35 protein-coding genes and 1 pseudogene are annotated in these 40,784 nt (G+C 47.5%); 17 read left to right on the forward strand and 19 right to left on the reverse strand.

Going from position 1 to position 40,784, the window contains the following annotated elements:
* Positions 1 to 139 precede the first annotated feature (139 nt).
* Both ACN5NT_RS20820 and ACN5NT_RS20825 read right to left on the reverse strand, forming a co-directional pair.
* On the reverse strand, positions 140 to 430 hold the full coding sequence (locus ACN5NT_RS20820) for an integration host factor subunit alpha (protein ID WP_136798008.1): 291 nt from the start codon (positions 428 to 430) through the stop codon (positions 140 to 142).
* 523 nt (positions 431 to 953) lie between these two features.
* Positions 954 to 2,159 (reverse strand): type II secretion system F family protein, encoded by a 1,206-nt coding sequence (locus ACN5NT_RS20825; protein WP_419176755.1) that lies wholly within the window; start codon positions 2,157 to 2,159, stop codon positions 954 to 956.
* 432 nt (positions 2,160 to 2,591) lie between these two features.
* On the opposite strand from ACN5NT_RS20825, the gene ACN5NT_RS20830 reads away from it, so the two are divergent.
* Positions 2,592 to 2,837: a PxxKW family cysteine-rich protein gene (locus tag ACN5NT_RS20830; protein WP_419176756.1), complete on the forward strand. Its 246-nt coding sequence runs from the start codon at positions 2,592 to 2,594 to the stop codon at positions 2,835 to 2,837.
* Between the two features lie 130 nt (positions 2,838 to 2,967).
* On the opposite strand, the gene ACN5NT_RS20835 is transcribed toward ACN5NT_RS20830, so the two are convergent.
* The 3 genes from ACN5NT_RS20835 to ACN5NT_RS20845 form a co-directional block, all read right to left on the reverse strand.
* A complete protein-coding gene (locus ACN5NT_RS20835) occupies positions 2,968 to 4,278 on the reverse strand; it encodes a UDP-glucose dehydrogenase family protein (RefSeq protein ID WP_136798011.1) in 1,311 nt (436 codons plus the stop codon).
* A 116-nt stretch (positions 4,279 to 4,394) separates the two neighbouring features.
* Positions 4,395 to 5,084 carry a YggS family pyridoxal phosphate-dependent enzyme gene (locus tag ACN5NT_RS20840; protein WP_419176757.1) on the reverse strand — a complete coding sequence of 230 codons (690 nt, stop codon included), beginning with the start codon at positions 5,082 to 5,084 and terminating at the stop codon, positions 4,395 to 4,397.
* Positions 5,081 to 5,923: a TatD family hydrolase gene (locus ACN5NT_RS20845; RefSeq protein ID WP_419176758.1), complete on the reverse strand. Its 843-nt coding sequence runs from the start codon at positions 5,921 to 5,923 to the stop codon at positions 5,081 to 5,083. Before ACN5NT_RS20845 ends, ACN5NT_RS20840 begins: the two co-directional genes overlap by 4 nt.
* A gap of 554 nt (positions 5,924 to 6,477) precedes the next feature.
* Here ACN5NT_RS20845 and ACN5NT_RS20850 point away from each other — a divergent pair.
* From ACN5NT_RS20850 to ACN5NT_RS20860, 3 genes are all read left to right on the forward strand, one after another.
* Positions 6,478 to 6,876 (forward strand): roadblock/LC7 domain-containing protein, encoded by a 399-nt coding sequence (locus tag ACN5NT_RS20850; RefSeq protein WP_136798013.1) that lies wholly within the window; start codon positions 6,478 to 6,480, stop codon positions 6,874 to 6,876.
* Between the two features lie 83 nt (positions 6,877 to 6,959).
* A complete protein-coding gene (locus ACN5NT_RS20855) occupies positions 6,960 to 7,565 on the forward strand; it encodes a GTP-binding protein (protein ID WP_136798014.1) in 606 nt (201 codons plus the stop codon).
* A 12-nt stretch (positions 7,566 to 7,577) separates the two neighbouring features.
* Complete coding sequence (locus ACN5NT_RS20860) at positions 7,578 to 10,427, forward strand: hypothetical protein (RefSeq protein ID WP_419176759.1); 2,850 nt, start codon at positions 7,578 to 7,580, stop codon at positions 10,425 to 10,427.
* Positions 10,428 to 10,738: 311 nt separating this feature from the next.
* Here ACN5NT_RS20860 and ACN5NT_RS20865 read toward each other — a convergent pair whose 3' ends face one another.
* From ACN5NT_RS20865 to ilvB, 8 genes are all read right to left on the reverse strand, one after another.
* A complete protein-coding gene (locus tag ACN5NT_RS20865; protein WP_419176760.1) occupies positions 10,739 to 11,569 on the reverse strand; it encodes a cytochrome b N-terminal domain-containing protein in 831 nt (276 codons plus the stop codon).
* 41 nt (positions 11,570 to 11,610) lie between these two features.
* On the reverse strand, positions 11,611 to 12,033 hold the full coding sequence (locus tag ACN5NT_RS20870) for a ubiquinol-cytochrome c reductase iron-sulfur subunit (protein WP_136798017.1): 423 nt from the start codon (positions 12,031 to 12,033) through the stop codon (positions 11,611 to 11,613).
* A gap of 41 nt (positions 12,034 to 12,074) precedes the next feature.
* Complete coding sequence (gene coaD, locus ACN5NT_RS20875) at positions 12,075 to 12,578, reverse strand: pantetheine-phosphate adenylyltransferase (RefSeq protein ID WP_136798018.1); 504 nt, start codon at positions 12,576 to 12,578, stop codon at positions 12,075 to 12,077.
* Positions 12,575 to 13,186 carry a 16S rRNA (guanine(966)-N(2))-methyltransferase RsmD gene (rsmD, locus tag ACN5NT_RS20880; RefSeq protein ID WP_136798019.1) on the reverse strand — a complete coding sequence of 204 codons (612 nt, stop codon included), beginning with the start codon at positions 13,184 to 13,186 and terminating at the stop codon, positions 12,575 to 12,577. The genes coaD and rsmD overlap by 4 nt, the downstream gene beginning before the upstream one ends.
* A gap of 189 nt (positions 13,187 to 13,375) precedes the next feature.
* Positions 13,376 to 14,140: a CDP-diacylglycerol--serine O-phosphatidyltransferase gene (gene pssA, locus ACN5NT_RS20885; RefSeq protein ID WP_419176761.1), complete on the reverse strand. Its 765-nt coding sequence runs from the start codon at positions 14,138 to 14,140 to the stop codon at positions 13,376 to 13,378.
* 349 nt (positions 14,141 to 14,489) lie between these two features.
* Positions 14,490 to 15,152, reverse strand: coding sequence for a phosphatidylserine decarboxylase family protein (locus tag ACN5NT_RS20890; RefSeq protein ID WP_419176762.1), 663 nt, complete (start codon positions 15,150 to 15,152; stop codon positions 14,490 to 14,492).
* A 286-nt stretch (positions 15,153 to 15,438) separates the two neighbouring features.
* Entirely contained in the window at positions 15,439 to 15,927 is a 489-nt protein-coding gene (ilvN, locus tag ACN5NT_RS20895; protein ID WP_136799779.1) for an acetolactate synthase small subunit, read from the reverse strand.
* A gap of 219 nt (positions 15,928 to 16,146) precedes the next feature.
* The gene (ilvB, locus tag ACN5NT_RS20900; protein WP_419176763.1) at positions 16,147 to 17,847 is read right to left on the reverse strand and encodes a biosynthetic-type acetolactate synthase large subunit; all 1,701 of its coding nucleotides are present in this window, start codon (positions 17,845 to 17,847) and stop codon (positions 16,147 to 16,149) included.
* 748 nt (positions 17,848 to 18,595) lie between these two features.
* Here ilvB and leuA point away from each other — a divergent pair.
* Positions 18,596 to 20,275, forward strand: a complete 1,680-nt coding sequence (gene leuA / locus ACN5NT_RS20905; RefSeq protein WP_419176764.1) for a 2-isopropylmalate synthase — start codon at positions 18,596 to 18,598, stop codon at positions 20,273 to 20,275.
* Between the two features lie 784 nt (positions 20,276 to 21,059).
* On the opposite strand, the gene ACN5NT_RS20910 is transcribed toward leuA, so the two are convergent.
* Together ACN5NT_RS20910 and ACN5NT_RS20915 are read right to left on the reverse strand one after the other, a co-directional pair.
* A complete protein-coding gene (locus ACN5NT_RS20910; protein ID WP_419176765.1) occupies positions 21,060 to 21,458 on the reverse strand; it encodes a hypothetical protein in 399 nt (132 codons plus the stop codon).
* A 1-nt stretch (position 21,459) separates the two neighbouring features.
* Positions 21,460 to 25,293 carry an RHS repeat-associated core domain-containing protein gene (locus ACN5NT_RS20915; protein ID WP_419176766.1) on the reverse strand — a complete coding sequence of 1,278 codons (3,834 nt, stop codon included), beginning with the start codon at positions 25,291 to 25,293 and terminating at the stop codon, positions 21,460 to 21,462.
* A gap of 807 nt (positions 25,294 to 26,100) precedes the next feature.
* On the opposite strand from ACN5NT_RS20915, the gene ACN5NT_RS20920 reads away from it, so the two are divergent.
* From ACN5NT_RS20920 to ACN5NT_RS20945, 6 genes are all read left to right on the forward strand, one after another.
* Positions 26,101 to 26,379 (forward strand): PqqD family protein, encoded by a 279-nt coding sequence (locus ACN5NT_RS20920; RefSeq protein ID WP_136799776.1) that lies wholly within the window; start codon positions 26,101 to 26,103, stop codon positions 26,377 to 26,379.
* Positions 26,380 to 26,393: 14 nt separating this feature from the next.
* Positions 26,394 to 27,464, forward strand: a complete 1,071-nt coding sequence (locus ACN5NT_RS20925; RefSeq protein WP_419176767.1) for a radical SAM protein — start codon at positions 26,394 to 26,396, stop codon at positions 27,462 to 27,464.
* A gap of 29 nt (positions 27,465 to 27,493) precedes the next feature.
* The gene (locus ACN5NT_RS20930) at positions 27,494 to 27,661 is read left to right on the forward strand and encodes a hypothetical protein (protein WP_419176768.1); all 168 of its coding nucleotides are present in this window, start codon (positions 27,494 to 27,496) and stop codon (positions 27,659 to 27,661) included.
* A gap of 232 nt (positions 27,662 to 27,893) precedes the next feature.
* Entirely contained in the window at positions 27,894 to 28,781 is an 888-nt protein-coding gene (locus tag ACN5NT_RS20935; RefSeq protein WP_419176769.1) for a hypothetical protein, read from the forward strand.
* A complete protein-coding gene (locus ACN5NT_RS20940) occupies positions 28,774 to 29,208 on the forward strand; it encodes a signal peptidase I (protein ID WP_419176770.1) in 435 nt (144 codons plus the stop codon). The genes ACN5NT_RS20935 and ACN5NT_RS20940 overlap by 8 nt, the downstream gene beginning before the upstream one ends.
* Before the next feature lie 552 nt (positions 29,209 to 29,760).
* The gene (locus ACN5NT_RS20945) at positions 29,761 to 29,958 is read left to right on the forward strand and encodes a hypothetical protein (protein WP_136799773.1); all 198 of its coding nucleotides are present in this window, start codon (positions 29,761 to 29,763) and stop codon (positions 29,956 to 29,958) included.
* Between the two features lie 15 nt (positions 29,959 to 29,973).
* Here the strand turns inward: ACN5NT_RS20945 and ACN5NT_RS20950 are convergent, their stop codons facing one another.
* The 4 genes from ACN5NT_RS20950 to ACN5NT_RS20965 are packed head-to-tail and all read right to left on the reverse strand — an operon-like array spanning position 29,974 to position 33,515.
* Positions 29,974 to 31,863, reverse strand: a complete 1,890-nt coding sequence (locus ACN5NT_RS20950; protein ID WP_419176771.1) for an asparagine synthase-related protein — start codon at positions 31,861 to 31,863, stop codon at positions 29,974 to 29,976.
* Positions 31,860 to 32,744 (reverse strand): hypothetical protein, encoded by an 885-nt coding sequence (locus ACN5NT_RS20955; protein ID WP_419176772.1) that lies wholly within the window; start codon positions 32,742 to 32,744, stop codon positions 31,860 to 31,862. The genes ACN5NT_RS20950 and ACN5NT_RS20955 overlap by 4 nt, the downstream gene beginning before the upstream one ends.
* Positions 32,741 to 33,199: a lasso peptide biosynthesis B2 protein gene (locus ACN5NT_RS20960; RefSeq protein WP_419176773.1), complete on the reverse strand. Its 459-nt coding sequence runs from the start codon at positions 33,197 to 33,199 to the stop codon at positions 32,741 to 32,743. Before ACN5NT_RS20960 ends, ACN5NT_RS20955 begins: the two co-directional genes overlap by 4 nt.
* A gap of 25 nt (positions 33,200 to 33,224) precedes the next feature.
* Positions 33,225 to 33,515, reverse strand: a complete 291-nt coding sequence (locus ACN5NT_RS20965; RefSeq protein WP_136799769.1) for a PqqD family protein — start codon at positions 33,513 to 33,515, stop codon at positions 33,225 to 33,227.
* A gap of 737 nt (positions 33,516 to 34,252) precedes the next feature.
* Here ACN5NT_RS20965 and ACN5NT_RS20970 point away from each other — a divergent pair.
* The 6 genes and pseudogenes from ACN5NT_RS20970 to ACN5NT_RS20995 all read left to right on the forward strand — a co-directional run.
* Positions 34,253 to 35,560, forward strand: coding sequence for a nucleotide sugar dehydrogenase (locus tag ACN5NT_RS20970; RefSeq protein WP_419176774.1), 1,308 nt, complete (start codon positions 34,253 to 34,255; stop codon positions 35,558 to 35,560).
* A gap of 330 nt (positions 35,561 to 35,890) precedes the next feature.
* Entirely contained in the window at positions 35,891 to 36,283 is a 393-nt protein-coding gene (gene mntA / locus ACN5NT_RS20975) for a type VII toxin-antitoxin system MntA family adenylyltransferase antitoxin (RefSeq protein ID WP_136799766.1), read from the forward strand.
* On the forward strand, positions 36,280 to 36,678 hold the full coding sequence (gene hepT, locus ACN5NT_RS20980; protein ID WP_136799765.1) for a type VII toxin-antitoxin system HepT family RNase toxin: 399 nt from the start codon (positions 36,280 to 36,282) through the stop codon (positions 36,676 to 36,678). Before mntA ends, hepT begins: the two co-directional genes overlap by 4 nt.
* Before the next feature lie 745 nt (positions 36,679 to 37,423).
* Positions 37,424 to 38,734, forward strand: a complete 1,311-nt coding sequence (locus tag ACN5NT_RS20985) for an MBL fold metallo-hydrolase (protein WP_419176775.1) — start codon at positions 37,424 to 37,426, stop codon at positions 38,732 to 38,734.
* A 202-nt stretch (positions 38,735 to 38,936) separates the two neighbouring features.
* Entirely contained in the window at positions 38,937 to 40,364 is a 1,428-nt protein-coding gene (locus ACN5NT_RS20990) for a mannose-1-phosphate guanylyltransferase/mannose-6-phosphate isomerase (RefSeq protein WP_419176776.1), read from the forward strand.
* Between the two features lie 59 nt (positions 40,365 to 40,423).
* Positions 40,424 to 40,570 (forward strand): annotated as a pseudogene (locus tag ACN5NT_RS20995) (MBL fold metallo-hydrolase RNA specificity domain-containing protein); the annotation flags it as partial.
* Between the last annotated feature and the right edge of the window lie 214 nt (positions 40,571 to 40,784).

Here is a 40,784-nt window from a genome sequence, read left to right on the forward strand (position 1 = left end):
AATAATCGCTGGGATAATTCAGATTTTCAAAGGCTGAAAATGATAATTCCTGGCTGGGCCTGTTATATCACAACAGGCCTAGACAGGAACATCAAAATAGCAAGGGGAGATATTATCTGATTAGGTTGCAGGCGACTGTTTAATTGGTTGAATTAATCTTGTCACGTAAGATTCCGGACGGCTTAAAGGTGACTACTCGCCGTGCATCAAGAGTGAGTTCATCTCCGGTTTGTGGATTACGACCTCTTCTGGAGCTTTTATCTTTTACGTTAAACTTGCCAAACCCGCTGAGTAAAAGGTCTGAGCCATCGATTAACGCGTGTTTTGAGATCCTCAAGAATGCTTCAACAGATTCAGTCGCTTGAGCCTTAGTCAGCCCCTCGTGATTTTTGTAAACCTGTTGTACGATATCAGCTTTAGTGAGAGTCATATCTTCCTCCTTAATATGCTGTAATAGTTCTGCAACCTGTAATTATGATATCCGTTCGATTCATAAAGTCAATGTTGCCTAGCAAATAAATTAAAAAATTTTCACGGAATTACCGCAGACTTAAATGCGGATGGGAAGGATTACCGTAGAGTTTGTACTATCTATTCCTTCCCAGTAACATATAGACATTGTACCACAAAGTGCCATAGCTGGAAAGATGAACTTTTAACGCCTGAATCGGAAAACGCTATGGAAAATAGTAGTTAGGACGATAATGCAGATGGTAAGCAAGCGGCCAAAAATGAGAGGGTTTTGAGGGGCTGGGGAAGAAATGGTACCTCTCAGGTAGGGTGTGTGAGAGTCTGAAAATTAGCCGGGAGGTAGATACAAAAAAAATAATTATTTTTATTCATTGAAATGAAAAAAGAGTTGGTCAGGTTCAAAACCACTGGAGCGAATATCGGATGAGCAGAGATGCTCCAGTGGTGGCACACGAAGAAAAGATGATGTGTTATTGTTGGCTCTAGACAACGCTGGCTATCTTAAAGATCGGCAGATACATGGCGACGACAAGTCCACCGATCATACCACCGAGAAAGACCATCATGAAGGGCTCGATCATTGCGGTGAGATTGTCAACGGCTTGATCAACCTCATCGTCATAGAAGTCGGCAATCTTTTCAAGCATTGTATCAAGAGCACCGACTGACTCGCCGACATTGATCATTTGCACGACCATATTGGGAAAGACACCACTTTCCTCAAGTGGTTCTGCGATAGGACGACCTTCAGCAATGGAGTCACCTACACGAAAGACAGCTCGTTCAATAATTCTATTTCCTGCGGTCCTGGCCACCACCTGCAGCGCTTCAAGAATTGGAACACCCGATTGGAGCATGGTGCTCAGGGTGCGGGTAAACTTGGCTACAGCAACTTTGCGAAGAAGAACACCGACTACCGGCATCTGCAGAAACACCTTATCGAAAAACAAGGAACCTTTGTCGGTGGAGTAGATTTTTTTGAAAATTACACCACTGAGCACCAGGCCTATTATCATGTAGAAGATATTGTTTTTAAAAAAATCACTCATGTCTACAACAATCTGGGTAGGAGCCGGTAGGGTGGAACCAAAATCAGCGAACATCGATTTAAATACCGGGACAACAAAGACCAGGATAACTGCCAGAATGAGAAAGGAGATGGCCAGGCAGATGGTCGGATAGGTCATGGCGCCTTTGATACGCTTCTTGAGAGCCATGGCTTTTTCCATGAAAACGGCCAGGCGGGAAAGAATCGTATCGAGGATACCACCGGTTTCGCCGGCCTCGATCATATTAGTGAATAGTTTATCGAAAACCTTGGGATGTTTACGCATGGAATCAGCAAGCGTAGAGCCGGACTCGACATCGACCCTGATATCTTTGAGAACGTTTTTGAAAGTGGCATTACTCTGCTGCTTTTCAAGAATTTCCAGGCATTGCACGAGAGGCAGACCAGCATCGATCATGGTGGACATCTGGCGGGTAAAGACAACAATGTCCTTACCGGTAACCTTAGGTTGGAAAAGTTCAACATTTTCAAACAGGTCTTTAGGCTTTTCCTTGACGACTGGGTTGGTAATACGCAGTCTTTTTACCTGGGCGAGAGCAGCCGCTTGATCAGGGGCCTCTATTTCTCCTTTCCGTTTTTCTCCAAAGGAATTTTTTCCTTTCCAAATGTAGACAGGCATGCTTCTCTCCCGGTGGATATGTTAAACTAAAGTCGCTAACGAATTCTCATGGAAATCGAACACATCTAAACGATAGAATTTGCAAGGCACTATATTACAAGATTTTAAAGAATACAAGAAAACTAGCATCTTTGGCCTGCTTATCCTGTTGAAATTATTGTATCGTTGCAGTAAGCATTGTGATTATACTTTCTGTAGTGTGTTGATTGGGCATGAAGACGGACAGCGTGCAGTGAATTTATAGGTGGAGTTGAGGAAAATTTGCAAATAAACTGTTTTGTGTTGTTTGAAAAATGATTATCTGTTAATTTGTTGTGTTCTGAAATTGAGCGGCTGAACTGTACCATGGTCGGCGAGTTCGCTGACCGCGTCCTTTTGCTTTTCGTTAGCAGATGGGTGTAGGTTTGTATATCGAATCGGAGGATTTTTATCATGCAGAAAGAAACTGCAGCGAGCTATAAAGAAAGAAATTTCAAACCTGTTGTAGAAAAATGCGACGGTTGCGAAAGGATGGTTGAAGAAGAAGGTACCAAATTCTGTCAGAGTTACCTGAACCCTGATGCAAAATGGCGTTTGGGGATTTGCAACTTTGCAACCCATGCCAAGCCTGAAATCACTGTCACCAAAGTCAGGGTTAACCCACTGAAGGCAGCGAAGAGAGCCTCCAAGGGCAAGTAATCGCTTTTTCACAGGGTTTTCCGGAAAAGAAAATGGCCGTATCGCACATGCGATACGGCCATTTTTTTTTGTTTCCCCAAAACAGGTTGCGGCGGAACCCTGCTGAACTTCGCCGCAACTCTGCTGAAGCTTATCTTCTGCCTACACCTGTATAGGTAAACCCTTTGCGTATAACCTGCTCCGGCAGGTAGACATTGCGCAGGTCGATGAAGACGTCCCCACGCATGATTGATTTAAGCTGATCGAGGTCAAGGGCCCGGTACTGGTTCCATTCAGTCAGGAGGATCACCGCATCAGCGTCTCTGCAGGCATCATATGCATCTTCGGTATAGTTGATTGCCGCAGGCAGCAGATGCCTGGCCTCGTCCATACCCTGTGGGTCGTGGGCTTTGATTTTGGCACCTTTTTCAATGAGGGCAGGCAATATCGTTATAGAGGGTGCGTCCCGCATATCATCTGTTTCAGGTTTAAAGGTAAGCCCAAGCACGGCGATGGTCTTACCCGCCTCGCTCCCACCCAGGGCGTCGCGTATTTTTTTGACCATCTTGGCTTTTTGGGCGGCGTTCACTTCCACGGTCGCCTCGACAACCCTGAGGCTCTGACCATGTTCCTGGGCGATTCTCATCAATGCCAGGGTATCCTTTGGGAAGCAACTGCCGCCGTAACCAGGACCGGGATGGAGGAACTTTGAGCCGATTCTGCCGTCCATGCCGATACCTTTGGCAAGGGAGGTGACGTCTGCTCCGATGGAGTCGCAGAGCAGAGCAATCTCGTTGATGAAGCTGATCTTGGTGGCAAGAAAGGCGTTTGCTGCGTATTTCGTCAGCTCGGCGGTTCTGATATCGGTTTTAACGATTGGGGTCTCACGGATGTAGAGAGGTTTGTAGACTTCTCTCAGGATCTGTTCGGCATCCTCTGTTTCAACGCCTATCACTACCCGATCGGGGCGCATAAAGTCGTTGATTGCGGCTCCCTCACGCAAGAACTCCGGGTTGGAGGCAACGTCGAACTGAGCCTCGGGGTTTACCTCGCGAATAATACGGGCCACCTGATCCGCGGTACCAACTGGTACCGTGGATTTATCGACAATTACTGTATAGTTCCGAATCAACGGGGCTATTTCCCGGGTAGCCTCAAAGATGTACGTGAGATCAGCATACCCATCGCCACGGCGGCTGGTTGGGGTGCCCACAGCGAGAAAAATCGCTTCAGCCTGGGGGATTGCCTCCTCGAGGGAGGTAGTGAATTTGAGTCGGCCTTCCTGGAAGTTCTTTTCGACCAGTTGATCAAGGCCCGGTTCATATATCGGTATCTCACCGTTTAACAGCTTTTTGATCTTGATCTCGTCCTTGTCGACGCAGGTGACGTGATGGCCGAACTCGGCGAAGCAGGTTCCAGTTACAAGGCCGACATATCCTGTGCCGATCATCGTGATTCTCATCGTTTCTCCCGTGTATTCTGATGTTCTTTGTTAAATATGAAATAATTAAACTGAGTCAACTCTGTTTACTTTTGATTTCGGACAATGAGCTTAAAAAAAAGCAGTTTAAGAATATTCTACTTTCTCTGGCCAAAAATTGCGGTTCCGACCCTGATTATAGTGGCACCTTCTTCAATTGCCACGTGATAGTCGTTCGACATCCCCATGGAGAGTTCAACCCGGCGTTCATTGGCGAACAGCCCTTTGCCGGCCAGGGAGTCAGCGAGTTGTTTGAGTTGCCTGAAGTATGGTCGTGCATCTTCAGGGTCGTCGGTAAAGGGTGGCATGGTCATCAGTCCGATTACTTCAAGGTGTGGCAGTTGACCTATCTCGCGAAGGAGCTGCTCCGTCTGTTGTGCTGCCATGCCGGATTTTTTTTCATCTTCCCCTATATTGACCTGCAGCAGGATCTTCATTGAGCGACCCAGGTCTTCAAGATGACGATTGAGGGTATTGGCAAGTTTAAAACTATCGATAGTTTCGATGACATCGAAGATCCGTGCGGCGATTTTTGCTTTATTCCGCTGCAGGTGGCCAATGAAGTGCAAAGTGCATTTGCCGCCGAGTTGGGCGGCTTTTTCTTCAGCTTCCTGAATGTAATTCTCACCAAAGACAGTGTGACCAGCTGCATACGCCTCTTCGATAGCAGTTACGGGGAAGCGTTTGGAAACAGCCACCAGTTGAATCTCGTCAGGTTCACGCCCGCAAGATAACGCGACTGTATTAATTTTATCGTATATTGCCTTCAGATTTGTATCTATGCTCATTGTAATTTTCCTGTTGTTGGCAGATTGAGTTGAAACACCCTAATGGCGTTACGGGTCGTCTGCCTGGCGATGTCGTCTAAATCCATGCCACGCAGTTCTGCAATACAGGCTGCGGTGAAAATGACATTGCCCGGCTCATTTCGTTTACCTCGCAGGGGGTGAGGAGATAGGAAGGGGCCGTCCGTTTCAACCAGCAGTGACTCAAGCGGTATTGCCCTGGCGACGTGCTGAAGTTCAGTAGCATTTTTAAAAGTGACTACGCCGGGGAGTGAAATATGAAGACCAAGGTCAATAACCTCCCGGGCAAGACCGATGTCACCTGAAAAACAGTGCATAATACCGCCGTTTTCTGTCGCGCCGGATTCTTTGAGGAGCTTGAGGGTATCCTGGTGTGCTTCCCTGTCGTGAATCACGATCGGCAGTCCGAGTTCTCTGGCAAAAGAGAGCTGTCTGGCAAAGTGACGACGTTGATTGTCTGCCGCTGAATACTCTTTTACATAATCAAGGCCGATTTCTCCATAGCCGACTATGTGTTCTCTCTGTTTTTCCACCAGGTCTCCAAGTGCCAGGTAGGTTTTATCGGTAACGTTGTCGACATCATGGGGGTGTATGCCGATGGTGGCGGAGATGTTTTGATGGGCGGCAGCAAGTTCTGTGGCTCTTATCGAGCTTTGCAGGTCGATACCTATAGTTATGATATGACCTATTCCGTGTTGTTCAGCACGGGCCAGCACCTCATCAAAATCTTCCTGGTATGCATCCATGTCGAGGTGACAATGGGTATCTATAAGTTTAACCCCACTGGAAAGTTCAGGGAAAATAATTTTTCGTTTAGACACTACGTTTACTCCATTTATAAGGTAACAGCGCCTGATAATGTTGTACGGCGTGTTGGTTTATTAATAAAAGATCGCCGCTACTATAAGCGCATATTCCGCGAATTGAAAGTGGCCAGTAGGAAACTCAACACGAATTTAATATAAGTCGATCGGGAAGAGAGAACCATTTTGCCTTTATGGGTCGATATGAAAAAAAATCAGATAGGAAACACGATGGGCGAGGGGCAGGGACCACTGATAACCGGCGTATGAATTTGAAAGAAAAGAAAAAAATATCTTCATATACCAAAAAAACTATCGTATAGTCCTTTCAGCAAGTTTTAACTACCTTCCGGCCCTGGCGGGCTTCATACTGTTAGTGAAATTTGCAGAAGTGAGGGGAGGTGAGTTCATGTAGACCGGGTGATGTTCGGCTTAAGTTAGAGGTTATAACCCGAATGAGAATTTTCATTGCATATCCTGTCACCATTTCCGTGTATTACACGGTATTACAGACACCAAGGAAATAACAGCAAACCGTACCATATGCCCCCAACCACGAAGAGGTAAGCAGCATGAATTATGGGATTGTCAGTCAGGAACAATTAGAACAGATAGATACTCTATTAGCAGATAAGCTGATCAGTCTTGGTGTCGATTGTGTGATCATAATTGACATGGCAGGAAACATCATCACTGCGAAAGATAACGGTGAAAACAAGTATGACGTTTACTCCTTTGCGGCACTGGCTGCCGGAAATTTTGCCACTGTAGATGCAATGGCCAAACTTGTTGGTGAACAGGAGTTTTCATTACTTTTCCATAAAGGTCAGGATTCCAATATCCATTTTAGCAAGATCGACGATGAGTTATTACTGATTTCAATGTTCGGTAAAGAAATATCGCTAGGATTTTTACGCCTGAATGTGGTCGATGTAATAGAAAAGATTCGCAAGATTTGGGAAAAGCAATAGTCACTCCACAGAGGTTGTTCATGTCGCAGGCAGGCGCTTTGCCGGCAGCAGAAGTTTCAAAGTAGAATGTGGGAGGTGGAGCGTTGAGCTTTATTAATCTAAAAGACAAAGTCGTTCAGGTAAAGATCGTTTACTACGGTCCTGGCAGGTGTGGTAAAACAACCAACCTTGAATACATAAACACTGCTTACAGAAAACAGATTGTCTCAGAGATGGTGAGTTTAAAGACCCATGGAGACAGAACATTGTTTTTCGATTTTCTGCCGTTTGATATGGGGCAAATCAAGGGATATGACATAAAAATACAGCTTTATACCGTACCAGGTCAGGTGAAATACAACGCCACACGTAAACTGGTTTTGCGCGGCGTGGACGGTATTGTTTTTGTCGCTGATGCAATGGCAAAACAGAGAGAGAAGAATATCCGCTCCCTGAACCAACTGCATGAAAATCTCCAGTCATATAAAGAGTCGATTTTCAATATTCCGCTTGTTATGCAATATAATAAAGTCGATTTGAAGGAGCATGGCATAGAGATACTGCCAACTGAGGTCCTGCAGAATGATTTGAACAGCAGGCTGAAAGTTCCATATTATGAAGCGAGTGCCATCACCGGGTATAATGTTGCCGAGACATTGAAGAAAATAATTTCTTCCACTGTTGTTTCGATTCAGAAAAAATTACTCTAGAGGGAATAGGCGGTGGAACAGTATACAGAGAGTCAGTACGATGATGACCTGACAATAGATAATGAAGAGTACGATGATTCTTTTGAAACAAGCGATTTTGATCTATTTGCGTTTGCAGGCGAAGATGACTCTCCAATATCTCGTTTAAAAACTCTGGTACTATCCCTGGATTGGGAAATTACTGATACCGTTCTACAGCAATTCAACGACGAAATAGTTGACCTCAAAGATGTATGGGCAGATGACAAAATCAACATGGTCTATCTGCAAGCACTTGAAAAGATAGGGAAATATATCTATCGAGAAAAGGCGGATGCTCATCCTAAATCCATCAGGCTGCTTCTCAATATGTACTACAATCTCGAACGTATTGTTCTCTCTGATGAGTTGGATGCCGCCGAGAAGAAGCAGATCTTGATTCAGGATGTTCGCCGCTTTGAAAAACTCAAGAAACTCATCTCTGGCCCGGCGCTGGATGAAGAGGTGCCGGTAGATGAGCGTGGTGGTGTTATGGAACCAGATGTAGCTGAAGTGGTGGTTGAGCAGCAGACAGCTCCAGAGCTTTTTGAACTGAAAGCTCTGGTTTTTGGGATTGACTGGGAAATTACGGAGCAGCAACTCCTTGAATTACGTAATGAAGTGAAGAACCTGCAGCAGGTATACGCAGATAGCAGGCCGAGGCTGGTATTTCTTCAGGGAATCGGCACGATCGGCACCTATATACGAAAGCGTAAAGTAGATTCCCATCCCGATGCTTTTAAGATTCTCAGATCTTTTTTTGATGGACTGGAGAAAATTGTTCAGACTCCGGGGATAACCCTTGATGAGGAGAAGAAAGTCCTGATCCCCGAGGTGAGGAAGTTCGAAGCCTTCAAGAAGATAATTGAAGTAGAAAAATCCGCCCCCAAAAAGGAATTCGCACCTTCAGCGTCAGGCCCAATAGAGGCTGCGGCATCAGTAACACCTGCAATTGCGCCTGCTTTTTCTGATCTGCCTGATGATGGTGTTCGAGGTTTTCAGGAAGAGGAAGAGGCTGCTGCACTTGGTGCCGATAACTCCGCAAATGTAGATGCACGATTAAGCAGCTTTTTTGGCGATGGACAAAAGGCTGCAGGTGAAAAGCCGGTTCAGGCAAAGCGGAGTACCGAAGAACAAGAAGCGGAAAAATTCAGTGCTGCTTTCTTCGGCGCGGATACGGGAACTGATGAGCCTTGCCTCACAATAGATCGTGAGGCCGCACTCAAGGGTGTTGAGGTGGAGACGGATGCTGATGACGATTCGGACGAGGAGCGATTGCCCGCATTCGGTGGTGATATTGCTCCGGCATTAGCCGATTCTGATGAAATCAGCTCTTTCAGTGAGCAAGAATTGTCAGAAGCTTCTGTTGCTGCGCCTGCAGAACCTGCGGCGGAACTCAGAGCTGAGGTTCCTGCTATGCCTGTGGTGGCAAAAAAAGAAATTGTTGAACCATTCTCTGAGCCTGCTACTGAGCCGGTGGTGGAACCATCTGCCTCGACTGTTGATTCGGCAGAAGATGAGATCGATGATCGGCTGGCATCATTTTTTGACACAGACGACGGTGGTATCGCTGCTCAGTCAGCCCCATCTTTTTCCAGTACACCTGCTGAACTTGCTTTGCAGGGTGTCGATGTCGAGACAGATGGAGACGAGGATAATGACATTGAGTTGGAGCCTATTACCGGACCGGCACTTGGCGGATTTGAGCCTGAGCCTGAGCGGGGGCCTTCACCTGCTTTTGAATCTGCGCCTGCCCTTCAGGTAATTGAACCCGCACCCGAAGAAATTCAACAGCGAGCTCCAGTCGAAGAAATTTTTGAGGAACCTGTTGCTCAGTCGGAGCCGGCACCTTTTAAGCCTGCTCCCGCTTTTGCCGACCTCGAAAATATCGAAGAGGAAAGTCCTGAAAGAGACCAGCCGGAAAGTGATATTGAGTCCGAAGTTGTCAGTGAGGTAGAGAGTCAGCTCGACCAGTTCTTTAATTTCGAAGCGCCTGCCCAGGCTGAACTGCCGCCCGAGGAGGAGCAGGTAGTTGTCGAGTCTGCGAACGAGGAAGTAGAACCGGTTGTTGCTCCTGAGGTAGTTGAAGCAGATATCATGGAGGCATTACCACCGGATGAACCTTTTGCAGCCGAACCTCAAGAGGACGAAATTGTCTTTGATCTGGCTGAAGAAACTGAATTTGTGGTTGAAGACCTTTCTGTCGAGTTCGAACCAGAGGCAGAAGAGATCAACGTACCCGCCGAAGCTGCTGAAGAGGCTGTCGCCGAACAGGTCGAGGAACCTGTTATTCAACAGCAGACCGAGAGATTCGCAGAACTTCAGGGCTGCATCCAGTCGCTTGAATTGCAGCTCGACGATAGCATTATTACCGGCCTTTATTCAGAACTGAAGCAACTGCGGGAGAGTGCGGTAAACACTTCTCTTGAGAAAAGTTATCTGCAGCTTATTTCTACCGTGTGTCAGCACATAGATAAGTTCAGGTACGATTCAGATGACAGATCAAACGGTTTACTGCAGGCTATACTGAGTGATCTGCAAAAATCATCTGTTGTTGAGCCTGCCGCGGCGCAGGAAACATTGCTGACCCACACCGGTAATGTCTTGCAATGGCAGCATGAGATGCTTTCTGAGGCGGCAGAGGCCAGAGCCGCGCGTAAAGTATCTCATGAGCAAGAACAACCTGTTGCAGAAAGCTATCAGACTGAAAAAACTGCAGCAACCCCGCAACAGCTGCTTTCTGATCAGCAGTTGGCCGATGTGGTCCGTCGTGAGATCGATATGCTCCGGGATACCTTGAAACGAGAGATAAACGAACTCCGTAAGGCAATGAATAACAAGTAATCGCTTTCAATGCGCCAGTGCAGCAGGCTGGGTAATGAGGTCGAAAAGAGAAGAGGGCTTGATCTGAAAAAGATCAAGCCCTCTTTTTTATTGAGGATATAACCAGTGACCCTGGCTCATTCGGCTACCGGTAAATAGCCCGGAATTTGAAAGGTTCGCTAGCCAGCCAGACTTGAGCCTTAAGCTACTTCCCGCCTTCCTGGCCCATTTCTCCTCACTTTCTGAAGATGAAAATCAGCGGTAATTAATAAGTAATACGAAAGAATTATAAGTGCAGGTTGGCTGGCCTTTAGAAATGCCTGGGGCTGGATTTATCTGATCCAGGCCACGAAAGTGAGAATAGCGTACACGATGAGCCAGACATAAAGAAACCAGAGCAATGCCCTGTAGTATCTGTTTTGATTTCGGGCATAGAGCAGGGCAACGACAAAAAGCAGCGGGTAGACTACACCTGCAAAGAGCGGGTGAAAATAGCGCAGCAATTCCTGCAGGCCAAGAAAAAACCAAGGACCGGAGATGTAGGTTACGCCAAGCTTTTCAGGTTCTATGGGTGCGGCCGTGAAAAAGCAGAATACTGCGATAAGGCAGATAGCCACTGTATGATCTGCCACTTGTACCCTGTAGCGCCGCAGATGGTCCCAGGCAAGTATCAGCCAGAGTATATCAAGGCTTATCATATGGTGAACGTAGACTCTCTGCATTCCCCGATTCGAAATATCGAAGAGCAGGGAGTTCAGGGTATCACCCATGAAAGGGATGGTTTTCAGGATTGCCTCGGCGATCATGCCCGCTGAGAAACCGGTACTGTCAGCGCGTAGCACGTAGCCGGTAAACAGCAGGAAGAGGCCGACAGTCATCGAGAAAATGAGCAGGGCCCAGTCGCGGAATGAATATTTTTGTGCCTCTCCGTAAACGGCAATAAGGTGAACGCAGCCAAGTAGGAAGAATGCCTGGCTTGAATAAAAATGGAGTGAACGAAAAAACTCACCAAAGGGTATGAGCAGGTCTATAGAGCTTACAGAATAATAGGGATCGGCCACATCATATTGCAGACCGACTACAACTCCTGAGAGAAGAGACAAATAGAGGCTGACAAGGCACCAGGCCCCCCATTTGAGGGACTTGAATTTTAACCACATCATTTGCGCCGCAGCCGTTTGAGGAGGCATGGAGGAGGAGTCCATCAGGTGGTCACCACGTAATAGGGTGCGGTATCACGTTTTTCCACGGAATAGACGGTTAAGTGCTCCTTGGCCGGGCCGTGAAGAACAGTACCACCTGGTGAAAAACGTGACTGGTGGCAGGGGCACTCAAGCACGCCGTCTTTTTCGTGATAATTAATTTTACACCCGAGATGAGTGCATTTTCGTGATACCGCCCAGCAACCATCTTTCTGGTCAAAAAGGATGAAATCGTTATGACTCAGCACGCCGTTGGTTGGTTTACTGCTGTGGATTTCCACCAGCTTCGGTCGCCTGGGGACTTCATATCCGATAAATTTCAGCAATGGGTAGAGCAGGGCAAGCAGTCCTGTAGCAAGAACTGTCCTGCGTGTCTGCAATTTCTTTTTTCGCAATTCTGTTTTTGAACCTGACTGATCGACCATACTGCTATTCAGCTAATTACTCTATCCGGGTTAATCTGTGATTAAGCAAATTTTTCCTTCAACATCCGGGAAACATGAGGTGGCACCATGCTATCCACATTGCCGCCGTGGCGGGCTGCATCTCGAATAATTGAGGAACTGATAAAAATCCAGCGCAATCCAGGCATCAGGAAGATGGAGTCGACTTCGCGCTCGAGTTTCCTGTTCATCAGTGCGAGCTGGAACTCGTAGTCAAAATCGGAAACAGCACGGAGACCGCGAATGATAGCAGTGGCTTTGCGGTTTGCAGCGTATTCAACCAGGAGACCTGAGGCAGAGTCAACCTCGATACGATCGCCTTCATCGGAAAATGATTCACGTATCATCTCCATCCGTTCCTCGAGGGTAAATAAGGGGCTCTTGGAAGGGTTGAGTGCGATGGTGACTATGACCTTGTCAAAGAGGTTGAGCCCTCTTTTAATGATATCGATATGGCCAAAAGTAATGGGGTCGAATGTGCCGGGATAAATGGCAATTGTGGGGCGTGTAGGTACAGGAGTGCTCATGAACGAACCTCAGTTTCGGTTAGGTGACGCGGAGAGTAGAGCCAGAATCCAGTTTCACCATAGATTCTTTGATCAGTCAGGTTCAGTACACCACAACATTCGGGCAATGATTCAGAAGAACGCTCTTCGGCAACTACCAGGCATGACCCGGATAGAATCTCACCATTACCCAGATATTCCAGAACTTTAAGTGATAACCCTTTGGAATAGGGTGGGTCAAGGAAAATAAGGTTGAATGGCTGGCTTTTGCCGAACTCTGTGACCTGCGGCGGAATCCCTTTGCGAAGGTCATAGCGGATAGCAGCTACTTTGCAGTCGTGCTGTTCAGGTCTGCAGGCAGCTATATTGCGATGGATTATATCTAGGGCCTGCTTGTTCTGTTCGACAAGAATAACTTCAGTCGCTCCCCTGCTGAGAGCTTCGAGGCCGAGTGCGCCTGTACCTGCAAAAAGGTCGAGTACCCGAAGTCCATCGAAGGTGTCAACTTTACCTCTCAGGATATTAAAAAGAGATTCTCTGGCCCGATCTGAAGTCGGCCTGATATTTTGTGTCTGGCCGGGCGGGGCGACAAGTTTGCGCCCTTTGGCCCATCCGCTGATAATTCTCAATGTCTTCTGTCAGGTATATATAAGGGTAAAAGCCTGGTGTTTCAGCTTAATGAAAAGAAGATTCTTTTCTAAGTTAAAATGGCGATGTGAGTAAGGAACACGGGCTAAAGAACATCAGACTCAAGGTATGTTGATGGGCTCGACGTCATACTTCTTTCACCTGACTCCCTTCTTGGTATTTTTTCGATTTTACGGGGCTTGCTTATGGTCCGCTTTCCCGTCGGTGCCCTGCACCGCCAACCGTTTGAACTGACGATATATACCATAAATCGGACCGGAGGGTATATAAAGCGCCGCGATCACAAATAGCATAACCTGAGGTTCGGCAGCAATAAGAATAAAGACAAGAAGACAAAATACCAGCAACTGAAAATTCCGCCTTTTGCTCATCTGGGGTGGTTGCTTGAAGCTCAGATACATGTGGTTTGAGACCATCAGGTACGAGAGAGAGTACACTAAAATGAGCAGAGAAATATGGGTTACTGCTCCGGGAATACCGAGGAAATTGCAGAAAAGTACAGAAGAAGAGATTGCACCGGCAGCGGCAGGACAGGGCAGGCCGATAAAGTTCTTCGATGTGCCGGGTTGGGAGTTAAACCTGGCGAGGCGAAGGGTGGTCGTGGCAACGTATAAAAAAGCGGCCAGCCAACCGTACCTGCCATATGGCTGAAGCGCCCAGAAGTAGGCAAGCAGGCCGGGGGCAACACCAAAAGAGACAGCATCACAGAGTGAGTCCAGTTCCTTGCCGAAGGTACTGGTTGTTCCTGTCATCCTGGCTACACGGCCATCGATCCCGTCGAAGACCGCAGCAACGATGATCGCTACGGCAGCCACGGTGTATTCGCCTTTTACGGCGCTGAGGATGGAATAAAAACCACAGAACAGGCTGGCTATGGTGAACATACACGGCAGCGGATAAAACTTGGAACTCATCTCCTGCTCAGGTTGGCTCATATTTCATCTCTTAGGTATTTAGCGGTGAGTAATATTACGGTCGGTGCCCGACCAGTTGAAATTACCGAGAGTATAAAGGATGGATTGGTAAAAGGCAAAGTAATCGGCTTATTAAAAAACTGCAGGAAAAAGCGGTGGATGTTGGACATAACGGCAGGTTGGACGTGGGACGTTGGAGGTGGGACGTAACTGCTACTGCAGGGAAAGGCGTGTGAGGTGGTAGGTGTGAAGGGAGAGGAGAGACTGCAACAGCGAACAGCGAACTGCGACTGCAGAAAAGGCGTGGGAGGTGAGAGGAGTGAGGAGGAAGTGTTTTTTCACCTAACCCCTCACACCTCACTCCTTACAATTATTTTGTCGTTTCAGGCGTTTTTAAACGAGCCAGGATAGTCTCGCCGGCACGTACCTTCTGCCCCATCTGGACATGAATTTCAGAATCGGCAGGAAAGTAAAGGTCAACACGGGAGCCAAATCGAATCAAGCCCATGCGTTCACCTTTTTTAATCGTGTCACCATTTTCGAGCCAGCAGATAATGCGGCGGGCAATAAGCCCGGCGATCTGCACGAAGGCTACCTTATGGCCGGCGCTGGTTTTCATAACCGTGCCACAATATTCGTTTTGCAACTCACCTTTTTCTGTATCTGCGGCGTAGAATTTGCCGGGTTGATAGACAATGCGCTCCACTGTGCCGCTCATTGGATTGCGGTTCACATGAACATTGAAAACATTCATGAAGATAGAGAGCTTAAACGCCTCGCCACCGGTGAAGGTGTCGTCCTGAACCTTTCTGACAACGATAATCTTCCCGTCTGCAGGTGAGATAAGTGCATCCTCATCTTCGGGCACGAACCGTTCCGGATCTCTAAAAAAGCTGAGCACAAAAGCTGTGAGCAGCAGGCCGACCAACGCCAGCAGGGTGTACCCGAGCAAAGCAAGCACAATGGTGACAAAAGCCATAAAGCCGATAAAGGGATAACCCTCAAGGGCAACGGGGACTTTAGGTTTTAACATGGATATTCCTCGAATATGTGTAAAGTCAGATTACTTGTAAACTCAGCTGGTTGCGTGAGGAGTGAAGCGAGAGGGGAAATGCCTGAATAATGTGTTCTATGAAGACTATCGCTAACACATCGCATTTGCGAGACGTTTACTTCCAGATGAATGTAAACGTCTCACTCCTCGTCACTCACTCATGACAATCCCAAAGTGAGACTCATTGCGAATCACGATATATAACACACTGCGTCAGGCTTACTAAGCGGTAGTTTTGACAAATAGCAAGAAAGAACAAAATTACTTATTTCTTTTTGTCTGCCCTGGCCATGGCAATGGTACCGGTACGAATAATTTCTTTGATACCGATTGGGCGCAATATATCGATAACAGCCTGTATTTTTGAAGCAGGGCCTGTTACCTCTACCGCGTAACTCTTGGCGCTGACATCCACCACCTTGCCGCGAAAAATATCAATAACACGCAGAACTTCAGCTCGTGTTGTTGATTCCGCCTTGACGCGAATGAGCACCATCTCACGTTCTACATATTCTTTTTCACTGATGTCAGTCACCTTGATGACATCAATAAGCTTATGCAGCTGTTTGGTGATCTGCTCGATAATGGAATCATCACCCCTGGAAACCAGGGTAAGGCAAGAAATTCCGGGCTCAAGGGTCTCTGCCACACAGAGACTTTCAATATTGTAGCCACGACCGCTGAACAGACCAGTCACCCGCGACAATACACCCGGCTTATTCTGCAGCAGAACCGATATTGTATGACTTTTCATATAGTTATCCTGTATCATTCGCGCCAACTAAACACGAAATTTATCTCTCAAATCTCTCAAAATCTGTATGACGAAGTTGTGCTGGTTTTTGCATTTACCAATCAATCCGCCAGTACTGTCAAGATGCGCCGATATTTTGGCAAGCACTTCTGTCCGCTATAGCCGTACCTATGCGGACAAGAAGTGATCGGCAAAAGATGGGTGCATATTGGCAGTGCCCTACACCAGAAGCATTTCGGTATTCGCCTTCCCCGCCGGCACCATCGGATAAACACCCTCCTCCCGATTAATATTGAAGTCCATGACAACGATATTATCGGTGGCGAGCGCCTCCTTGATTACCCCTTCGACCTCGCTCTTCTTGGTAGCCCTCAGGCCGACTGCGCCAAAAGCCTTGGCGAGTTCAACAAAGTCGGGTGCGACCTCCATAACAGTGGAGGCATAGCGCTTATTGTAGAAGAGCTCCTGCCATTGACGAACCATGCCGAGATAATTGTTATTGAGAATGGCCACCTTTACCGGCAACCCCTGCTGCTTGGCTGTGGCAAGTTCCTGAATGTTCATCTGGATAGAGCCGTCACCGGCCACATCGATAACCGTCTTGTTCGGAAATGCCATCTGCGCACCAATTGCCGCAGGTAAACCAAAGCCCATGGTGCCGAGGCCACCGGAGGTGACGAAATGGCGGGGTTTATCAAAACGGTAATATTGGGCCGCCCACATCTGGTTCTGGCCTACCTCGGTGGTGATGATTGCATCGCCGCCGGTCAACTCCTCAAGCTTCTGGATCACGTATTGCGGCTTGATGATAATATCATCGTCGTGGAACCGCATCGGATGCTCTTGCCGCCATTCCTTAATGGTATCAAACCACGGCTGGTGTCGGGCAGCTTCTTCCTTGATGTCGAAGTTGGTTTCAGCGTCAAAATACTTGTTCATCGCCTGCAGGGCGTATTTGCAATCGGCAACGATAGGAACATCGACGCTGACATTTTTACTGATCGAAGTCGGGTCGATATCTATGTGAACGATTTTGGCGTTCGATGCAAATTCCTCGAGCTTACCTGTAACACGGTCGTCAAAACGGGCACCTACCGCGATCAGCAGGTCAGACTGGGCAACCGCCATATTAGCAGTGTAAGAACCGTGCATGCCAAGCATACCGAGCGACAGCTCATGGGTGCCGGGGAAACCTCCCAGGCCCATCAGGGTCATGGTGACCGGGATGTTCAGTCTGGTCGCAAGCTTGGTCAACTCATGGCTGGCATCTGAGAGAATCACTCCGCCACCCACATAGAGCACCGGCTTGCGCGCTTTCATAATCAGCTTGCAGGCTTTGGTAATCTGGCCGATATGGGGCTCATAGGTGGGTTGATAATTCTGCATGCGGATCGGCTTCTTCTCAGGATAGCTAACCAGGCTGGCCACAAGATCCTTGGGAAGATCGACCAGTACCGGGCCGGGCCGACCGGTGCGGGCAATGTAAAACGCTTCACGCAATACCGGAACGATATCATCTTTGTTGGATACCAGGTAGTTATGCTTGGTGCAAGGCCTGGTAATGCCGACGATATCAACTTCCTGAAAAGCATCGTTGCCAATCAGGTGGCGGGGTACCTGCCCGGTAAGGACAACCATGGGGATGGAGTCCATATAGGCGGTGGCGATACCAGTCACGCCGTTAGTCGCACCGGGGCCGGAAGTGAGCAGTGCCACTCCGACTTCACCGGTTACCCGGCTGAAGGCGTCGGCTGCATGAACAGCTCCCTGCTCATGTCGCACCAGTACGTTATCTATGTCGGAATCCATCAGCGCATCGTACAGGTCGATGACAGCGCCGCCGGGATAACCGAATAGTGTTTTAACTCCCTCCTCCTGGAGGCACTTGATAATAGCTTGGGCGCCGGTGATTTTTCCCATTAAATTCTTCCTCTTGTATAGATTTCTAGGGCGATAGTTAGCCTGGATATTTCTCGAAGATTGTAATCTGGTTTTTTGAGTAGCTTGTTATAAATAATACCCTTTGGGATGGACTGTAGAATGTCCTCCAATGTATTGTTTATTATTTAATAATAGGCTGATTATCTGCTTTTTTCATGCAATATCATGGGCAGAGGATGTTGAAAAACCAGTGGAATTAGGTTGAGAATGCGAAATATATATGCCCATACGACAGATGTCAACCATCAAGACTGTTGCAGGAATTACGATGAGTTGAACCATCAAACAGTGATGAGCCTCTTTCCGGCATATGGCTTTTAACCTACTGTCGAGACAGGAAAAGCCTGCTGTATTGTCCTCATCCCCTGGGACGGGAATCGAGTCTTAACTGAAAAAGCCGCTTGACATCCATAAGATTTAGCGTTTAGTTTGAATCCTATAATATAATTTCATACTAATCACTATTTTTTGAATAAAAGAATTCTTCGAAGGCATAATAGATTATGAGAATCCTGCTTCTTTCCCTACTACTTAGTCTACTGGCAAGCACCGCGGCCAGCGTGGGGGAGTTGTAGGCAGATTCTACACATATATCCCTTAAAGGCCGCGGTTGCAAAACCGTGGCCTTTTTTTTTGTAAAAAGCCAGTGGGGCGTGAGCAGTTGTCGTTGCAGTTACGTCCAACACCCAACGTCCAACATCCAACTTGTCGTTTTAGGAGAAAATCAATGAACCCCGAAGCAGTGAGCAAATATCGCCCATTTCCAAAGATTGATCTGCCTGGGCGCACCTGGCCGAACAATGCGATTACCAAGGCACCAACCTGGTGCAGTGTCGATCTTCGCGACGGCAATCAGGCCCTTATCCAGCCCATGAGTCTGCAGAAGAAGCTGGAAATGTTCAAGCTGCTTTGTGAGATTGGTTTTAAAGAGATCGAAGTAGGCTTCCCATCCGCTTCCGAGGTCGAGTTCGAGTTCACCCGCAAGCTGATTGAAGACGACCTGATCCCGGATGGTGTGGTGATTCAGGTACTCACCCAGGCGCGGGAGCATCTCATCAAAAGAACGTTCGAGTCGATCAAGGGTGCCAAGGAAGTTATCGTTCATATCTACAACTCCACTTCAACCCTGCAGCGACGCACGGTCTTCAATATGGGCCGTCAGGAGATCATCGACATCGCCATCGAGGGCGTGAAGCTGCTCAAAGAAGAAGAACAGAAGTACCCGGAGACAAGGTTCCGCTACGAATATTCGCCTGAGAGTTTCACCGGCACCGAGATGGATTTTGCCCTTGAGATCTGCGAGGCGGTGATGGCTGAGCTGGAGCCGACCCCGGACAACAGACTTATCATCAATCTGCCTGCAACCGTAGAGCTTTCGGCCCCGAATATTTATGCAGACCAGATCGAGTGGTTTTGCACCAATATGAAGAATCGCGAGTCAGCCATCATCAGCCTCCACGCCCACAACGATCGTGGCTGTGCGGTTGCTGCAACCGAGCTTGCCCTTATGGCGGGCGGCGACAGGGTAGAGGGCACCCTGTTCGGCAATGGTGAACGAACCGGTAATGTCGACCTCATTACCCTCGCTCTCAATATGTTTACCCAGGGCGTGAACCCTGAGCTTGATATCTCTGACATGAACCATCTGGTTGAGGTGTATGAACGCATCTGCCGTCTGCCGGTTCACCAGCGGCACCCGTATGCCGGCGAGCTGGTCTATACCGCTTTCTCCGGTTCCCATCAGGATGCGATCAATAAAGGAATGACCGCCTACGATATCGCAGATTCAGGCCTCTGGGAGGTGCCGTATCTGCCCATCGACCCGACCGATGTCGGCCGCACCTACGAGTCGATTATCCGTATTAACAGCCAGTCCGGCAAAGGCGGTGTCGCCTATATCATGGATAAAGAGTTTGGCTTCAAGATGCCTAAAAAGATGCATCCTGAGTTCGGCAAGATCGTTCAGGCAGTAACGGATAAAGAGGGCAGGGAGCTTCAGACCAAAGAGCTTTACCAGGCTTTTGATCAGGTTTACCTTTCGGCAAGTGAGCCATATTCCCTGAAAGGCTTCCATGTGATAAAACGCCACATCGACGATGCAGACTCTTCAGCCGAAGTAGAGGCGGATGTACGCATGGGAGACGAGGTGAAAACCATCCACGCAATCGGCAACGGCCCGCTCGATGCCTTCTGTTCTGCCCTGAAAGCGGATATTACGGGTGATTTCAAACTCTGCAGCTACCACGAACACGCCTTAAACGGTGGTTCCTCAGCTCGCGCCGCAGCCTATATCGAAATAGAACAACCCCACGGCACCAAAACCTGGGGTGTAGGCGTCGATACCGACATCATCATCGCCTCCATCAAGGCGGTCCTCAGCGCTTTAAACAGAAAACAGATATCCTGATCTTCCCAGGGCCCGGCGGTTCCATGCCGGGCCCTCTCTTTTAGATGTTTGCCGTTGCAGTAGCAGTTGCAGTCCCGCAGTCGCCGTTGCTTTCCTCCTTTCCGCTGTTGTATTTCCGCCCCACCTGCTGTTTCGCTGTTGCAGTTGTAGTACCAGCCGTTCCCCCCCTCACACCTCTCTCCTAACTCCTCACCGATCTTTCCTCCCCCCTCCTAACCGTTTTTGTTCTGCATTTCCGTCCAACGTCCAACGTCCCACGTCCACCATCCAACCTGCAGTTCCGCAGTTCCCCCTCCCTGCTTTTGTAGTTCCGTCCAACATCCAACGTCCAACTCGCAGTTATGTCCAACATCCAACTAGCTGTCTTTCTCCTTCTTCAATCATGCATTTTTCCTGCTACGTAACTTTCGTACAATAAAACGTTAAAAATCAGGAACGATAAAACCCCATTGAAAGGTGCCGACTGCGGTCATAACAGCCCAGATTGCTATAGCTGATGTCTCTTGATCTAAACCAATAAGGGATAGAACATAATCAGCGATATTACTGGCGAGCACCCCAAACGGAAATGTTATCAAAGACATTTTGAGAAAGTAGGCGGTGTAGACTTCCTCATCAATCCAAGCACTCTCAAGGATCAGATACGAGCGAAGAATGTAGGTGCAGAGAGCAATCCCATATCGATAGAAAATAGAGATGTATCGATTTGTTCAATGACCTTTGTTCATGCCGCTTCTCAGGGACGCCACTTTCGGCAAGTATCTCTGATATTTTTTGAGCACTTCTATTTTCTAATTCTTCTTGCTGTTACCCCGGCAAGACTACCAATGCCAATCACTATGCTCCCCAAAACGAGGTAAATTGGAAATGTGACTTTAAGCCCGGCAAGACCAGAAAAATCAATGGTTGCTCCCAATTCCCCCGACAGGAAATGAACAAACGGCCCCAATACTGTTATTATTGGGATGTAAGATAATCCTATAGCTATATCAATTTTTTTCGAAAGAAATACAGCAGTAAAACCAGCCAGCACAGGAAGAAGCCACAGAAGAACCAAGACCAGATTTCTATCCAGGCCCAATCTGCTAAAAACATAATCTTTAAAGACAATTACACCTTCACTTAGAAAAACAAATATCACAATTATTAAAAAGCCTATCCACCACGCCTGAAATTTGCTCATCTCAATCTCCAAGCGTCGGACTATAAACAGGCATTGGGGTATAACCAATTTCCCCAGGTTGAGGGCCCGGGTTGATTGGCCAGTTAGGCCACAAACCTGCTGGTACTGAAACCCCACACTCTTTCATAGCTTGCTCAACACAATGACAACAATTGAAACTGGTGAAATGATATGCAGATCCTTGACAATTATTCATGGCCCTTTTAATGCACTCGTCTTTCTCTGGATCCTGCGGGTCTGTGCAAACAGTTCCATCTTGGTTGGGATCAGGATCAGGGTTCACCCCATTGGGATCAAAGCTTGAAGTAGTTCCATCGGCAAATTTGGAATAACAGTGTCTGGCGTAAGGAACAGGTAATAGCATATTTCTGTGACACATTTGAAATAACCCCAATGGGTCTATGAAGTTTACCGGATTATTATGGACATACGTGTAGAAGTTGCTTCCTCCTGAGAAACCAATGGGGTCCTCAGAAATGAACCTGCCCGTTGATGGATCATAATATCTGGCACGATAATAATAATGACCTGTTTCGCTGTCTAATTCACGTCCGCTGAAAAGATGGGTATTATTTGTTGTGCCAGTTGAAGATACCAGATTACCAAAAGAATCATATGAATATGAAGAGGTTATGGTCCCATTCGAGTCAGCAAGAGAAGTAATCGTTCCCAATCCATCGGCTAAAAAGTAGTTGGTTGCACCACCACGACGCATCACAAAAGGCTCATCAGTACGCCGGGAGTTAGTATAGTATGCCTTAATCCCTCCATTAGCGTCCAGCTCTTCAATAATTTCAATGCCGTCGTACAGGAATATGGTGGTATCCAATGATGATGACTTGTAAATACGCCTGCCGAATGGGTCGTATGTGAAGGTGACATTTTCACCGGATGCGGTGTCACTAAAACCCGTTAACTGGTTATTGGGGTTCCAGGTGAAATATTTTGTGTTTCCTGCTGTACTTTCACTCGTCAGGTTACCGTTATTGTCATATGTGTACACACTGTTTTGTGTTGCTGTAAGCTGGTTGGACAGATTGTAAGTATAGCTGTTTACCCCGATAGAACTCAGACGGTTCCATGCTGCATCGTATGCATAGCTTTCAACTACGGCCGCCCCCTGGTTTACCTCGGTAAGTTGATTCAGCAGGTCGTATGAAAAATTCAGGGTTTCTCCGGTGAGCAAGGATGTTCTGCTGGTACGATAGCCAACCGCATCCAGAGTGTATGATGCACCATCGAGGGTAGCCTTCTTCACTCCATGTTTAATGTTGAGCAGACGAGAGAGTTGATCGTAGGTATAGCTGGTTACAATGGAATTCGGTCTGGAGATCTGTGTTGTTCTTCCAAGGTCATCATAAGTAAACTGGAATTTTTTGCCGTCTGAATCGATCAAAGATTTGAGTTGGTTGATATTGTCATAGTCATATGTCGTCAGATTATTTTCAGGATCAATCATGGCGACAAGATTTGAAGCGGCATCATATTCATACGCGACCGTATACGTCTGACCTGGTAAAAACGTGTAACTGGTGCTTGTCTGACTCAGTCTTCCCAATTCATCAAATATGAACTGATATGTTCCTGTGGGATCATCAGCCTGAACAAGCCTGCTGAGGCTATCGTAGGCAAAAGAAGCGGTATACCCTGAAGAACTCTTTTCGGTAACCCGGTTGAGTGAGTCATAAAAGTATTCGATATATTGCCCGTTGCGATCCGTTTTATTAATCAGGTTACCGAGATTATCGTATGAATATGTTTCGAAAAGGTTAGAAGGGAATATGGTCTTGATGACTCTATTCAGGTCGTCATATTCGTAGCTGGTGGTACGGTTGAGTGTGTCTGCTACACTGATCAGGTTGCTTTCATTATCGTATGAGTAGGTAGTTTGATTGTTTGAGGCATCGATCACAGTGACAAGTCGATCTGCATCGTCGTACTGGAAAGCGGTGGTGATGTTGTTGGCATCGGTGAAGGAGGTTTGTCGCCCTCTATGGTCGTATACGTACGATGTGTTTGAATTGTCGGGGTAAATAACAGTCGTGAGACGATTCATGGAATCGTAATCGTATGATGTTACCTGTCCCAGGGCATCAGTCATGGATATCCGGTTTCCACGGTCGTCGTACTCAAAGCTCGTTACGTCTCTGAGCGCATTCTTTATTGACTCTACATAGCCTGGCGGTGTGTAATTGACTGTCGTTGCATTTCCCAGCGGATTTATGACCTTCGTCATATTTCCGGCATCGTCATATTCGAACTCAGTCAACGGACCTGGAATTGCCCCGCCGTCCGGTGATGGTTCGGTAATCGATATCAGGTTACCGTAGCTATCATAAAGATACGATGTGATATTACCCCTCGGGTCTTGAGTGCTTGATACCTCACTGAACGAATTATATGTGTAACTCCATGTGCCGACGTCGTTTGTGCGGGTTAGCGTGTTTCCTTTGGAGTCATAGGTGAATGAGGTTACATTGCCGTTGGCGTCTGTGCTGCTGAGACGATTTCCTTTGTCGTCAAGCGTGAAGGAGATATCATTGTCTGTGCCGCAAGTGCTGCATCCCGGCCCTTGAATGTCGGTCAGAAAATTGTGATTGGCGATTTTTGTGAATTGATAGTTGGTTGAGTTGGCGGCAGAATCGGTCAATATAGTCGAAGTGGCAGAAGGGTATAGGATGGAAATTGAGTCGACATTGTTCGCGCGTGAAGACGACAGCCCACGCCCGTTGGCGTCATAGCTGTGAGTCTCAAGAATTGCACCTTCACCATCGGTAACGGAGACAATGTTGTCATCCGTATCGTATTGATAATTGACCTGGCTTGAATCCGCATACGTGATCTGGGTTAATTTATTGTCAACATAATCGAATAAAGTGACCGACCCGACAGAATCATACGCGGACGTGGCAAGGTTGGAGTACAAAGGGTCATCATAGCTGTAGGATACCCATTGTCCGCCAGCTGCCGTTACCATTTCAATCCGACCCTGGCTGTCACGTGTGACCGTCGTCTCGTTACCATTGCGGTCAACTACGCTTGAGAGTAAGCCAGACTGGCTGAAAATCTTCTTATTTCCGTCTTTAAACGTCAAAATATATTGAGCAGCCGAAGTGTCGTAACTGAGTGAGGCGCTCCGGTTGGCCGGACTTTTCAGGCTATATGAGCAGAATGAGCAATCACTGGGCTTCCAGAATACCCAGGTGTTTCCCGTTCCTTGCCAGTGAATCGCGTAGCTGTCGTTGAGAACCTGCAGCTGTTCTTCAAAGCTACTCGTCCAGCCTTTACCGAACATGCCGGATTCAAAAGGCGGATTGGAGTGTTTCCATAAGCTGTTCCAGGTCCTTGTCACCGACAAGCCCTTTGCAATACCGGGTACCGAGTAGTCGGTTGCAGAGAGCCAGACATTGCCTGTCGTAAGGTTAATGGGGGCACCTGCCTGAGCCTCACATTCATCGCTGGGGCCGGGATCAGTGATATCCGGTGGTGGGAAAGTAATTTTGAATGAAACGTTGCCCAGCCAAAAATATGAATTTCCGGTCAGGGTTATTGACATTTTGTGAAAAGTAGAGGGTGGCTCGATCTGAGTATACGGTGAATAGACGATATACTCTTTGATCAGGCCCCCGGATACGTCATAAAAATGATACCCAATGGAGCCGCCAAGTAATCCATAGAACCCCATTGTATAATCTTCAGCCTCGGTTGGCGTCAGATCGACTGGGTCTACAAAGGCAATTGTTATGGCCCCAAAAAGAGATTCGTCATAATCGTTGAAGTAGGAAGGGTAGGTGATAATTGGAGGGGATTCCTCTCTAGAGAATAAAACTCCCAAATTTTGATATTGATCCGTTATGTATGTCCCTACGGGATACTCTTCGAATGTAATCGTGGCAGTATAGGCTTGCCTGGGGCCCAGAACCATTGCTGATAAGATTAGGAAATAGAATGCAATTAAATAAAATTTATTTAAGGCGGGAAGAACATAAGATAAGCATTTACATTTCTGCATGGTTGGATTCTCCAAGGCAATAAGTTTTATGTATTTGAAAAAACGATAAAACCGATCCCAAGTCTAGGCGATCCTGAGTTTATAACGCAACTGCTGCCACATAGCTATGTAAAAATGGTTAAGAAAAGTGTTAGGGGGAGCTGCTCGATTCGAGAACGGTTCATGAGATGGCTGCCATATGTTTCGCAGGTATCGAAGGGCGATATTGAAAAACACGCGGCAAGCAGAAAGGTTAGCATCTCCGATGAGGGATGCCCATTTCAGCTTCCTGTCCCACATGCAGCTGTAGTTTCAGCTCTTCTTCCCCTGTCCGGTCCTCTTGCTTCACGCTGTTCCAAATACATCCAACCTGTAGTTATGTGTCCCGTTCAACTTTCCACCAGCAGTTATGCTGTTAGAGTTTCAGTGCTCAAAAAACTGAACATATCAAACAGGTAGAGCCATGATAAGTGATATTTATGCAAGTATCTTGCTGTAAATGCGTATAATTGCCTATTGTAATTGTGCCTAGGTATGTTAAGAAGCGTATATCTGGCAAATAGCTGCAATCGTTTGTCAAATTAATTAATTTTCTGTCGCTGGTACGGGCTTATAGCTGAGCATTGAATATTTAACCAGGTACACAAAGAAATGAAAATCAGGCGAAGCGATAATTACGTGGGTAGAGAAGTGGCAGGTGAATTTTTGCTGATCCCGATAACAACAGTTGGTGCGGATTTACAGAAAATTAAGCATCTAAACGGGACCGCAGCAGCAATCTGGGATTGTCTGGATACTGAAAAGTCACAGAAGGAGGTACTAGAGCGACTTAGCGGTATTTATAACGTTGAAGATACCCTTCTCAAGCGAGATGTCCGGGCTACTTTTGACAGCTTTGTGAAATCGGGAATCTGTATTGTCAATGAATAAAGAGGTCTGTTGTAATGCTCTGTAATTTCAACACAGTGCTTGACTCAATGGTGGTTAAGGATCCACGGGTTCCTCTGTCGATAAAGTGTGAACTTACCTACAGGTGTAATTTTCGTTGCAAACATTGCTATTGCCGGGTTCCTGCAAATGGTCCTTCGCTCAGCAAGGAATTGCCGCTTGATGAATGGGAAAGAATCCTGGAAGAAAGTGCTGCCGAGGGGGCTCTTTTTTTAACGTTTACCGGCGGCGAACCCTTGTTGCGGCCAGACTTTAAAGAACTATGGATCTGTGCCAAGGAAAAAGGCTTTCTGGTGAGTCTTTTCACCAATGGCAGTCTTCTTTCACCTGACTGGATCGATTTTTTTAGGAAATGGTCTCCCAATGAGGTGGCAGTTTCCATATACGGTGCGTCGCCAGACAGTTATGAGCAGGTTGCGGGCTCCGCAAGCATGTTTGAAGTAGTGATGAACAACCTTGAGATGATGCGGGCTGCAGAACTGCCCCTGCTTACACGTTCAATAATCACCCGGCGCAACATAGATGAATTTGCACAACTGAAAGAACTGAACCTTAAATTTTCAAAGGAATTTACCTGGGATGCGGAGCTGTTCGGGGCAACAGAGGGCAGCCAAGGGAAACCGTTTGAGGAAAGAATTGCGCCAGGGCAGGTCGTGGCGCTTGAAGCCCAGGATCCACAGCGTGTTAAGGAGCTTGAAAAACTCTACAGCCGTTCTTTCGGGAAGAAATACGACACTGAAAAGTCATACCGGTGTGCCATGGGAGAACGGGGCTTTGCCGTCGATCCGTATGGGAATATGCGGGCGTGCCAGGTGCTGGAACCTCTGAAATATAATCTCAGGTCAGGTTCTGTTCGCGATGGCTGGCGGGAGGTGGTGCCGGAACAGCTGAGCAACCTCAAGCCGGGTGACAGCAAATGCACAACATGTGATCTTCGAATATTCTGTAGGATTTGCCCGGCCTTTGCCTTGCGGGAAGGGGGGGGGCAGGAAGGACCTACGGAATATCATTGTACGTTGGGGGAGGAGCGATTTAAGCGATATCGTTACTGCTTAGAGCGGAACTGAGCAAAAACAACACGAACAGGGGAAGTATCATGAAAGAAAAGAGAAATGACGAGAAGAAACAGTGGGAAAAGCCGGTAGTAAAAGACGTGCGTCTTGAATTTGATAAAGACGTGGTGGCTTCATGCCATACAGCTTCAGGCGGTAAAGCTGCAATCGATACCGGTTGCCTGGAAGGTCCGAATGTGAGATGCAATTAGCCCGGGCCAGCCTCATGCGAGCACTGCGGATCTCTCCTGGTTCCCCATTGAACCCCTAGGACGTCCAATAGGGAGTGTCGTCAATATTAAGCGGTGCTCATGAGGCATTCTGGTTAGCCAGTATAACTCATGTATCTGTTGCTCTTATAAACAAGATATAGAGGGGAGTGAGTAACATCCTTTTCTTCAATATGATTTCAAACTCATTGCATCAGAGCGCTATCAAAACCCTATGGGGACATATCAGAAAACGATTCAGGTAGCTGACACTGTAATACGGGTTGAGCTGGAGGAAGGCTATGGGCTGGGGCGGGATTATCGTGACTTTGAATCCCGTCCTGGGGATGCTGAAGTCGATATCCGTTTGAGATGTTCTCATGGAAAGACGCCTTTTGACTCTGATACTATCCTGTTCCGATCCGGGGAAACTGTACAGACCTCATTCTTTTTACGAGAAAAAACGTCGATATTTCGAAGGAAAAGAGAGGTCTTTATCGGCAGAAAACAGTTCACGAACTGTCGCATCTGGTGTTTATCACCAGACTATTTGAACCCGAAGGTTCCATATCTCAAAAATTGCGGTTGGCCCTTGCTGGCACTATGGGGGTATCTCTCGGTTCACGGCAAAGGCGTGCTGCTCCATGGCGCTTTAATTGAGCTGGACGGCAAACACCTCCTGCTGCTGGGGGATTCTGGTGTGGGCAAAACGACCCTGAGTCGCATGGCTGTCGCCGCAGGGGGCACCTGCCTCACTGACGAGAACCCTTTTTTGAGTGGTGGACCCGGTAAACCCAGGGTATATGGTGGCCCCTGGTATAGCGATAGATCGCTTTTACCAGATAAGCCCGTCACCACAGCGACTGGCCCGCGCCTGTTAGATGCAATATTGCTGTTACACCACGCACCGCAAAATACATTGGACCGACTGTCGATTCAGACAGCGGTCTTTGCAGTATTGCAAAATACCAGAACGTTCAATTGGCTGCCAGGCACGATATATAAGGCAATGGGCCATGTTGAGGATGCTGTGCAGGCTACCCCGGTATATTCGTATGGTTTCCTACCGGATATTTCAGCCATTGACCATTTACAACGCAATATATTCAGCGCACATGAGTAAGGAATTTGTTCACCTCATGGAGGATATCTTTTCATTGCGTACCGCCATTATTGTCAAGAGCAATGGCGGCAGTATGCAACCGACCATTCCCCGCGATGCGGTGGTGAAGCTCGAGCCGATAGATATCCAGCAGATACGGGTGGGCGATATCGTGGTGTATGAGGCCGACAGCACCAGAACAGTGATGCACCGCGTTTTTCGGAAATTCAGGCGGGATGGCACCGGCTTTGTACAGACCTGGGGAGATAATGTACTTGTGCCGGATGCTCCTGTGCCGTCTCGCTCTGTAAAGGCCAGGGTAGAAGCCTATAATGAAGATGGCGAGTGGGTGCAGTTGCCACCTGCAACCTTGATAGCCTCGATACTGGTTATGCTACGCTATGTAATAGTACGTTTGAAGTTGAAAACAGGGTTTATGAGCGCTTGACGTGCCACACAAATCAACCAGCAGTCCTGTCCCACCCCCCTCGTCCCACCCGTAGTTGCCGTTGCAGTTCCGCAGTTGCTTTCCCGTCCCACGTCCCACGTCCAACATCCCACTTGTAGTTCCGTCCCACCCGCAGTTGCAGTTGCCGTTGCAGTCACGTCCCTCGTCCACCTTCCAACATCCCACCTGCAGTTGCAGTTTTGTCCAACTAAATCTTTACCAAGTTCCTCGCTGGCTCGTAAAGAGTGTTTAGCTCTAACTTCACTGCTGCAACCCATCCGGAAAGGAGGTTATGTTGCATTAAAAAAAATGATAATTATTATTTTTTTTCGGGAAGAATATGAGAATTAATCTCATTTTTCAGTATTTATACCTATTCACATCCAGTATCTACCATGATATGGTTTGTCGGTATATCGGGTAATTACATGATATGAATAAGGTAAGTTGGCGTTATGCTTGAAATCGTAATGTTGCCCTGCCAAAATTGAAACAATAAAAATATCAGAAGCAATCTGATCAAATATTCGTCAGGTCGGTATAAGGTGGAAAATGAAGAATTCTCATACTACCAGTGCGGCAAGGTCATCGGCTGTTTTATCCCGCCGAGAAGGCGAAAAAAAAGAGTGGAAACGGCCTGAACTTACCCGGCTCAACTTGCGGGAAACAATGAGCGGAAATTATGATAGCCCCTCTGAAGGCATGGACAGAAATAAAGACGGTAAAATACCAAATGGTCTCGCCAGTTAGTCACTTCTGAACTCTTCAATTATCAAAAGAGGACATCACTGAGAATGCTGTCGCCATGGCGATGCTATTCTCTATGATTTCTTTTTTTGAAGAATGGGCCTTTTCATTCTCCAAGACCTCCAGCAGTTTTTTCTTGTTCACATATCTGGAAGCGCGGTTATTAAGTTTTTCGGTATACGCCTCCATTTGACAGGCGTTGTACATAAGGGTTAGTAGCCGATCGACTCTGTTTTTCTCTCGTTTTGAATTATTCCATAAAATGGAGTCGGGCATCAACCCTTTGGCGGCCTGGCGAAAGAGATACCTTGTGCGATAGTCATCGACAAAATATTGGCCCGGAACGCCGAGGATGAATTCGACAATCCTCTTGTCCAATAGGGGATAACTATACTCTAGCCGATTCTTTAAGGCAGCGGCATGCCACGACTCGACCCGGCTCTGGATGTGGCCGTTCTTGAGGTTGGCCAGCATGTGCCTTCGGATTGTTGGTTGCGGCTGCATGGTCAGTACGGCTTCTTTCTTTGCTTCCCTTATGACCAGTGGTAGAAAATCCTTGTTTACAAAGGGAAAGGAAGGCTTTCCTGGACATTGATTTCTAGGCATAAATTGGTACAGGCTCCGCGGAGTAAGAGGTAAAAGGACCAGATGATATAGGTTGCCAGCCAATCTTCTAGCACTGTTCCCTTTCTGCTTGGCGGCTATCTGGCCCACCTCTTTCAGGAGAGTGAAAATTCTACCCTGGCAAAGGAGGTCTGAATAGTAGGCTTCCCCGTAATAGGTGGCAAGCTCGTCTCCCCCCCAGCCGGAAAGGAGAGTGCGGGATCCAATTTCCTGTGCAGCTGTATGTATTTGATACTCGTACCAGAATCTGGCGGAGTCGCCGTCGGCGATTGAATCCGTACGCAAAAAACGAAAAATATCTTCAGCACTCAAAGAGACATAAGAGTGCATGATCCCCTCTTTTTCGGCGATGGCTCTGCTGTTGGCCCACTCGTAATGATCTGGATCATCTTCCTCGGTTGGCTCATGCAGCCAGTTGAAGGCGAGGAGTCTCTCACCTCGGTCGCGAAGTTTGCGGGAGGCGAGGACCGCAATAGTGGAGGAATCTAGACCGCCGCTAAGGTGGGAAGTGATTGGGTAGTCGCTGCGCAACCTTGCTTCGACCGCCAGATCCAGCAGTTCTCGAAGTTTTTCGGCGTAGGTCTCAGCATCCTCAAATTTCACCCTCGGAGCGTCTTTCGGACGCCAGTAACGTTTTGTTCGTATCTTGCCGGCGGTTACGCTGAGAGAATGGGCTGGTTCCAGTTTCGTTATTCTTTTGAAAAAGGTCAGTGTCGGATGGCGCAACTCCGAATGTACAAAATAATTGGCTACGGCTTCATCACAGATATCCCCTGGTATGTCAGGGTGTTGTTCCAGTGTTTTAAGGTCATTAGAGCAGACGAACAGCTTGTCGGTAAGGTGGTAATAAATTTGCTTAATACCAAGATGGTCTCTGGCGCAGAAGATTTTCTCTTTGCTCCTGTCCCAGATAACAAAAGCAAAATCGCCCAGCAGATATTTCGGGCAATCCTCCCCCCACCTCTCATACGCAGCAAGAATAAGGCTGGAATCAGTTACCTGAGACAGAGGATTGGCTTTCATGGCTAGCAGGTCAGCCAGCTCCTGCCGGTTATCCAACCGTGCATCCATGGTGATGACAAGTTGCCCCAGTGTATCGGGCAGTCGCTCAAGTTTTGATTCGGGAGTGTTCCAGAGCATTGCATGGGCCAGGGCTGCAGATCCGTTGCACCATACACCTTTGTTGTCTGGCTGCCAGCGGGATAATTCGCTGAGCACACCATCAAGTTTCGCTTCAATTATCGGCTGACCATTACGGTTGCAGGTGGCAAAGATTCCGCTCATTGCGTAACCTTACTGTGCTCAGTGATTGCGGCGTGTACCTCAGCCAGCCTGTCTTTATCCCACGGCACCCGCACCCGAAAGACCCTGATTGAGTTCAGCATAGAGGTTAGATAGGCGAGCCGCTTTGCCCTGAGGTAAGAAAACATATAAAGATAATTGGGCAGCAGGGTGTCGAACTTCATATATCCTTTAACCTCCTCAATCAAAATGTCCTCGTCAGGGCCGCACCCGGCCAGGATATAAATACCATGAATGGATTTACTTTCCGTGCTGAAGTTCTCGACTCTGTAGCCCAACTCCTCAAACTTTCGGTAGGGGCGATGGTAGGGGTGTGAGGTAACCGTCATAAACCGGTTATTGTCAATATATGTGGCCAGCTTGTCATCGGTGATAAGGGAGTGTCCCTGCCGGATAAAGTAATCGGTCATTGTTGACTTGCCCCCCATGGAGGGAGCGATAAAAAGAAGGGGCCTGCCCTCCACCTCCACCGCTCCGGCATGGAGAAAGTCATACATACCCTCCAGGGTGAAGTAGAGGGGGAGGACGAGATGGATAAACCAGAAGCTGAGCAGCCGGGCATCGCCTGCTTTATCCAGCCGGTAGTAAATAGTCCTCTCTCCTCCGAGCCAGTAAAAGCGCACCACATCTTTCACCTCATAACACCAGGGTTGACCGCCTTCGCTCCTGTCGAAGATCCGATCGGAATAAAGATAGACATGACGCCCATGTGCCTGGTAGAAGGGGAAACCGCAGGTGATCAGCTTCTTGAGATTATCGGGAGGGCCTGCCAGGAGGTTACATGAATAGCGGTGAAAGGACTCCTGGGGAAGTTGCAGAGGGAAGGGGAGGTCGCATTCCACCTTCGTGCCGTAAACAATCATATATCTCCCCATGAATAGGCGGAGACAACCGTGAAATCTTCATGACCTGTCTTGCCGGTAAGAATAACATCTCCATGTCGTGACCAGGAGTGGGCTCGCAGCTGTCCCTTGTTTACCGTATCCCTTGCTACACCGAGGAAAAAGATACCGGGAATATTTCGCCTTTGAAGCATCCGCCAGACCGTTAATGACTGGGCCAGGCAGGCACTCTGCCAGGGAGTGTAATTTGCCGCTCTTCTGACAGCCATGCCGACGGAAAGAGCCTGTGGGCTGTCTCCTGCAGCTAGGCAAGAGACATTCATCAGGTTTTTTCTATGGATAAGGGAACGGGTAATTCGTTTGAATGGCAGGATCAAGATCGCTGCGCGCATGATTCCGAGTATAAGGTATGCTTCCAGAAAGAGTTTCTTGTCTCCTCTGTCGAGTTCTGCAAATCTTTTGATTCGGCCAAACATCACAAACCCTTAACCACAACCCAGGTCAACGCTGATCCACAGGTTTCAGAGATATGAGTTCAGCTTTACAGAGTTCTGAAATATGATCCTCCAAATGCTGGCGTAGCACCTGTTCTTCTACCTCATACTCGTCTAAGAGAATATCGAAGACTTCCTGTAGCGTTTTCTGCTCTTTCAGCAGACGCCAAATATCGGTACCTATTTCATCGAGACCAAAGTAATTTTCACTGCGCATATCGAGAATAACAGTTTCGCCATCAACCTCCTGCGACAGTACTTCTTGAGATATCTCAACATGTTGGTCAAAAGAAATCATTTTATCCAATTCAAAAAACTAAATTTTAACAAAAAATGTTGGCCAAAAGAGATAGTATTACTCCTTTACCGAAAAGAGGATAACGAATCGACTGAAAACAGTCAATTGAAGTGTTTATATAGCCACCAATAAGTGAACGATACTGATCTTCCATAAAATTTTACTATGTTTCAAGCCCCAGTAATTGCAGTAGCAACCCCGTCCCACCCGCAGTTGCAGTTGCAGTTGCCGTTGCAGTCACGTCCCCCCTCCAACGTCTCCAGTCCTACGTCTATCGTCCAACCTGCAGTTGCAGTTCAGCCGTTGCCGTCCCTCCTAACCCCTCTCACCTCCCTCCTACCTGTCTTGGCAGTCGCATTTGTAGTTACATCCCCCGTCCAACCCGCTTTTTCGCTGTTGCAGTTGCCGTCCCTCCTCCCACCTAGCACCTCACCCCTCACTGTTTCTTTCGCCGTTGCAGTTACGTCCAACATCCAACATCCACCATCCAACCTGCAGTTGCAGTTCAAGATTCCCTTTTCAGGCGATTTCGGATATATCGACACATAAATCATGCCAAACCCTGACCAACCACCTAGGTGTGACTTCCAGGTCATGGATTCTACCTGCGGTGACTGGGCACACCCGGATAGGCCAAAAAGATATCAGCATCTGAGACAACTCAACCAGCGAGGGGCGGCCGGGTGGTATGACTTTGGGAGAGTGCTTTTTAATAATTCCATTTTTTAGAGAAAAAAATGAAAGATATATTGCAGAAAATTGAAAACAAAGAAGCTGTGATCGGCGTGATCGGGCTGGGCTATGTCGGACTGCCGCTTTGTCGTGAATTTGTCCGTGGTGGCGCGAAGGTCTTGGGCTTTGATGTTGATCCGAAAAAGATCGAAGCAATTGACGCCAAGAAAACCTACATCGAGCACATTCCAGATGAGACCATTGCTGAGATGGTAGAGTCCGGCCTTTTTTCTGCTACGACGAATCTGGATCGTTTGAGCGAACCGGATGCCATTTTAATAGCGGTGCCGACCCCGCTGAACAAAATGCGGGAACCGGACCTGTCATTTGTGGAAAACTCCTGCCGTGAAATTTCAATCCGTTTGCGCAAAGGTCAGCTGGTGGTGTTGGAGTCAACCACCTACCCGGGAACCACACGCGAGATTATAAAACCAATTCTGGAAGAAAGCAGTGGCTTAATAGCCGATAATAATGATTTTTATTTGGCCTATTCGCCTGAGCGAGAAGATCCAGGTCGTAAAGATTTTACCACAAAGACCATCCCAAAAGTGGTGGGTGGCTATAATGAGGCTTCCTTACAGGTGGCGACGGCGGTTTATAAGCTTGCTATTGATACCCCAGTTTCAGTCAGCAGTTGTGATGCAGCCGAAGCAGCGAAGATTCTGGAAAACACGTATCGCAGCGTGAACATTGCTTTGGTGAATGAGTTGAAGATGCTGTTTGACCGAATGGATATTGATGTCTGGGAGGTGATTAATGCGGCCAAAACCAAACCGTTCGGTTTTACTGCTTTCTATCCCGGGCCTGGGCTGGGCGGGCATTGCATTCCGATTGACCCGTTTTACCTGAGTTGGAAGGCGAAGGAATATGGCGTGCCAACCCGCTTTATTGAGCTGGCCGGGGAGATCAATACCGCCATGCCGGAATGGGTGGTAAACAAGGTGATGCATGCCCTCAATGATAAGGGTAAGGCGGTGAAGGGAAGTAAGATTCTACTGTTAGGTATGGCCTATAAACCGAATGTCGATGACGATCGTGAATCGCCAAGCTACAAGTTAATGGAACTGCTTAATAAATTCGGGGCAGAAGTTGAATATCACGATCCGCATGTGCCGATGATTCGTCATAAGCGTGAGTATCCTCAATATTACGGCAAAGAGAGTGTTGAGCTGACGAAAGAGAATCTGCAGCAGTTTGACTGCGTGCTGATCTCCACCGACCATCAGGCGGTTGATTATGCTTTTGTCTGCCAACATGCTGATCTGGTCGTTGATACCCGGAACTGCTGTGAAGATGCTGTGGTGAAGGCTTAACCGAGATAGTTTCGACTTGATCTGGCAATTACCTGTTCTGACACGGTGTTTGTCAGATCAAGTCGTTGCAGTTGCCGTCCCCCCTAACGTTGTCCTTGCAGTCCCGTCCCACGTCCAACCCGCAGTTGCAGTTCCGCAGTCGCAGTTCCCCCTCCCACCTATCTCCTCACTCCTCACTAGTCTTTCCTCCCCTCCCACCTGCAGTTTTCGCAGTTCTGCAGTTCCTTCTTCCCATTTCAACACACTACGATTAATATTTAGTGATAAACCCAATGAAAGTTAGAAGTTATATGCGTAATTACACTTCGTATATTTGATTAAAAATTCGCGATGGATACCGACAAAATCAAATCACTGCTTTCTCCTGTATTCGCAGGCTTTCAGGTAATTGATACAGCAGTGCTTTTCGGTTCTCGTGCTGTCGGGGAGCACACGGTCAATAGCGATGTCGATATTGCGGTGTTTATCAAGCAGGGCGCAGAATTCTCTTTTGATGATAAGCTGATGCTCCGGGGGGAATGCTGTCGTGCGCTGAACATTAACGAGATTGACCTTGTGGTACTGAATCAGTTGCGAAATATGATTTTGCTTGAAAATATTCTCAGTCAGCATGAAGTGCTTTACTCAGTGAACGGATCAGACTTCGATTATTTTTCAGTTCGCAAACTGCACCAGGCAATAGATTTCCGTGTGCAAAGGGCTTATGCAATGGGTGAAGAATGAAAGAACGTATCGAACAAAAGATCCATCGGGTCAACCAGTATTTGCAGAATGTTCGAAATCTTGCACCGGACTGTCAGGCCAAATTTGATTCAGATTTTGTGTACCGGGGCGCCTTGCTCCATTATCTATACCTCATGGCTGATAGCTGCATTAGTTTGGCCGAGATGGTAATCAGGGATAGAGCGTTGCGCCCGCCTCAAACATATTATGAGTCGTTTGACATTCTTGCAGAAGCTTCCATTCTCGATCAGAACTTTGCCAAATCTTTTTCAGGCATAGCAGGATTCCGCAACTTTCTGGCGCATGATTATGAAGTCGTTGAGGCCAAAGTTATTTGTAATGAGATTTTGAAACGTCTTGATGAGGTAGAAGAATTCATCAACCAAATTAACTGACGACTTTAAGAAAATTAGCCCCAGTGTCTCCCACAGGTACATCCACCATCCACCGTCCAACTTGCTTTTTCGCTTTTGCTTTTGCAGTAGCCGTTCCCCCTCCCACCTAACACCTCACCCCTCACTGTTTTTTTCGCAGTCCCCCCGCAGTTGCAGTTTCCGTCGCCGTTAGCTGTTACGTCCCACCCGCTTTTTCGCAGTTCCGCAGTCGCAGTTCCCCTCCCACCTACCCCCTCACTCCTCAATGTTTTTTTCGCAGTCCCCCCGCAGTTGCTGTTTCCGTCGCCGTTAGCTATTACGTCCCACCCGCTTTTTCGCAGTTCCGCAGTCGCAGTTCCCCTCCCACCTAACACCTCACCCCTCACTGTTGCAGTTCAGCAGTCCCAGTCGCTCAAAAACAAACTCAAAATCCAAAAATAGGCATATATACCTATTTACTAATCCCAGATAAACGGCTTAACTACTCACCCAATTAGCTGATAAATTAAGCGTAATCCTCACCTTGGAGTTCCTTTGGCTTGTTTCAAAGTCGTATTCCCCTGAGAGATTTACCGTAATACATTCCCGGCAAGCGCACCATGGCATTGAGTGAGATGTACAGGAAAACTACACCCCAACAAGCAAATCTGCCTTTAACGGAGAAGTGCAAAGAGGAAAGAGTTTCGTTTTTATACCCCCTCACCCCTAACCCCTCTCTCCTCACAGTTTTCCTCACACCTCGCTTTAATTGCCAATAATGATGAACGTGAACCCAGCCCTAGAAAACAGCTGTATCCCCCAGCACATCTCGATTAGACACTTAGGGGCAAAGGAGTGCGTCACCGGTTCCTGCCACCTGGTGCAATATGAGTCGGCGGCTGGGCAGTCAGTCAATATCCTGGTCGATTGCGGCTTAACCTACGGAGATGACCCCGAAATACCATTTACCGAGTTTCCAGTATCTCTTAATGAGATCGACTACCTCTTTTTAACCCACGCCCATATCGACCATATCGGCAGGGTGCCTGATCTGATCGATGCAGGTTTTTCAGGCGAGATCATCTGCAGCCACGCCACCAAGGCGTTGCTTTTGCCTATGCTCCACGACGCCATGTCATTTTCCGGCCGGAGCGATAGAGAGATTCATAAACTGGAAAATGCAATTGATGACCTCTCCTGGGGCTTCGAACTGCGACAGACGTTCAACCTGAAAGAGGGGGTGACTTTCTGGTTGGGTAATGCGGGCCATATACTCGGCTCCTGCTTTATTCTCTTCAATTTTCCAAACAACTCTTCCAACAACGATTTTAAGATTCTTTTTTCAGGCGATTTGGGCTGCACCAATACACCAATCCTGCCCGACCCTGATCCGCCACCTGAGTGTGACCTCATGATCCTGGAATCAACTTACGGCGACCGAACCCACCCGGATAGATCAAAAAGAATCGAGCAATTAAAAGAACTCCTCAAAAAGGCGTTGACCGATAAGGGTATCGTCTATATCCCGGCCTTTGCGTTGGGCCGGACGCAGGAACTCCTCTATGAATTGGACAGAATCAACCTTAGAATTCCGGTCTTTGTCGATTCACCGCTCGCCCTGAAGATCACCGATATTTATGCCAAGCTCTCCTCGTTCTGGGATGAAGAGGCGAAAGAGTTGCTCCTAAAAGGTGATCACCCCTTTGATTTTAAGGGATTGTACTCAGTAAAAAGCTACAGGGATCATAAGCAGCTGCTGGAGATCAAAGGCCCGGCAATAATGATAGCAGGCAGCGGCATGTGCACCGGCGGCAGAATCCTCGACCACCTCGAACAAGGTCTACAGGAACCACGCAACGACATCTTCTTTGTCGGCTACCAGGCCGAAGGTACTTTGGGCCGAAAATTGATCGAAGGAGAAATACCGGTCCGCGCCGCTATTCATACACTTAATTCCTACTCCGCCCATGCCGATCAGCAGATGCTAATTGACTGGGTAGCATCGATGCCCAAACCACCAAAAGAAATAAGGCTGGTGCATGGCGAGGTTGGAGCGAGACGTGAGCTAGCAGAAAAACTAAATCTGGTGTGGATATAATCGTGGACTGCCTACTAGTATTTGCCCAGCAGTTTCCCTCGCTTTTAAGCTTAAGCAGTTCAGCTTTTCAGCAGTTGAGTTTTTGCTGTTCACGTCCACCATCCAACGTTAAACGTCCAACTTGCTGTTGTGTCCAACATTCAACCTGCAGTTCCGTCCAACTTCCAACCAGCTGTTTAACCATCCACCAACCAAATAAAATATGATCATCCCTGTAATATTATGCGGCGGCTCTGGAACACGTCTTTGGCCATTATCCCGAGAGCTTTATCCAAAACAGCTGTTAGCTTTGACCGGGGAACAAACCCTTTTACAGCAAACCGTTCTTCGTCTTTCTGGTATAGAGAATCTTGGCAAGCCGATAATAATTTGTAATGAAGGACATCGTTTTCTCGTTGCTGAACAATTACGCCAGGTGGATATCCAGGCCGACACCATAATTCTGGAACCTGAAGGACGAAATACTGCCCCAGCTGCAGCACTCGCAGCACTACATATCACAAAGGATGGTGGTGATTCGACGATGCTGATCTTACCCGCTGATCACCTCATTCAAAATATCGAAACCTTCCATGAGGCGGTAGGGGTAGCAGCAAGCGTTGCCAGCACAAACTATATGGTCACGTTCGGTGTAATTCCTAATACACCGGAAACAGGATATGGGTATATAAAAAAGGGCTCGGTAATCGAACAAAAAACAATTCTGAATGTATTTGAAATAGATCAATTTGTCGAAAAACCCGACTTGGAGGCGGCTGAAAATTATCTTGCGGACGGGGACTATTTCTGGAATTCGGGAATGTTCGTTTTCAAGGCTTCAGTCTTTCTCGCTGAATTGGAGCATCAGAATAATCAAATCTTATCTCAATGCCGCGCAGCTTATGACAAATCCACTATAGATCTGGATTTTACTCGAGCAGATACCGCTGAATTCTCCTTATGCCCAAGTGACTCCATCGATTACGCTGTCATGGAAAAAACAGAAAAGGGTATTGTGCTCCCTGTTGATGTGGGCTGGAACGATATTGGTTCCTGGTCTGCCCTGTGGGATGTGGGAGCAAAGGATGAAAATGGCAATGTCGTGCACGGTGATGTCATGATGTACGACACAGCGAATACGTACATTCATTCTTCTGACAGGTTGGTCGCCACTATCGGTCTTGAAGATTGCATCGTAGTGGATACTGCAGACGCTGTTATGGTCGCCAAAAAAGATAGTGTGCAGGATGTAAAGAAGATTGTCGAATCATTGCATACCTTTGGCAGGCAAGAAGCTAACCTGCATAAATGCGTGTACAGGCCTTGGGGCTCATATTCAAGCATGATTCTTGAAGAAAGATTCCAGGTGAAAATCATCACAGTAAAACCCGGAGCAATCCTCTCTTTACAGATGCATCACCATAGGGCGGAGCACTGGATAGTGGTGAAAGGGACAGCGACAATCACCAGAGGTGAGGAAGAGTTCAATCTTTACGAAAATGAGTCAACTTATATCCCTCTTGGGGTAACGCACCGCCTGGAAAACCCAGGTGTTATCCCGCTGGAACTCATCGAGGTACAATCGGGCGGCTACCTGGGAGAAGATGATATCGTTCGATTCGAGGACAATTACGGCCGTTTGAGGAATTAACTGGTTTTGGAGAAATTTGGGTCTGGTCTTTATTGTTACTATATTAGGCACATACCGATCGGCAAATGTTGATTGATTGGGTGCGATCAATGCCCCAAAGGCCGAAAGAAATTCGGCTGGTGCATGGTGAGGCTGGAGCTCGAAGGGTGCTTGGAGAGTTGTTGAAACGTATAACTGATGTGCAAGAGCATGATGCTGGTGAATAATAGAGTCTTGAAAATAAATGTGGCAACTTAAGACCTGGCCCCCCATTTCATTAGTGCTGTGCCTATTAATCGGAAAGTATGAGAAAAACAGAAAAGGTGTTGAAACCTAGGAATTAAGAAAAAACGTGGTTTGTCCCGAATGGCGCTAGTTTAAGCGTGTTTTATAGGTGAAAAGCAACTGAATATATTGGCAAAAATTGGTATAATTTGCTAT

The organism is Desulfosediminicola sp. (assembly GCF_048381775.1).
GTDB classification, from domain to species: domain Bacteria; phylum Desulfobacterota; class Desulfobulbia; order Desulfobulbales; family Desulfocapsaceae; genus Desulfopila; species Desulfopila ganghwensis.

What these genes read in the sequence shown, in the direction of transcription:
- ACN5NT_RS20825 (WP_419176755.1), bottom strand. Translation starts at nt 2,159, where the DNA reads ATGCCTGTCTACATTTGGAAAGGAAAAAATTCCTTTGGAGAAAAACGG.
- ACN5NT_RS20935 (WP_419176769.1), top strand. Translation starts at nt 27,894, where the DNA reads ATGGGGACATATCAGAAAACGATTCAGGTAGCTGACACTGTAATACGG.
- hepT (WP_136799765.1), top strand. Translation starts at nt 36,280, where the DNA reads ATGAAAGAACGTATCGAACAAAAGATCCATCGGGTCAACCAGTATTTG.
- ACN5NT_RS20955 (WP_419176772.1), bottom strand. Translation starts at nt 32,744, where the DNA reads ATGATTGTTTACGGCACGAAGGTGGAATGCGACCTCCCCTTCCCTCTG.
- ACN5NT_RS20890 (WP_419176762.1), bottom strand. Translation starts at nt 15,152, where the DNA reads ATGTTAAAACCTAAAGTCCCCGTTGCCCTTGAGGGTTATCCCTTTATC.
- ACN5NT_RS20920 (WP_136799776.1), top strand. Translation starts at nt 26,101, where the DNA reads ATGAAAATCAGGCGAAGCGATAATTACGTGGGTAGAGAAGTGGCAGGT.
- ACN5NT_RS20865 (WP_419176760.1), bottom strand. Translation starts at nt 11,569, where the DNA reads ATGATGTGGTTAAAATTCAAGTCCCTCAAATGGGGGGCCTGGTGCCTT.
- leuA (WP_419176764.1), top strand. Translation starts at nt 18,596, where the DNA reads ATGAACCCCGAAGCAGTGAGCAAATATCGCCCATTTCCAAAGATTGAT.
- coaD (WP_136798018.1), bottom strand. Translation starts at nt 12,578, where the DNA reads ATGAGCACTCCTGTACCTACACGCCCCACAATTGCCATTTATCCCGGC.
- pssA (WP_419176761.1), bottom strand. Translation starts at nt 14,140, where the DNA reads ATGAGCCAACCTGAGCAGGAGATGAGTTCCAAGTTTTATCCGCTGCCG.
- ACN5NT_RS20945 (WP_136799773.1), top strand. Translation starts at nt 29,761, where the DNA reads ATGAAGAATTCTCATACTACCAGTGCGGCAAGGTCATCGGCTGTTTTA.
- ACN5NT_RS20950 (WP_419176771.1), bottom strand. Translation starts at nt 31,863, where the DNA reads ATGAGCGGAATCTTTGCCACCTGCAACCGTAATGGTCAGCCGATAATT.
- ACN5NT_RS20850 (WP_136798013.1), top strand. Translation starts at nt 6,478, where the DNA reads ATGAATTATGGGATTGTCAGTCAGGAACAATTAGAACAGATAGATACT.
- ACN5NT_RS20830 (WP_419176756.1), top strand. Translation starts at nt 2,592, where the DNA reads ATGCAGAAAGAAACTGCAGCGAGCTATAAAGAAAGAAATTTCAAACCT.
- ACN5NT_RS20940 (WP_419176770.1), top strand. Translation starts at nt 28,774, where the DNA reads ATGAGTAAGGAATTTGTTCACCTCATGGAGGATATCTTTTCATTGCGT.
- ACN5NT_RS20965 (WP_136799769.1), bottom strand. Translation starts at nt 33,515, where the DNA reads ATGATTTCTTTTGACCAACATGTTGAGATATCTCAAGAAGTACTGTCG.
- ACN5NT_RS20870 (WP_136798017.1), bottom strand. Translation starts at nt 12,033, where the DNA reads ATGGTCGATCAGTCAGGTTCAAAAACAGAATTGCGAAAAAAGAAATTG.
- ACN5NT_RS20960 (WP_419176773.1), bottom strand. Translation starts at nt 33,199, where the DNA reads ATGTTTGGCCGAATCAAAAGATTTGCAGAACTCGACAGAGGAGACAAG.
- ilvB (WP_419176763.1), bottom strand. Translation starts at nt 17,847, where the DNA reads ATGGGAAAAATCACCGGCGCCCAAGCTATTATCAAGTGCCTCCAGGAG.
- mntA (WP_136799766.1), top strand. Translation starts at nt 35,891, where the DNA reads ATGGATACCGACAAAATCAAATCACTGCTTTCTCCTGTATTCGCAGGC.
- ACN5NT_RS20930 (WP_419176768.1), top strand. Translation starts at nt 27,494, where the DNA reads ATGAAAGAAAAGAGAAATGACGAGAAGAAACAGTGGGAAAAGCCGGTA.
- ACN5NT_RS20840 (WP_419176757.1), bottom strand. Translation starts at nt 5,084, where the DNA reads ATGAGCATAGATACAAATCTGAAGGCAATATACGATAAAATTAATACA.
- ACN5NT_RS20925 (WP_419176767.1), top strand. Translation starts at nt 26,394, where the DNA reads ATGCTCTGTAATTTCAACACAGTGCTTGACTCAATGGTGGTTAAGGAT.
- ACN5NT_RS20970 (WP_419176774.1), top strand. Translation starts at nt 34,253, where the DNA reads ATGAAAGATATATTGCAGAAAATTGAAAACAAAGAAGCTGTGATCGGC.
- ACN5NT_RS20835 (WP_136798011.1), bottom strand. Translation starts at nt 4,278, where the DNA reads ATGAGAATCACGATGATCGGCACAGGATATGTCGGCCTTGTAACTGGA.
- ilvN (WP_136799779.1), bottom strand. Translation starts at nt 15,927, where the DNA reads ATGAAAAGTCATACAATATCGGTTCTGCTGCAGAATAAGCCGGGTGTA.
- ACN5NT_RS20910 (WP_419176765.1), bottom strand. Translation starts at nt 21,458, where the DNA reads ATGAGCAAATTTCAGGCGTGGTGGATAGGCTTTTTAATAATTGTGATA.
- ACN5NT_RS20820 (WP_136798008.1), bottom strand. Translation starts at nt 430, where the DNA reads ATGACTCTCACTAAAGCTGATATCGTACAACAGGTTTACAAAAATCAC.
- ACN5NT_RS20990 (WP_419176776.1), top strand. Translation starts at nt 38,937, where the DNA reads ATGATCATCCCTGTAATATTATGCGGCGGCTCTGGAACACGTCTTTGG.